The 57,671-nt window shown below is 62.7% G+C and carries 43 protein-coding genes (1 of these 43 running past the window's edge); 11 read left to right on the top strand and 32 right to left on the bottom strand.

Going from position 1 to position 57,671, the window contains the following annotated elements; translation table 11 throughout:
* From FF80_RS03170 to FF80_RS03135, 8 genes are all read right to left on the bottom strand, one after another.
* Positions 1–69: the 5' portion of a TIGR02186 family protein gene (locus FF80_RS03170; protein WP_035097464.1), read on the bottom strand. Its footprint begins 684 nt before the window's first position; the window shows 69 of its 753 coding nt (coding positions 1–69); its start codon is at positions 67–69; the stop codon falls past the left edge of the window.
* The gene (locus tag FF80_RS03165; RefSeq protein WP_035097560.1) at positions 69–998 is read right to left on the bottom strand and encodes a sulfite exporter TauE/SafE family protein; all 930 of its coding nucleotides are present in this window, start codon (positions 996–998) and stop codon (positions 69–71) included. The genes FF80_RS03170 and FF80_RS03165 overlap by 1 nt, the downstream gene beginning before the upstream one ends.
* 55 nt (positions 999–1,053) lie before the next feature.
* Positions 1,054–1,890 (bottom strand): formylglycine-generating enzyme family protein, encoded by an 837-nt coding sequence (locus FF80_RS03160; protein WP_035097559.1) that lies wholly within the window; start codon positions 1,888–1,890, stop codon positions 1,054–1,056.
* A gap of 220 nt (positions 1,891–2,110) precedes the next feature.
* Positions 2,111–3,655 carry a sulfatase gene (locus tag FF80_RS03155; protein ID WP_035097463.1) on the bottom strand — a complete coding sequence of 515 codons (1,545 nt, stop codon included), beginning with the start codon at positions 3,653–3,655 and terminating at the stop codon, positions 2,111–2,113.
* A 22-nt stretch (positions 3,656–3,677) separates the two neighbouring features.
* Complete coding sequence (locus tag FF80_RS03150) at positions 3,678–5,459, bottom strand: sulfatase (protein WP_035097462.1); 1,782 nt, start codon at positions 5,457–5,459, stop codon at positions 3,678–3,680.
* 5 nt (positions 5,460–5,464) lie between these two features.
* Positions 5,465–6,277: an ATP-binding cassette domain-containing protein gene (locus tag FF80_RS03145; RefSeq protein WP_035097461.1), complete on the bottom strand. Its 813-nt coding sequence runs from the start codon at positions 6,275–6,277 to the stop codon at positions 5,465–5,467.
* Complete coding sequence (locus tag FF80_RS03140) at positions 6,274–8,037, bottom strand: dipeptide/oligopeptide/nickel ABC transporter permease/ATP-binding protein (protein ID WP_035097457.1); 1,764 nt, start codon at positions 8,035–8,037, stop codon at positions 6,274–6,276. The genes FF80_RS03145 and FF80_RS03140 overlap by 4 nt, the downstream gene beginning before the upstream one ends.
* On the bottom strand, positions 8,037–8,975 hold the full coding sequence (locus FF80_RS03135) for an ABC transporter permease (RefSeq protein ID WP_035097456.1): 939 nt from the start codon (positions 8,973–8,975) through the stop codon (positions 8,037–8,039). The genes FF80_RS03140 and FF80_RS03135 overlap by 1 nt, the downstream gene beginning before the upstream one ends.
* A gap of 200 nt (positions 8,976–9,175) precedes the next feature.
* On the opposite strand from FF80_RS03135, the gene FF80_RS03130 reads away from it, so the two are divergent.
* Positions 9,176–10,165 (top strand): LysR family transcriptional regulator, encoded by a 990-nt coding sequence (locus FF80_RS03130; protein WP_081917204.1) that lies wholly within the window; start codon positions 9,176–9,178, stop codon positions 10,163–10,165.
* A gap of 34 nt (positions 10,166–10,199) precedes the next feature.
* Here the strand turns inward: FF80_RS03130 and FF80_RS03125 are convergent, their stop codons facing one another.
* Positions 10,200–11,708 (bottom strand): ABC transporter substrate-binding protein, encoded by a 1,509-nt coding sequence (locus tag FF80_RS03125; protein WP_035097455.1) that lies wholly within the window; start codon positions 11,706–11,708, stop codon positions 10,200–10,202.
* A 245-nt stretch (positions 11,709–11,953) separates the two neighbouring features.
* Between FF80_RS03125 and FF80_RS03120 the strand changes: the two genes are divergently transcribed.
* Positions 11,954–13,792: a sulfatase-like hydrolase/transferase gene (locus FF80_RS03120; protein ID WP_052153117.1), complete on the top strand. Its 1,839-nt coding sequence runs from the start codon at positions 11,954–11,956 to the stop codon at positions 13,790–13,792.
* 39 nt (positions 13,793–13,831) lie between these two features.
* Here FF80_RS03120 and FF80_RS03115 read toward each other — a convergent pair whose 3' ends face one another.
* From FF80_RS03115 to FF80_RS03095, 5 genes are all read right to left on the bottom strand, one after another.
* Entirely contained in the window at positions 13,832–14,740 is a 909-nt protein-coding gene (locus FF80_RS03115; protein ID WP_052153116.1) for an alpha/beta hydrolase, read from the bottom strand.
* Between the two features lie 72 nt (positions 14,741–14,812).
* Positions 14,813–16,321: an ABC transporter substrate-binding protein gene (locus FF80_RS03110; RefSeq protein WP_035097454.1), complete on the bottom strand. Its 1,509-nt coding sequence runs from the start codon at positions 16,319–16,321 to the stop codon at positions 14,813–14,815.
* 260 nt (positions 16,322–16,581) lie between these two features.
* Positions 16,582–17,304 carry an SDR family oxidoreductase gene (locus FF80_RS03105; RefSeq protein WP_035097453.1) on the bottom strand — a complete coding sequence of 241 codons (723 nt, stop codon included), beginning with the start codon at positions 17,302–17,304 and terminating at the stop codon, positions 16,582–16,584.
* Positions 17,301–18,656 (bottom strand): class I adenylate-forming enzyme family protein, encoded by a 1,356-nt coding sequence (locus FF80_RS03100; protein WP_052153115.1) that lies wholly within the window; start codon positions 18,654–18,656, stop codon positions 17,301–17,303. Before FF80_RS03100 ends, FF80_RS03105 begins: the two co-directional genes overlap by 4 nt.
* A complete protein-coding gene (locus FF80_RS03095; protein WP_035097452.1) occupies positions 18,637–18,894 on the bottom strand; it encodes a hypothetical protein in 258 nt (85 codons plus the stop codon). Before FF80_RS03095 ends, FF80_RS03100 begins: the two co-directional genes overlap by 20 nt.
* Before the next feature lie 98 nt (positions 18,895–18,992).
* Here FF80_RS03095 and FF80_RS03090 point away from each other — a divergent pair, with 98 nt between their 5' ends.
* From FF80_RS03090 to FF80_RS03075, 4 genes are all read left to right on the top strand, one after another.
* Positions 18,993–19,556: a serine acetyltransferase gene (locus FF80_RS03090; RefSeq protein WP_052153114.1), complete on the top strand. Its 564-nt coding sequence runs from the start codon at positions 18,993–18,995 to the stop codon at positions 19,554–19,556.
* Positions 19,557–19,809: 253 nt separating this feature from the next.
* Positions 19,810–20,259 (top strand): universal stress protein, encoded by a 450-nt coding sequence (locus FF80_RS03085; RefSeq protein WP_035097451.1) that lies wholly within the window; start codon positions 19,810–19,812, stop codon positions 20,257–20,259.
* An 84-nt stretch (positions 20,260–20,343) separates the two neighbouring features.
* Positions 20,344–21,702 carry an FGGY-family carbohydrate kinase gene (locus tag FF80_RS03080; RefSeq protein WP_035097445.1) on the top strand — a complete coding sequence of 453 codons (1,359 nt, stop codon included), beginning with the start codon at positions 20,344–20,346 and terminating at the stop codon, positions 21,700–21,702.
* A gap of 80 nt (positions 21,703–21,782) precedes the next feature.
* Entirely contained in the window at positions 21,783–23,075 is a 1,293-nt protein-coding gene (locus FF80_RS03075; RefSeq protein ID WP_035097444.1) for an NAD(P)/FAD-dependent oxidoreductase, read from the top strand.
* On the opposite strand, the gene FF80_RS03070 is transcribed toward FF80_RS03075, so the two are convergent.
* Together FF80_RS03070 and FF80_RS03065 are read right to left on the bottom strand one after the other, a co-directional pair.
* Positions 23,072–23,989 carry a DMT family transporter gene (locus tag FF80_RS03070; RefSeq protein ID WP_035097443.1) on the bottom strand — a complete coding sequence of 306 codons (918 nt, stop codon included), beginning with the start codon at positions 23,987–23,989 and terminating at the stop codon, positions 23,072–23,074. The two genes, FF80_RS03075 and FF80_RS03070, sit on opposite strands and share 4 nt — an antisense overlap.
* Positions 23,990–24,098: 109 nt before the next feature.
* A complete protein-coding gene (locus tag FF80_RS03065; RefSeq protein ID WP_052153113.1) occupies positions 24,099–26,615 on the bottom strand; it encodes a glycoside hydrolase family 2 protein in 2,517 nt (838 codons plus the stop codon).
* Between the two features lie 217 nt (positions 26,616–26,832).
* Here FF80_RS03065 and FF80_RS03060 point away from each other — a divergent pair, with 217 nt between their 5' ends.
* Positions 26,833–28,803, top strand: coding sequence for an EAL domain-containing protein (locus FF80_RS03060; RefSeq protein ID WP_052153112.1), 1,971 nt, complete (start codon positions 26,833–26,835; stop codon positions 28,801–28,803).
* 34 nt (positions 28,804–28,837) lie between these two features.
* On the opposite strand, the gene FF80_RS03055 is transcribed toward FF80_RS03060, so the two are convergent.
* Positions 28,838–30,688, bottom strand: a complete 1,851-nt coding sequence (locus FF80_RS03055) for an ABC transporter ATP-binding protein (RefSeq protein WP_035097441.1) — start codon at positions 30,686–30,688, stop codon at positions 28,838–28,840.
* A 322-nt stretch (positions 30,689–31,010) separates the two neighbouring features.
* On the opposite strand from FF80_RS03055, the gene pepN reads away from it, so the two are divergent.
* Both pepN and FF80_RS03045 read left to right on the top strand, forming a co-directional pair.
* Complete coding sequence (pepN, locus tag FF80_RS03050; protein WP_035097439.1) at positions 31,011–33,650, top strand: aminopeptidase N; 2,640 nt, start codon at positions 31,011–31,013, stop codon at positions 33,648–33,650.
* Between the two features lie 179 nt (positions 33,651–33,829).
* Entirely contained in the window at positions 33,830–35,494 is a 1,665-nt protein-coding gene (locus FF80_RS03045) for a PAS domain-containing sensor histidine kinase (protein ID WP_035097437.1), read from the top strand.
* Between the two features lie 104 nt (positions 35,495–35,598).
* On the opposite strand, the gene FF80_RS03040 is transcribed toward FF80_RS03045, so the two are convergent.
* The 8 genes from FF80_RS03040 to ccmI all read right to left on the bottom strand — a co-directional run bounded on the left by FF80_RS03040 (position 35,599) and on the right by ccmI (position 46,563).
* Positions 35,599–38,481 carry a bifunctional [glutamine synthetase] adenylyltransferase/[glutamine synthetase]-adenylyl-L-tyrosine phosphorylase gene (locus tag FF80_RS03040; RefSeq protein ID WP_052153111.1) on the bottom strand — a complete coding sequence of 961 codons (2,883 nt, stop codon included), beginning with the start codon at positions 38,479–38,481 and terminating at the stop codon, positions 35,599–35,601.
* Positions 38,482–38,689: 208 nt separating this feature from the next.
* Positions 38,690–40,099 carry a HAMP domain-containing sensor histidine kinase gene (locus FF80_RS03035; RefSeq protein ID WP_035097435.1) on the bottom strand — a complete coding sequence of 470 codons (1,410 nt, stop codon included), beginning with the start codon at positions 40,097–40,099 and terminating at the stop codon, positions 38,690–38,692.
* A 3-nt stretch (positions 40,100–40,102) separates the two neighbouring features.
* Positions 40,103–40,774 (bottom strand): response regulator transcription factor, encoded by a 672-nt coding sequence (locus FF80_RS03030; RefSeq protein ID WP_035097550.1) that lies wholly within the window; start codon positions 40,772–40,774, stop codon positions 40,103–40,105.
* 60 nt (positions 40,775–40,834) lie between these two features.
* Positions 40,835–42,367, bottom strand: coding sequence for a Do family serine endopeptidase (locus FF80_RS03025; protein ID WP_035097433.1), 1,533 nt, complete (start codon positions 42,365–42,367; stop codon positions 40,835–40,837).
* 167 nt (positions 42,368–42,534) lie between these two features.
* Positions 42,535–43,005, bottom strand: coding sequence for a cytochrome c-type biogenesis protein (locus FF80_RS03020; RefSeq protein WP_035097431.1), 471 nt, complete (start codon positions 43,003–43,005; stop codon positions 42,535–42,537).
* Positions 43,002–44,975, bottom strand: a complete 1,974-nt coding sequence (locus FF80_RS03015) for a heme lyase CcmF/NrfE family subunit (RefSeq protein ID WP_035097430.1) — start codon at positions 44,973–44,975, stop codon at positions 43,002–43,004. Before FF80_RS03015 ends, FF80_RS03020 begins: the two co-directional genes overlap by 4 nt.
* Complete coding sequence (ccmE, locus tag FF80_RS03010) at positions 44,975–45,448, bottom strand: cytochrome c maturation protein CcmE (protein ID WP_244445692.1); 474 nt, start codon at positions 45,446–45,448, stop codon at positions 44,975–44,977. The genes FF80_RS03015 and ccmE overlap by 1 nt, the downstream gene beginning before the upstream one ends.
* Positions 45,445–46,563: a c-type cytochrome biogenesis protein CcmI gene (ccmI, locus tag FF80_RS03005; protein WP_035097429.1), complete on the bottom strand. Its 1,119-nt coding sequence runs from the start codon at positions 46,561–46,563 to the stop codon at positions 45,445–45,447. Before ccmI ends, ccmE begins: the two co-directional genes overlap by 4 nt.
* A gap of 93 nt (positions 46,564–46,656) precedes the next feature.
* Here ccmI and FF80_RS03000 point away from each other — a divergent pair, with 93 nt between their 5' ends.
* Together FF80_RS03000 and FF80_RS02995 are read left to right on the top strand one after the other, a co-directional pair.
* Positions 46,657–47,727 carry a hypothetical protein gene (locus FF80_RS03000; RefSeq protein ID WP_035097428.1) on the top strand — a complete coding sequence of 357 codons (1,071 nt, stop codon included), beginning with the start codon at positions 46,657–46,659 and terminating at the stop codon, positions 47,725–47,727.
* The gene (locus FF80_RS02995; protein ID WP_035097427.1) at positions 47,724–49,703 is read left to right on the top strand and encodes an FAD-dependent oxidoreductase; all 1,980 of its coding nucleotides are present in this window, start codon (positions 47,724–47,726) and stop codon (positions 49,701–49,703) included. Before FF80_RS03000 ends, FF80_RS02995 begins: the two co-directional genes overlap by 4 nt.
* A 102-nt stretch (positions 49,704–49,805) precedes the next feature.
* Here FF80_RS02995 and FF80_RS02990 read toward each other — a convergent pair whose 3' ends face one another.
* From FF80_RS02990 to FF80_RS02960, 7 genes are all read right to left on the bottom strand, one after another.
* The gene (locus FF80_RS02990) at positions 49,806–50,984 is read right to left on the bottom strand and encodes a hypothetical protein (protein ID WP_035097426.1); all 1,179 of its coding nucleotides are present in this window, start codon (positions 50,982–50,984) and stop codon (positions 49,806–49,808) included.
* Between the two features lie 83 nt (positions 50,985–51,067).
* Positions 51,068–51,550, bottom strand: coding sequence for a hypothetical protein (locus FF80_RS20805; RefSeq protein WP_052153110.1), 483 nt, complete (start codon positions 51,548–51,550; stop codon positions 51,068–51,070).
* A 57-nt stretch (positions 51,551–51,607) separates the two neighbouring features.
* Entirely contained in the window at positions 51,608–52,984 is a 1,377-nt protein-coding gene (locus FF80_RS02980) for a HAMP domain-containing sensor histidine kinase (protein WP_052153109.1), read from the bottom strand.
* A 62-nt stretch (positions 52,985–53,046) separates the two neighbouring features.
* Positions 53,047–53,706, bottom strand: a complete 660-nt coding sequence (locus FF80_RS02975; protein ID WP_035097425.1) for a response regulator transcription factor — start codon at positions 53,704–53,706, stop codon at positions 53,047–53,049.
* 22 nt (positions 53,707–53,728) lie between these two features.
* Positions 53,729–54,007 carry a hypothetical protein gene (locus FF80_RS02970; protein WP_035097424.1) on the bottom strand — a complete coding sequence of 93 codons (279 nt, stop codon included), beginning with the start codon at positions 54,005–54,007 and terminating at the stop codon, positions 53,729–53,731.
* 82 nt (positions 54,008–54,089) lie between these two features.
* Positions 54,090–54,845 carry a glycosyl hydrolase 108 family protein gene (locus FF80_RS02965; protein WP_081917198.1) on the bottom strand — a complete coding sequence of 252 codons (756 nt, stop codon included), beginning with the start codon at positions 54,843–54,845 and terminating at the stop codon, positions 54,090–54,092.
* A partial coding sequence (locus FF80_RS02960) for a glycoside hydrolase/phage tail family protein (RefSeq protein WP_035097423.1) occupies positions 54,838–57,671 on the bottom strand: 2,834 nt, incomplete at its 5' end. The genes FF80_RS02960 and FF80_RS02965, both read right to left, overlap by 8 nt.

The raw sequence follows: 57,671 nt of genomic DNA, 5'->3' as shown, positions 1-57,671 counted from the left end.
CTCGTCCTGGGCAGCGGCGGGAGCGAAGGAAAGCACGATAATGGCTACAATCGCGAGGAGACGCCGCATCACGATTGCCCAAAGCCGAGCTTGGTGAGCGTGAATGGGTCCTCCGGCCAGATGACGATGCCGAGCGCGAAGCGAATGGCGATGGCAAGGATCAATAGCGCCAGGAGAATGCGCAACCGTTCGCCAGGCAGATGCTGACCGGCGGAAGCGCCAAACTGTGCGCCGGCGACGCTGCCCACCATGAGGCAGAAAGCCAGTATGGTATCGACCGACTGCGTCTGGACCGCGTGCAGAAAGCAGGTCACGGCCATGACCGCGAGCAGATGGAGTAGCGATGTGCCCACCACTACCTTGCCGGGCACGCGGAGAATATAGACCAGCGCCGGCACAAGGACGAAGCCGCCACCAATGCCAAGCAGCGCCCCGACGATGCCGATGACGAAGCCGATCAGCACAACAGGCAAGACAGAAATATAGAGCTGCGACTTGCGAAAGCGGGTGCGAAGCGGCAGGCGCTGCACCCAGGGAATCTGCCCTGGCAGGCGGCGCACCGCAGGCTTTTCCCGGTCGCGCCTGAGCAACGTGCGCAGGGATTCGATGAACATCAGCGTGCCGACAGAACCGAGCAGCAGAAGATAGCCAAGCGACAAGAAGAGATCGAGTTGGCCCATGGCACTGAGCAGGCCAAAGATCCAAACGCCCAGGGCCGAGCCGAAGACGCCGCCGAAAACCAGGAAGACCCCCATCTTTTCATCCATGGCGCCGCGCCGAAAATAGGACAGCGCCCCGGATGTGGACGAGGCAACGACCTGCGCCGTGACTGAGGCTACCGCGACCGGCGCCGGGACGCCGGTGAAAAGCAGCATGGGCGTCAGCAGGAAGCCGCCACCCACGCCGAAAATGCCCGAGATGAAACCGATGGCCGCACCGATCCCGAGGAGGAAGAATACGTCGACGGAGAGTTCGGCTATGGGCAGATAAATGGGCATTTGTGGCGCCGCGAACAGAATGGAGCCCAAGCCGAACGGCTCGACCAGCAGATGTCTAGAGGTCGTAAGCGACCCGGAAACCGGCATTGCTTGCGGCACTGTCTGGCGAAAGGGCCATGCGCGCAGCAATGCGATAGCGATAACAGTAGGAGATGTGGCAGAGGAACGAGCCGCCCTTCAGCACCTTTTCCGAATGGGCCAGTGCCTGGGCATTGCGGAGCCGCGCTTGTCTGGCAAGCGAACGAACGCGGAAGGGGTCGCGCGTCCACTCCCAGACATTGCCGGACATGCTGTAAAAACCGAGGGGATTGGGTTCGAAACTGCGCGCCGGGGCGGTACGTTCAAAGCCGTCACGAGCGGTATTCTGGTCCGGAAAGTGGCCCTGCCAGATATTGGCATAGATCGCGTCGTCCGCCGGCTCGGCTTCGCCCCAGGGGAAGCGACGGCGCACGGCACCGCCTCGAGCTGCATGCTCCCACTCGGCCTCTGTTGGTAGGCGCCCGCCAACCCATGCCGCGAAGGCGTTTGCATCCGTCCAAGAGACCTGTGTCACCGGATGATCAAGCCGATCGTCGATGGAACTACCAGGCCCTTCAGGCTGCCGCCACGTGGCTTCGTTGACGCTGTGCCACCATGGCAGGCCGGATCCGATCGCCCTTGCCTCGGCCAGATGCTTCTCGTCGCCGAAGAACACGGACGACCAGCCAAAGCGCTCGGCCTCGGTGACGTAGCCGGTAGCGGCCACGAAGGCAGCAAAGCGTTCGACCGTCACGGTGCCAGCCTCAAGGCCGAAGTCCGCGAGCACCACCTCTCTTTCCGGCCCTTCGCCATCCTGAGGAATTTCCGGCGTGTTGGTGCCAACAAAACTCTTGCCGCCAACGACACGGATCATCCCCTGGGGCGAGCCGCCCTGCGTTTGCGGCGCAGGTGTGGCGGGTGCAGCCAGGTCGAGCCCAGCCAAGGCTGCCCGCGATGACCCGCAGCAGCTGCTCATGGGCGCGGCTCGACTTCGATGGAGCGCCGCCTTCTGCCCGAGAGCAAGGAAACCCGCTCTTCCGGCCTCGTAATGTCGAGAAGCTCGGCGATGGTCCTGGTCATTTCAGTCATCCCGGTCACGCCGCAAACCTTGCGAGAGTGGTAGCGCTATCGTGTTCGGGCGTGTCGCCAATTGCAGCCATTTTTGCGTCGAGCTTGGCGAGCATATCTCTGAACACCGGGGCATAGGCAGGATCATGTGCCACATTGGTCAGCTCGTGCGGATCCTTGTTACAGTCGAAAAGCTCCCATTCAGGCGGGGCACCATTGGGGCGTGCGCCGCGTTGGCCGAGGTCGTCATTGTACCAATAGATCAGCTTGTAGCGCTCATCGCGGACGCCGTAGTGAGCCCAGGCCTCGTGGATGTCGTCGTTGTGCATCCAGTAGCGGTGATAGGTGAGCTGCTCCCAATCCGCCGGTGTCTGTCCCTCGAGGACGGGACGCATGGAACGGCCCTGCATATAGCTGGGGATCGGCAGGCCGGCATAGTCGAGGAAGGTCGGAGCAAAATCGACATTGCAGGAAATGTCGGCGCTCACAGAACCTGCTTTGATTGCAGCAGGATAGCGCGCGAGGAACGGCATCTGCAGGCTTTCCTCGTACATGAAGCGCTTGTCGAACCAGCCGTGCTCACCAAGGAAAAAGCCCTGGTCCGAGGTGTAGATAACGATCGTGTTGTCCGAAAGCCCCCTGTCGTCGAGATGATCGAGCAGGCGGCCGACGTTTTCGTCGATTGACTGGACGGTGCGCAGGTAGCGCTTCATGTAGCGCTGGTATTTGAACTCGGCGAACTTTTGCGGATCGTCGAAGGTGAAATTTTCGCCAGTTTCAGAACAGATTACGGTGATCGTCCCACCCGGCTGCAGTTCGGGAACCTTGCGCATCCAGGAGATGAAATCGAGCATCAACGGGCCGACCTTGGTGGCCGGACCGGAGGGGGTGACGAGGCCCAGGTCCTCGTAGTTCATATCCGAACGGATACGCATCTTGGCGGCTGCTGCTGCGGCGGCGCGGTTGGAGTAGTCGTCGTCAAAGGTCTCGGGCAGAGGGATGTCTTGGTCTGCCCAGAGGTGGTTATACTTGGGGTGCGGCTCGAAATTGCGGTGCGGAGCCTTGTGATGACACATCAGGAAGAACGGTTGGTCTGCCGATTTGTCAATGAATTCAAGGCTGAGATCGGTGATGATGTCGGTGGCGTAGCCCGGAATGCGGCGGGTGCCATCGGGGAAGATGAATTTCGGGTCCCAGTAATCCCCCTGCCCCGGCACCACAGCCCATTCGTCGAAACCGGTCGGATTGTGTGCGGGGCCTTCGCCCATATGCCACTTACCGAACATGCCGGTGCGATAGCCGCCCTTGCGTAAGTGCTTGGCAACATTGGGCAAACGATTGTCGATCTCGGTATAGAGCGTGGTGACGCAATTGACGTGATTATAGGTGCCGGTGAGGATGGCGGCGCGGCTGGGGGTACAGATGGAATTGGTGACGTAGGTCGCGTCGTGGCGCATGCCTTCGTTGGCGAGACGATCGAGATTGGGCGTCGAATTCAGGCCCGCGCCATAGGCGGAAATCGCCCGGGCTGCGTGATCGTCGCTCATGATGAAAATGATATTCGGGCGCATAGTAAGATCCTGAAATATATCGCTATTCTGCGGGGACGACGGCTTGCAGCGAGGCCTCGATCTGATCGAGCCGGGCCTTGTCGAGATCGGGCAGCATGCCGGCGATTTCGAGCAGCGTCTTGTCGTCGAAGATGGGCGCAACGTGCCCCTTGGCGAAGGCGGGAAGCGCGTTGACGATGATGGCCTTGGTGCTGTCTTCGGCTAGCAGACTGTTAACACTGACCGTCGCAACAACGGCATCTGGTGAAAAGTCGGCGACGGTCGGACCGCGACGCTGGCCGAGCTCAATCTGATCCCACTGTTTTTCGATGAGCAAGTGCGCTTCGTTGACCGGACCAGTCGCCGGCAGGCCGAGCCGTTCATACTGGCTCGGGGGCGCATCGTTCTCGCGGAGGAGCCGCACCAGAAGATCGGCCATGCGCAGTTCGAGCGCCGCGTCACGAAGCGGCGTCGTCTGGCCGGGATCGGTTTCCAGATCAAAGAGCAGCGTGCCGAATTCGGAGGGGCCGCGCATGGTCCAGCCTTGCAGACGCATGACGGGGGCGCCCTTGGTAAAGGAAAAGCCGGGCACAAGCTCGGCGCCGGCAAACTCGGCGGGCTCGAAACGTGACCGCATGTGGGTCGGCATCAGGGTGTGTTCGAGGAGCGGCTGGTTTTTCGCATCGGCGGAGGCGCGCATATAGACGTAGCGGCCGTCGGTGACGCTGACATGGCCGCCGAAAATGCCGAACAGGCCGCCTTCGCGCACTGGCTTGTCGCTGGCCACGGCATCCCCAAGCGGCTGGCCCAGCATGTCCTTGGCCGGCTCGATTCCGAAGAAGTTGAGCAGGGTCGGCGCGATGTCGATGGTCTGCACAAGCGCCTGACGGCGTTCGCCAGCGACGCCGGCGCGCGGATCCCAAACGAAGAACGGCGTATGGATGGTCTCGTCATACCAGGGCATGACCGACTTGCCCCACCAGCCGCGCTCGCCCAGCATATAGCCGTGGTCGGTGCAGACGATGAGCATGGTATCCTGCCACATGTTCTTCTCGTCCATGAGATCGAGAACGCGGCCAAGATTGGCGTCGCACATGGAAAGCAGCGCGAGATAGCGCAGCTTGGCGTTTTCGACCGTGTTTTCCGACTCCGTGACCCGCGCATAAGGCGGCCAATCGAAATCCTCGCCATTGCCCATGAGGCTCTCGGGATAGAGCCTATGGTATTGGTCATAGCTGAAGAAAGGCTCGTGCGGATCGAAGGTTTCGAGCTGCAGCATCCAGTTGTCGGATGCCGCATTGGTCTCGATGAATTCAAGGCCGGCATCGAAGGTCAGGCTTTGCGGATGGTCTTCCTCGTCTTCGAGATAGGTCCTGTTGATCGCATCCTGATTGTGCATGCGATAGAAGATGTCCTTGAGGCGCTTGTTGTCTGTCTTGTCGACCACACCCTTCCAGAGATCGCCCTCCTGGCCACGGAAGAACTCGTAGCTTGAATATCGGTTGTGATAGGTGGCGCCGCCATCTTCCCAATAATGCTGATGGTCGGTGACGAGGTGCGTATAGACGCCGTTGCGACCCAGAATTTCGGGCATGGAATCGTCGAAGGGCTCGATCGGGCCCCAGGAGCGATGCAGGAAATTGTAGCGGCCGGTGTGCATTTCGCGGCGTGCCGGCATGCAGGGCATCGAGCCGGCATAGCAGCGATCAAAGGTGGCCGTGCGGGCCGCCAACCGGGAGAAATTCGGTGCGTGGGCCTGGGTGTAGCCGTAGGGCGGGAGCATGCGCCGGTTGAGGCTGTCGAACATGACGATGATGGCGCGCATGGCAATCAAGCTCCAACGGCAAGGGCGCGGAGGGCGGCGCGGCGGTCGGCCTGCCGGACGGGATCGGCCACCGGAGCGGCCAGCAGCAGGCGCTTGGTGTAGTCGTGCTGCGGATTGGCGGTAACCTGGTCGCATTCGCCGAACTCGACGATCTCGCCACCGCGCATGACCGCGACGCGATGCGAGATATGCCGGACGACCGAAAGATCGTGGCTGACGAACAGATAGGCCACGCCGGTGCGCTCCTGGATCTCGACGAAGAGTTCGAGCACGCGGGCCTGGGTCGATAGGTCGAGCGCGGACACCGGCTCGTCGCAAACGATAAGGTGCGGTGAAAGGGCCAGGGCACGCGCGATCGCGACGCGCTGGCGCTGGCCGCCGGAGAACTCGCGGGGATAGCGGTAAGCGGCATCGCTCGGCAGGGCCACCTGGTCGAGCAGTTTGCGAACCTGTGCCGTGGCATCGACCTTGGAGGCCTGGCCGCGGGCGGCGATTGGCTCGACCAGAATGTCCTCGATGGTCATCGAGGGATTGAGAGAGGTGTATGGATCCTGGAACACGGCCTGAATGGAGGCCGCGTTGCCCTTGCGATCGCGCGGGGCAATGCCAGCAATATCCTGACCCTCAAAGAGAATGCGGCCGGAACTGACCGGACCAATGCCGAGAATGGCGCGGCCCAACGTGGTCTTGCCCGATCCGCTTTCGCCCACGAGGCCGACGGTTTCGCCCGGACGGACGGTAAGATTAATATTCTTGAGGACGTGATGGACACCAAAATGGGTGTTCACGTCGATGCACTCGACAATCACGTCGCTCATGCCGAAACCTCCTTGGCTTGCAGGGGCTTATAGACACGCGGCGTCACATCATCGAGCACGGCAGCCAGCAGCATCTTGGTGTAGTCATGCTGAGGATCGGCGAAGAGGGTCTTCACCGCGCTGGTCTCGACCACGCGACCATCCTTCATCACCGAGACCCGGTGGCAGAGGTCCGCAACGACACCAAAGTTGTGGGTGACAAGCACCACGGACATGTTCATCTCGGCCTGGAGATCGCGCATCAGTTCGAGCACTTCGGCCTGCACGGTGACGTCAAGCGCCGTGGTGGGCTCGTCGGCAATCAGAAGGTCGGGGCTACAGGAAATGGCCCGGGCGATGAGGACGCGCTGCGCCATGCCGCCCGAAACCTGGTGCGGATAGGAATTGAAGGTCCGATTGGGGTCGGGCATGCCGACGCGGGCGAGCAGTTTCAGCGCGCGGGCCTTGGCCTCGGCCCGCGAGATGCCCAGCACGGTGACCATGGGCTCGGTGAGCTGATAGCCGATGCGGAACGCCGGATCGAGATTGCTCATCGGCTCCTGCGGGACATAGGCAATGCGCTTGCCTCGCAGCTTCTGCATTTCGCTTTCGGGCAGATTGGCAATGTCGCGACCATCAAACCAGATGCAGCCCGAGAGGATGCGGCCGCCGGTGGAAAGGAGACCAAGAATGGCAAAAGCCGTCTGGGTCTTGCCCGAGCCACTTTCGCCGACAAGGCCGAGGACTTCGCCGCGGCGGAGCTGCAGGGATACGCCGTTGACGACTTCGGTCCATCCGGACTTGGCCGGATAGCCGACGACGAGGTCCCGGACATCGAGCAGCACGCCGGCATCGGTAGGCGCCGCGCCCACTGACTGAGGAACTGCAGCAGGAAGCGCGGGCGCCGCAGCCACCCGATTGCCCTGTTGCAGGCGATCGCGGATGGCGTTGGCGAGCAGCACGAAGGACGCCACCGTTACCGAGATGGCCAGGCCAGGCCAGAGGATGGCAGTGGGCACGACGAACATGTTCGCGAAAGCATCCTGCAGCATGCCGCCCCAGGTGGGAATGGACGGATCGCCCAGGCCCAGGAATTCGAGACCGGCCTGGATGACGATGGAAATGCCGGCCACGATGGAGGTCTGGATGATGACCGGGGCGCGGATGACCAGCAGAATGTGCCGGGCGATGATGCGCATATCCGACAGGCCCGAGACGCGTGCCGCATCGACATAGAGTTCGTGCTTGACCCCGTTCACGAGATTGCGTGTGAGCCGGTAGAAGCCAGGCGACAGCATGACGCCGAAGATGACCATGGACACGTGAATGGACGAGCCCAGCGACTGGTAGAAGGCCAGCAGCACGATGAGGGCCGGCAGGGCCATGAGGCCATCGGCGATCCAGCTCATCACCACCTCGCGGCGGCCACCGAAATAGCCGGCGAACAGACCTGCCGTGACACCGATGATTGCGGCAACGCTGAGAGCGATCAGGGCCCCGATCAACGTATTCTGGGCGCCATAGACCAGGCGGCTGAAGATATCGCGGCCGGACCCGTCGCCACCAAGCAGGTAACCGTCGCCCGGCGGGGCATTGATCTTGAATATCTGCAGGTCACCGGCGGCAAAGGGGGCAATCAGCGGCGCGAAGACCGTAGCGACGATGACGAGCAGAAGCAGAATGGCGGCGATGAGCCCGAGCGGATTGGTCAGCACCGAGCGAACGATGCTTACGCGGCCTGGGGCGCTGACCGGCGCCGGAGCGGAACTTGCAGGGGACATCAGAGGCGCACCTTCGGGTTGACCCAGGCGTTGGCCAGGTCGATGGCGATATTCACGATGACGACGAGAATAATCATGGTGACCACGACGCCCATGAGCACAGGAATGTCGCCCGAAAGGGCTGCCTGCACGGTGATCGAGCCCAGGCCGGGAATAGCGAAGACGCGTTCGATGATGGCAGCACCGCCCAGCAGGCCGATGAACTGCAGCGACAGCACGGTCAACGCCGCCGGCATGGCATTGCGCAGAGCGTGGCGGAACAAGACCGAAGACGGCTTGATGCCGCCGGCGCGCAGGGTGCGGACATAGTCCTGGCGCAGCGCGTCGATCATGGCGCCGCGCACCTGCTGGGAAGCAGAGGCAATACCGGACAGGACCAGAGCGCCGACCGGCAGGGCGAGCGAGGCAAGCCAGCCGGTTGGCGAGTTGAGGAAGTCCGTGTAGCCGGTGGCGGGAAGCCAGCGCAGATTGAGCGCGAAGACGACCACAAGGATAAGGCCCAGCCAGAAATTGGGGAGCGAGAAGCCCACGACGCTGATGAGTTGGATGACGCGATCGGCCCAGCCGCCACGCACGGCGGCGGCGATGCCCAGAAGGGCCGAGACGATGCCGATGATGCAGATGGCAAGCACGACCATGGACAGGGTTACAGGCAGCCGGCCCGAGAGAATCTTGGAGACGCTCTCGCCCATGGTCCAGGACACGCCCAGATCGCCACGCACGGCCTTGGCAACCCAGGTGCCATATTGCTCGTAGAGCGGGCGGTCGATGCCGAGCCTGGTTTCGAGATCGGCAATCTGCTGATCGGTGGCGTTTTCGCCCAGAATGTTCTGGGCGACATTATCGGCGCCGCCAAAGACCATGGCGAAGGTCAGCGTCGTGACCAGGGCTAGCAAAACCAGGCTCGAAAGCAGTCTCTTGGACACATAGCTAAGCATGGGGAAGGTCCTTCCCCGCACTTTCCGGCGCGAAGGGACGTCCGTCCCCAGCGGCGCCCGGGCCGAAAGTGATCATGATTTTCCTCCACAATACCCCGCCATTTGTGGCTTCGGGCGCTCGTTGATCTTGTGATAGCAGTTGAACCGATGCGCAGATAATGCAAAAAACTCCTTGAGCGATAAATAAGGCTGATACCTCGATGCTGGACCAGATCACGCACCTTTTTCGCCTGCGCACCATTCTCGAAGAGGGCAGCCTGCGCCGCGCCTCGGAGAAGCTGAACGTGACGCAACCAGCATTGTCGCGTTCGCTTGCCCAGCTCGAAAGCTACTTCGGACAGCAACTGGTGGAGCGGCATGCGCGGGGCGTGAAGGCGACGCCGTTTGGAGAAAAGGTGCTGTCGGTTTCCAATCGCATCGAGCGCTATTGGGAGATTGCCGAACACGAACTGCGCGCCGAGGTGACGGACGAAAAAACGATAATGCGGATCGGCGGGGGGCCGGTCTGGCGCTCGGGGATCCTGTCGAGCATCCTGGCCGAGTTGCAGAGTTCTTATCCGCGCATCGTCATCGAATTCACAACGCTGACCTATGGCAAGACGCTGCAGGACCTGCGTGAAGGGCGGCTGGACGTCGCCTTTGGCGGGGTCTTCAACGATGGGGGCAGCAGTCCGCGGTTTGCGCGGGTGAAGCTGACCGAGGTGACCAATTACGTGATGGCGCGGGAAGATCATCCGCTGTTGGCGGGCAAGAACCCCGACGCCATTCCGCCATCGAGCCTGCGGGCCTATCCCTGGATCGTCTATTCCGAGCTGCCGGCCTATCGGGAGATTACCGAACATACCGTGGCCGAATATATCGGTGGCCTGCCTGACGTTCGCTTCATCTGCCAGAACCTGCTCTCGGTGCTGACGATATTGCAGCAAAGCGATTGTCTGTGCGTGCTGCCCTACCTCTCGGTGCAGGCGGTGAATTCGCCCAAGATCGTGCCGATCCCCCTGCCCATGCGCCGAAGCACGGCGGATATCGGCATGATCTTCCGCACCGAGATGCGCGACTGGGCGCCGATGAAGACACTCCTCCGACTTTGCCAAGACAAATTCGGCGTCACCGAGGAACTGGATTTCGACCTTTCGCGGGCCGGCGGTGTGAAGTCACCGACCGGCGAACGAGAGTTCGGGCAGCCCTGAGGCTGCCCGAACCGCGAGGGACCATCTGGGAGGACTAGCCGGCCTTCGCGAAGTCGCGGATATGGGGGACGGCGTTGGTGCCGCGCATTTCCACTTTGGTCTCAGGGGTAGTCAGATAGATCGTGTCGCGCCGGTACCAGGGGGCGAAGAAGGCGTTTTCGACCATGTAGCGGTTGAGATCCTGATAGCCTGCGATCTGCTCGCTGCCAGTGGCATACTGGGTTTTGTCGAGCATTTCGAGGAAAGCGGGATCGGCGACCCTGGCGGTGTTCCAGGGCGAATCGGGATAACCGAACTTGCGGTATTCGGCCCAGGAGCCCTGGTAGCCGAACTGGAAGACATAGGCGGGGAACTTGCCCGAGCGCAGTTCGGGAATGGTGGCGTTGGGGGCGATCTTTTCCCACTCTATGGTGACGCCGATGGCATTGAGCTGCTGTTCGACGATCGGATTGAAATTGGCGAAATTGGCGATGTCCGGCAGCTTCAGGCTGAAGCCCCCGGCAAAGCCGGCTTCGGCGAGGAGCGCCTTGGCGGCAGCGGGGTCATAGGCATAGACCTCGTCGAGTTCGGGCAGATAGGCCTCGCTGACAGTTGGGAAGATCTGGTCACTGAGACGGCCGTGGCCGAGCTCGACGAATTTGAGGATCGAGGCCTTGTCGAAGGCCATGTTGAGGGCCTTGCGGACACGCATGTCGGCGAGGGCCGGGGCAATCTTGCCCTCGCGGTCGGCGATGATGAAGCCGAGCCAGTTGACGTCGCTCTTGTGGACCACGAGGCCATTGGCTTCAGCATCGGCCACGGTGCGGGCTTCGCCGAGACCGGCGTCAACCTGGCCCGATTTCAGTGCGTTCAGACGGGCGACCTGGTCGTTGATCGGGGTGATGGTGATGCGGTCATAGGGATAGGCCTGGGCGTTCCAGTAGCCGGCATTGCGGTTGTAGACATATTGCCGGCCAAGCACGGAATTCTGGGCGTCGAAGACATAGGGGCCCGAGCCGATGGGATTGTTGGCGAAAGCCTCGACGCCCAGGGTCGCCGGAGAGGCCATGGCACCACCGACGACGGTGAGATTGTCAATCAGTGCCGGATCGGGCTCGCTGAGATGCAGTGCCACTTCGGTGGGAGAAAGGACTTCCACCTCGGAGATGAGGGCAGCCATAAAGCTGTTCTGGCCGGCGCCGTTCTTGAGGTATTCGAGATTGGCCTTCACCGCAGCGCCATCGAAGGGGGTGCCATCGGTGAAGGAGATGCCTTCGCGCAGTTTCAGCGTCAGCACGCTGTTGTCAGCGTTGTAAGACCACTCGGTGGCAAGGTTTGGCTCAATCGTGCCATCCGGCCTGGCGACCAGCAGGGTGTCGAGCACCGGCTGCCAGAACTGCATCTGGTTTGCGATCATCAGCTGGGCGCGGTCGAAACTGTTGTTGTCGAGAATGGCGGCGATGGCGAGCGTGTTCTCGTCATTGGCCACTTGCGCCATGGCGGCGGGCATAACGGCAACAGAGCTTAATGCCGCGACAGCTGCCGCGAGCAGAATGGTCTTCATGACTGGGTCCTCCACTACTGCCCCGAAGGGCAGCACTCCTCAGCGGGCCGTTCCGGCTCTTCGCCTACCCCTGCCTAGCATTGGCAGCGATTACCGAGAAATGCAAAGACCTGCGAAGGCGATAAGCGCGGCTGATCGCCGGCGCGGCCGGTGACCGATGCAGACAGCTTATCGCTGTGGCGACTTTAAGCAGTCCTCGCCTTCGCAGCCCAATGGTACCGCTTGGAAAACCGTGGAGACGCGAGATGACCAAACGGCCCAACATATTGTGCATCGTCAGCGAGGACTGCCCACCCAAGATTGGTGCCTATGGTGATCCCGTGGCGCGGACGCCGCATCTCGATCGCCTTGCCTCGGAGGGCATGCTTTATGAAACAGCCAATTGTACCTCGCCGGTCTGCGCGCCATCGCGCTTCGCCATTCTGACCGGGCGGCATGCTGAAAGTTGTCCGCGCGCCCAGCATATGCAGGCGCTGGCGCATCTGCCCGAAGGCTTTCTCACCTATCCCGCCGAGATGCGGAAGGCCGGATATTACTGCACCAACAATGCCAAGACGCACTACAATTGCGATGTCGACCCCGACGAGATCTGGGATGAATCGAGCCGCACGGCGCACTGGCGCAACCGGGCCGACGGCCAGCCTTTCCTTGCCGTCTTCAACTGCATGACGACGCATGAATCCTGCACTTTCAAGGAACAGGAAGGCTCGGTGCGGCCCGAAGATGTCACCCTGCCCTCCTACCTGCCAGATACGCCGGGGATGCGGCAGAGCATGGCGCGGCACTACAATGCCATGGCGAAGATGGATGCGGAGCTGGGTGGGCATCTGGCAGATCTTGAGGCCGACGGTCTCGCCGAGGATACGGTAGTCTTCTACTTTTCCGATCACGGTTCGGCCCTGCCCCGCTCCAAGCGCTATCTCTATGACGAAGGGCTCAGGGTACCGCTGGTGATCCGCGTACCGCCGAAGTGGTGGCATCTCACCCAGCATGGGCCCGGTGCTCGGGTGGAGGCGCCGGCATCGCTGGTCGACCTCTTTCCGACCTTCCTCACCATTGCCGGGGTCGAGGTGCCGCGGCAGTTGCATGGAAATACCCTGCTGGGCCTCGCGGTTGACCCGCGCCAATATGTATTCGGCGGGCGCGATCGCATGGGCGAGCGCTATGATCTCAGCCGTACGGTGCGCTCGGCGCGCTATCGCTATATCCGCAACTACACCCCCTATCGTCCGCTCGGCCAATATGTCGCCTTCGAATGGCTTGGTGCGCATTATCAGGATTATGAGACGGAGCGCCTCTCCGGGACGCTTGACGACAAGCAGGAACAATTCTGGCGGCAGAAGCCGGCGGAGGAGTTTTATGACCTCGATGCCGATCCCGACGCCACCGTCAACCTGATCGGCTCGCGCTCGCACCTTGTGCTGGCCGATGAACACCGCGCGGCACTCGACCAGCATATGCTCGCTATTGGCGATACCGGCTTCATTCCGGAACATAGCGCTGCAGAAACCTGGACCGCGAGCCAGGACGAGGCCATCTACCCGCTCGGCAGGATCATGGAGATTGCCGCACGAGGGGCCGAGCGTGATCCCGCAAATGGGTCGGGATTTGTCGCCGACCTGACGCATGGCTCGGCGGTCGCAAGGCACTGGGCGGCGCGTGGACTGTTGGGACTGGCCGCGGCCGGCCTGCCCCTACCCGACGGTGTGGCCGAGGCCTATGCGGCTGAGAGCGATCCACAGGTGCGCATTCCACTGGCGGAGGCGCTGGGGCGCGTGGGGGACGACCGCCATTGGGCAAGCGAGGTGACGAAAATTCTCGCCGACAGTGACGATCCGCGCGTCAAGCTGCAGGCCCTGGATGCACTGACCTGGCTACCGCTCCATGCCGATATTTCTCTCGCCGCAGTGCAGGCGTTGCATGATGATGACGACACCTATTTACGCCAATCGTCGGACTATCTGGCGCAACGGCTGGACGGGACCTATCGACCAACCAATGTCATTTTCGACTTGAGCCGGCTCGATGGCGAGGGTCAGATGGGCAAGCAGAAGGCCAGCACAAGCAAGCCCGTGCCCGCGTGAAGGGCGCTATCGTAGTTGCACGCGTCACATACGGCGACTTCAGACCTTCAAGTATCGTCCGAGAAAGCCGGTCACTGCCGGCATGATCGGGGCGGTGTCGCCATCGATGAAGCAATGGTCGGCGCCCTCAACCGGGTGCCATTCGGCTGACACGCCAACACTCCGCAGCGCTTCATAGAGGCTTTCGCCCTGGCGGGGCGGGACGATTGAATCCGAGGTGCCGTGCTGGATGAGCATGGGAGCAGACCTCGGGGTTACCCAGGTGATGGGCGAGGCGCGGCGAGCGGCTTCCGGATTATCGGAAGGGCGGCCGCCGATAAGCCGGCCGGAGGCGGATTCTGGCGCGTCGTGCTTGAAGCGGGCGGTCGGCAGCGAATGCGCGTCCAGATTGAGCATGTCGGTAACGCCATACCAGTTGATGACGGCCTGTACCTTGCCGCTCTCCTCGACAAATCCCTCATCGCCTTCGCAGTCGGGCGGCGTCTCGAGGCCAAGCAGGACCGCCAGGTGACCGCCGGCACTCTCGCCGAGCGCAGCAATGCGGTCGGGCGCGATATTGAACAGCGCCCCATGGTGGCGGAGGTAGCGGAGCGCCGTCTTGAGGTCCTGCAACTGGGTCGGAAACTTGCCTTCGCCCGAGAGGCGGTAGGATGGCCGGGCAACGGCATAGCCAGCGGCCAGCAGGGTTTCGACGATGTGCATGGCCGCCAGATTGGGGTGCATGGCATGGGGATGGCCCAGCATCCAGCCGCCGCCATGGATATAGACCACAAGCGGATGCGGCCCCTGCCCCGGCGGCACGGCAAGCGACATGGTCAGCGCGCGAAAACCGAAGGGCTGGCTATAGAGCAGTTCGGGCCAGACGCGGGCGCCATCGGCACGGCTTTCGAAGCGATCGAGACAGACGTCGAGTTCTTTGCGCTGGGCGGCGCGGGCATCATCAGACATAGGCGCTCCATAAAACGAAGAAAAAAGGCGGCCGGTGCTGGCCGCCTTTCTGCTCGAACAGACTTGGGAGGACTATTCGGCTTTGGAGTAATTGCGGATGGGCGAGACCACATTTGTCGTCTGCAGATCCACAACGGTTTGCTTGTTGGTCAGATAGATGATGTCGCGACGATACATCGGCGCGTAATAGGCATTCTCGACGAAGTAGCGGCCAACATCCTTGTAGAGCGCGTTCTGCTCGTCGCCCGAGGCATACTGAACCTTGTCGATCAGTTCGAGGAGAGCCGGGTCGGCGACCTTGGAGGTGTTCCAGGGGCTGTCGGGGAAGCCGAACTTGCGGATTTCCGACCACTCGCCCTGATAGCCGAACTGGAAGACGTAGGCCGGAAACTTTCCGGAGCGCAGCTCAGAAATGACCGCGTTGGGCGCAATCTTTTCCCACTTAACGGTGATGCCGATATCCTTGAGGAATTTCTCCACAATGGGATTGAAGGCGGCGTAGTTGGTCGTTTCCGGAAGAAGAAGTTCAAATCCATCCGGATACCCGGCCTCGGCGAGCAGCGCCTTGGCGGCAGCCGGGTCGAAGGGATAGGCCTCGTCGAGTTCGGGAACATAGGCCTGGCTGGTGGATGGAAAGATCTGATCGGACAAGCGGCCATAACCCAGGTCGACAAACTTCAAGATGGACGCACCATCAAAGGCCATGTTGAGCGCCTTGCGAACGCGCAAATCGGCCAGAGCCGGCGCAATCTTGCCTTCGCGGTCAGCGATGATCAGGCCGAACCAGTCGACATCGACGCGATTGAGTACCAGGCCATTGGCCTCGGCATCGGCCACGGCGCGGGCTTCGCTGATACCGGCATCGATCTGGCCGGACTTCAGCGCGTTGAGTCGAGCCACATTGTCGTTGATCGGCGTGATGGTGACCCGTTCGAACGGGAAATCGGCGGCGTTCCAATAGTCGGGATTGCGGTTGTAGACATACTGGCGGCCGGCGACGGAGGCGGTCGCGTCATAAGTATAGGGGCCGGAGCCGATGGGGTTATTGGCCGAACCTTCGACACCCAGGCTAGCAGGCGAGGCCATCGCGCCGCCGACGACGGCAAGGTTTTGCAGCAAGCCGGGATCGGGCTCGGCGAGGCGCAGCTTGACCTCGTTGGGCGAGACGATCTCGATCTCGGAAATCGAGGCGGCCATGAAACTGTTCTGGCCCGCGCCATTCTTGAGGTATTCCAGGTTTGCCTTCACCGCCTCGCCATCGAAGGGCGTGCCATCCGTGAAGGTGATGCCTTCGCGCAGCTTCAGCGTCAGCTCGCTGTTATCGCCGTTATAGCTGTATTCGGCCGCCATGTTCGGGCCGATATCGCCGTTGGGCTCGCGCACCAGCAGCGTATCGAAAACTGGCGACCAGTACTGGAGTTGATGGCCGATCATCAGCTGGGCGCGGTCGAAGCTCACATTGTCGATCGTCGCGCCGAGCGCCAGCGTATCGGCGTCGTTCGCCACTTGCGCCAAGGCCGAGGGCGCCACGCCCAACATGAGAGCGCCGGCCAGAACGGCAGTTAGAAGCCGCTTGTTCATGCTGTATCCTCCGGAGCCGCCCGTGTTATCCGGGTTCGGCCTCCCTTCGACCTAGCAGCCGGGGCGATAAACGAGAAATGCAATTACCTGCAGGAGCGATAACTGCATTTGATGGATAGATCCGACGCCCACCCGACCGACTGGGACCCGATCACCGGCCTTTAAATTTCGGCGGGGCCAGCCCACTGGGCTAGGGGCGCAGTTCAGTAAGCTCGACTTGTGCCCTCAAAACCGGCAGCAGTTCATTGCCGCAAGCAGCATCACGCAGTGCTACCGGCGTCTACTGTCAACACCGTGCCTGTTACTGCCGCCCCGTCAGGGCCAAGGAAATATGCCACGGCTCCAGCCGCGTCGGCCGTAGTAGCGAGGCGTTGAAGCGGACTTCGGCGCAAGATCGATCCAAGTTTATCGCCCACGAGCGAGCCTGTCATATCGGTTTGCATGAAGCCTGGAGCCAGCGCATTGACGGTGATGTTGAGCCGGCCCAGTTCTCGCGCGAGAGAGCGTGTAAATCCCTCCAGAGAAGCCTTGGATGCAGCATATACGGCAAGGCCCGAAAAGCCCGTGGAAGCGATGATGGAGGATACGTTCACGATCCGCCCCTCCCCCGCGAGCATCATTGAACGCGAAAGGTATTTGGTGAGGATCATGGGAGCGATTGAATTCACCGTCATCACGCGCTGAATGTCGGAATTATGCATAGTTCCCAAGATGCCGTCAGTGCCAATTCCGGCATTGTTCACCAACCCATAGATTGGTCCATGCTGTCGAACCAAACCCTTCACCAGATCGGCAATCAGGTCCGTCTGCGCCAGATCGAAAGCCTCAAACGCCAGGGCCTCGCCATATGCTTCGCGCATACGGACGACGTCTTCAGTTTCCCGCCGACCGGTCGCTATGACCTTGTAGCCCTCTGCCAGAAGACGATTTGCGATCGCCGCACCGAGTCCTCGGGTGGCTCCGGTAACAAGAGCTGTCTTCATTGTGGGCTTCTCTTTACCTTGCCGGCGGCATTGACTTCCAAGTCGTCAACAACGCGAATGATCGCGGGCATTTTCCAAGGCTCAAGCCTGTCCGTGCAATACCGATGCAAGATTTTGTGTAATTCTTCTATCGCGTAATCTTGGGAAGCAGGAACAATTTCGGCAGAGACGAGCTGGCCGGTGATTGGACTTTTTATCCCCCAAACCCTGGCTTGCTTCACAGCAGGATGGGCCAGCAGAACCTGCTCTACCTCCTCTGGAAAGAGCTTGTTGCCACCAACATTGATGACTCCGCTTGCGCGTCCAAGGAAGTAACAACGCTCTCCTATGACGGCAACAGCATCTCCCGTATCGATAAATGAAGCGTCGCTGCTCGCGGAGTCCAACTCGGCAATTGTCCTGGCCGCAGGGTTACGTATGAACAAATGTCCATCGACAATCTTGAGCTGCACCCCGCCGGGAGCGTCAGCGAGGTATTCAACAGGGAAGCCCTCGCGTCCATCTTTCACCGAAAACCCCACCCCGGCTTCAGTGGAAGCATAGATGTGAACAATACGAGAAGCTGGAAAACGAGCGGCCAAGGCGCCAAGTATGGCATCATCAACGATTTCGCCCCCTAACGTGATCTGCATCGGTGCCAGGGACGCACTGGCGGGGGTCATCAAAATCTTGCGCCAAAGCGTCGGGGTGGCTGACAGTGCTGTACATTCGTGGTCGGCAAGATAACTCAATCGCCTGGGCAATGGCCATTCTGTTCCAGGCAATACAAGGCTGCCCCCCAGTAAAGCCTGGAGGAATACCTGCAAGCCTGCGAACCGCTCCATGCTGTAAAGTTGCCCCCAACGGTATTTCGCCGTTGCTGCCCCCTTGGTTGTTCGAGAAAGGGACGCAAGCGTGTGCGTTACGAGCTTTGGTACACCTGTCGTGCCTGAGGTCGTGAGCGTCCACTCTGTTGCCGTTTTGGGCGAAGGGCTTTGATCAGGACCGGCACTAGTCGGCCCTGTCCATACCAGGCGATTGGGAACCGCCGGGGTCAAGCCACCGTCAAGGTCCGTGAGGATGGCGTCCGCTCCGAACTGCGCACTCAGGCTGGCAGCCAGGTCGTCAGCCAAATCGGCAGACAAAAGCAACAGCCGCTCGACAAATCCATCCAACGCCAGGAGGGCGAGCGCAAGTTTGGCTGGATCAGTCAGGCGCAAAGCAACGGACCGGTAGTCCCTGGCCCTGATAAGCACATCGGCATTCACGAGAACCCGGAGGTCCGTCAGGCCCCAATATCCGTGTTCGCTTATGATCACCGCCTGCTCGATCCTGCGATCGAGCACAGCCTGTTCAAGGTTGGTTATCGGCATAAAACGCTACAAATTGCCCGAACGTCTCGGGATAAAAGGGCGTGTCAGAGATCGAGAAAGGGTCCCAACCAAGGTCCTCCTCAAGCCGAGCGACCAGAATTGCAAACCCAAGTGAATCGAGGGCTGTTTCGAGTAAAACTGTCTCGTCAGTTAGCGCATCTTCAATTTTCGTGCCATTGTCATCAATTGTCTTTGCGAATGCCGACCTTATCCTGCTCTCAACCTCTTCCTTGTTCATAAAAATTCCCACTTTCTATTCCGGATTCCCTAATATCTAACTAGCTTAGCCAAAACTTCAGCGCGCAAGCAATGAATATTATTCTCCGGGAATCTGCCATGCAAAAAATCGAAAATGAACTGATGCGAACTGTTGGGCTGAAGCAACTTGTTCGAGAAGATCTTGAGGTTAATCAGCGTGACTGGGGGCGGCCCGGTACCCGAGCTGCGGTCGTATATCGCTTTGGCGTCTGGGCGCGCAGCCGAGAGCATGGCTTGACCAGGTTCATTTTCTCGGCGCTTCACTCTTTAGTTAACCGCTACATCAGGAACGTCTATGGCATTGAGATTTCGCCCACCGCCAAAATCGGGCGACGCCTGCACATTGGACACCAGGGGGGCATCGTGATCCATCGTCATGCGACGATTGGCGATGATCTCCTGATCCGCCAAGGGGTGACCTTGGGAATTGGTGGCATTGACCGGCGTGAATTCGGACCCGAGTTTGCACCGGTTCTGGGTGACAGAGTGGATCTTGGGGTTGGCGCTGTGGTCATGGGCAAAGTTCGGATTGGAAACGACGTGAAGATCGGGCCCAATGCCGTAGTTGTTACCGATGTTCCGGACAGCACGACGGTCATGGCGCCACCGTCTCGGTTCATGTCGAGGCCCAAAGCGGACTAGCATCCAAAGTCACGCTTGCCCGCAGTGAACCCGCGCGAGAAGAATTGCGCCAAGGGCACGCTGGCGCGCCCGAAGGCTCATGACGAGGGGAAGCACCGCGCGCATCCCGCCGAGCTGGAGGAGGAGGCCTGCGCAGTTCCAGGAGGCGGCTGCCCGCCGGTCGGCAGGGCAATATTCGGGCCGGTTTGCGCTGGATCAAGCTGGGCCGATAGGCGTTATGCTCATAGCTCGCAAAGCACCAGGAGAACATGAGATGTATCAGCGGATTGTCGTCGCCATCGATGGGTCGGAGCTGTCCGACAAGGCCTTTCGTCACGCGCTGGGACTGGCGGGCCAACTCAAGGCCAAGCTGATCGCGGTGACTGTCACCGACCCATCGCTGATCGTCACGTCGGGCGCGGAGATGATGCAGGTCAACACCACGACCGTGATCAACGAGTTGAATCGCGCCAAGGAAGAAAGTGCCGCCCGAATTCTAGGTGCGGCAAAAGAGGCAGCCGCTGCTGCGGGGCAGCGGATCGAGGTATTACATGTGCCCGATAGCCAGACGGCGGATGGCATATTGGAGACGGCCACTAGCCAGGGTGCAGACCTGATCGTGATGGGCTCGCACGGCAGGCGTGGGCTGGGGCGGCTATTGCTTGGCAGCCAGGCGGCGGAAGTTCTGGCGCATGCGAGCATTCCGGTTCTGGTCGTCAAATAGCTGATATCAAAACTAACATGTTAGCGCTGGCGCAAGGGGCGGAATTGCAGTATTGCCCCTGCAAATTCAAGCGAGCGCCAGAGCATGACCACGCCCCGTTTCATCGCCGTCATCGATATCGGCAAGACCAATGCCAAGGTGGTGTTGATCGACCGCGACGACGCAAGCCAGGTCGGGGGGCGCAGCACGCCCAACACGGTCAAGCGCGACGGGCTTTACCCGCATGCCGATGTGGAGCGGCTTTGGGCATTCATTCTGCAAAGCCTGGGCGAACTGCATGCCGAGCAGAGTATAGACGGCATTTCGATCACCACACATGGGGCGACCGCTGCGCTGATCGGAGCCAATGGGCTGGCCTTGCCAGTGCTCGATTATGAACATGGCGCGCCGGGCGATGTGGCTCTTTATGCCGAGGCGCGACCGGATTTCAGCGAGACCTTGTCGCCGCGTCTGCCGAATGGGCTCAATCTTGGCGCGCAGATTTTCTGGCAGAGCCGCGCTTTTCCCGAGCAGTTTGCACAGGTCAGCCAGATACTGACCTATCCGCAATATTATGCCTGGCGGCTGACCGGGGTGGCGGCGAGCGAGGTGACGTCGCTGGGGTGCCACACTGATTTGTGGGCTCCAGACAAGGCAGATTTTTCTTCGCTCGTGCGCGATGAGGGCTGGCGTGGGCTGTTTCCGGCGGTGAAGCCGGCCGCGTCGATATTGGGGACACTGCTGCCAGAATTGGCGGCGGCAACGGGATTGCCGGTGACGACGCCGGTGACCTGCGGCATTCACGATTCCAATGCCTCGCTGGTGCCACATCTGGAAACGCGGCAAGCGCCTTTCACCATTTTGTCTACGGGGACCTGGGCCATTGCCATGACGGTGGGCGGGGATACGGGGCGGCTGGATTCCGAGCGCGACAGCCTGGCCAATGTGGACGCCTTTGGCCGGCCGGTGCCGACGGCGCGTTTCATGGGCGGGCGGGAATTTGATATGTTGGTGCCGGGCGCGATCGAGCCGTCGGAGGCCGATATCGCCAACGTCATCACGGCGGAGATTCAGGCGCTGCCGAGCTTTACGCCCGGCGTGGGGCCCTACCCGCATCATAAGGGGCGCTGGACACATGATCCGGCAGCTTTGAGCATTGGCGAGCGCAGTGCGGTGGTGGCGCTGTATCTGGCGCTGGTGACACGGCAATGCCTCGACTTGAGCGGGCTGGGTCGCGAGATCGTCATTGAGGGACCGCTGGCGCGCAACAAGCTGTTCGGGCAGGCGCTGTCGACGCTGGCAGGTGTGCCGGTGACGGCATCGGGTGACGCGACGGGCACAAGCCTTGGCGCGGCTATGTTATTTGGCGAGCAGGACGGAGCCGCAAAGCCGGGAGTGTTGCTGGAACCACTCGCTGTAGATGGTTTTGATGCCTATGCCGGGAGTTGGCTCGCCAAACTCTAAGCACACGAGCCTTGCAGCAGGCGCTGTTGTGAAGCGGACCTTGTGTGCTTAGCTCAGAAGCAGCACACAAGGAGAGCGATATGAGCGCCGCCAAGCATAGAATTGTCATCGTGGGCGGCGGTTTTGGCGGCTTGTCGGCAGCGCAAGCGCTGGCGGGTGCCGATGCGGACGTGACGCTGATCGACCGGCGCAATCATCATCTGTTTCAACCCCTGCTCTATCAGGTGGCTACCGCCTCGCTCAGCACCTCTGAAATTGCCTGGCCGATCCGCGGTATTCTACGCAAACGCGGCGATGTGCGCACGCTGCTGGCGACGGTCATCGGTGTCGATACTGCGGCCAAGATCGTGCAGATCGAGGACGGAGAGCCTGTTTCCTATGACAGCCTGATCATCGCGACCGGCGCGCGACATGCCTATTTCGGCCATGACGATTGGGAGCAGTTCGCACCAGGCCTGAAGACGCTGGAAGACGCAACGACCATCCGGCGCAAGTTGTTGCTGGCGTTCGAGGCCGCAGAGCGGGAGAGTGATCCGGCCAAGCGACAGGCCTTGATGACCTTTGTTATCATCGGGGCTGGGCCGACCGGCGTGGAGCTGGCGGGCGCCATTATCGAATTGGCCAAGATCAGCCTCAGGGACAATTTCCGTGTGATTGAGCCCGAGCAGGCTCGCGTGGTGCTGATCGAGGGCGGTCAAAAGGTATTGGCCAATTTCAAGCCGGAGCTATCGGAATACACCCTGGGCGCGCTGCAGCGGCTGGGTGTTGAGGTGGAGCTGGGCGCGGCGGTGACCAATGTCGATGCCAAGGGCGTGGTCTATGGCGACAGACGGATCGAGGCCAATACCATTATCTGGGCCGCGGGCGTGCAGGCGTCGCCGGCCGCCAAGTGGCTGGGTGTCGAGCCTGATCGGGCCGGACGTGTGCGAGTCGAACCGGATATGAGCGTACCGGGCCTGCCGGATGTATTCGTGGTGGGCGACACGGCGAGCATCACCATGCCGGACGGCAAGCCGGTGCCCGGCGTGGGCGATGCGGCCAAGCAGAGCGGACGGCATGCGGCCAATGTCATCAAGGCGCGGCTGGCCGGTGACACCAGCGCCAAGCCGTTCCGCTACAAGCATGCCGGGGACATCGCCACCATCGGCAAGCGGGCGGCCGTCATCGATTTTGGCTGGATTCGCCTCAAGGGCTGGATCGCCTGGTGGGCATGGGGGCTGGCCCATATCTATTTCCTGATCGACACCAAGAACCGGCTCTTTGTGGCAATGAGCTGGCTGTGGATTTACCTCAGCGGGCAGCGCAGCGCCCGGCTGATCACTCAGGGCGATGCGACCAAAAAGGCACCGATCGAGGAAATTGCCAAGGGCTAGTCGACGATGGTTTCCACCGAGATTGCGCGCTTTTGCAACGAGCGTTCGCGGAGCCAGATATATAGGCCGCTGGCAATGATGAAGCCGGCACCAAGATAGAACCAGTGGTCGGGCGGCTGGTTGAAGATCAGCCAGCTGACGATGGCCAGGTAGAGCAGCGTCAGATAATTGAACGGCGCCAGGGTGGATGGCGGCGCGTAGCGATGGGCAACCGAAATCAGGATATGACCGATCATGCCCACCGTCCCTGCCGCGAAAAAGGCGAGCCAGGTGATGCCATTGGATGGCCAGACCCAACTTGTGAACGCAACGGGCGTGACGAGGAGCAGCGCCACTGCGCCGGCGTAGAACTGCTGCGTCATGGCGCTGTCGACGCCGGCCAGCTTGCGGGTGATGATCGAGAAGAGCGCCAGGAACAAGGCTGCCCCAAGCCCCAGCAGTGAGGCCGGCTGAAAGGCCTCGGTGCCGGGCCGCACGATGATCAGGATGCCGACGAAACCGGCGAGAATGGCAAGCCAGCGCCGCCAGCCGACGGTTTCGCCCAGTAGTGGACCGGACAGGGCGCAGATCATCAGCGGGCTGGTGAAGATCAACGCTCCGGTGACCGTCAGCGGCAGGTAGCGCATGGCCAGGAAATTGCCGGCTGTGGTCAGCAGCAGGCAGATGCCGCGCAGGACTTCGAGTTTCCAATTGCGCGTGCGGAATAGATCGCGGCCACGCAGGGGCCAGATGAAGACCAGGATGAGCGCGACGTGGACGGCATAGCGCATGAACACGATCTCGCCGGTGGGAATGCCCTGGGCGGACATCCACTTGGCTGAGGTATCAAGGACCAGCAAGATCAGCTGCGACAGTAGCAGAATGCCTATACCGGTATTGTGGCGCTCCTCAACGGGCGCAATCTGAGCGGACATGGCTGGTTCCGAACCGGCGCAAGGAATAGCGCGCGACAGACGTAGCGATGGAAGATGCGGCCGCCCATGTCAACGACATGGGCAGCAATAATCGCTCTCCTGGAGTAGTTTAGAACGTCTCGCTCAGGTTGCGGACCTTGAGCGATTTGACCAGTTCAGCCGCGGACGGTGCAGCGCCGTGGCGTGGGGTGAAAGTGAGCTCGGCCCTGCGGCCGGGCAGCAGGGTCAGGGCGTTATCGGAGAAATAGCCCGGCAGATCGACGGTCGCGGTGACGAATAGCGCCGGCTTATCGGTCTCAAGCGTCAGCAGCGGAGCGCCATTGCGCTCCGACCATTGGGCGGTGACAGTGGGCGTAACCAATTCGTAGGCCTTGTAAGGCTTGGGGAAGTAGTCGTTTTCGCCGAGCAGGTTGCCCGAGGCGTCCTTCCAGGAGAAGAACAGGAATTCATCCTCAGCCAGATCGGCAAAGTCCACGCTGGCGAGAGCGAGCGCGGCGTCGGGGCCGATGGCGGCATTGGTGGAGGAGACCACACGATCACCGCCGCTGATTTTGACGGCCCGGATTTCGAGAGAAATGCTGACCGGGCGAGCTGTGTCGTTGATACCCTTGAAGACGATGCGGTCGGGTGGCGCGCCTTCGACGGGGGTGCCGCGCGAATTCTTGAGAACTGCGTCATGCTCGGGAACGGCAACGACATTGACAGGCAGGAAGAAGCGCTTGGCCATGTATTGCAGCAGTTTCCACTGTCCGCCGTAATCGAGGCTCGACCAGGACGCGACCGGCCAGATATCGTTGATCTGCCAATAGAGCGTGCCCATGCAGCGCGGCTTGGTGGAGCGCCAATATTCAATGGCGGTCTTGATGGCGAGGCCCTGCTGGATCTGGGACAGGAACACCATCTGGTCGAAATCGCGCGGGAAGCGGAAATAGCGCGTCATGGTTTCGAGAATGCGCGCATTGCCGCCGGCATTGCGCTGGTGATTTTCCATCACCGGGGAGGATGGATTGCGATCCTTGGGCTCGGTGAAGGTCTCGATGACATTCATCGAGGTGAAGGACTGGAAGCCGAATTCGGAGGCAAAGCGCGGATTGACGCTGCGATAGGCTTCGAAGCTCTTGGCCGAATGCCAGACGTCCCAATAATGGGTGTCGCCACGGGTATCGGCATGCCAGCCATCGGAAAAGTCGAGATAGCCCATGGACGGCGAGGACGGCCAGAAGCGGCGGATAGGGTCCTCGTCCTCGACGATATTGCCGAGCATGGAATTGAGGCGGTCGTAATTGGCGACGTAGCGCTCGGGCGCAGCCTTGGTTTCCTCGTACCAGCCGAGCGAGCCGATCACTTCATTGTCGCCGCACCACAGGGCGATCGAGGCATGGTGGGAGAGGCGGCGGATTTGCTGGGTGATCTCGGTGCGGACATTGTCAAGGAATGGCCGGTCTGACGGATAGCTCATGCAGGCGAACATGAAATCGTGCCAGAGCAGGATGCCCAACTCGTCGCAGAGATCGTAGAAATAGTCGGGCTCATACTGCCCGCCGCCCCAGATGCGGAGCATGTTCATATTGGCGGCCTTGGCGCTGTCGAGCAGGTCGCGAATGACGGCGGGGGTGATGCGGGATGGGATGGCGTCTGCCGGAATCCAGTTGGCGCCCATCATGGTGATGTCGCGGCCATTGATGCGGCATTTGAAGGTGTGGTCGATCTCGTCCTTTTCGATGACCCATTCGAGCTTGCGCAGGCCAATCTTGCGACTGGTTTTTTCGCCTTCGAGATTGGTCACGAGCTCATAGAGCGGTTGGGCGCCCTGCCCGGCTGGCCACCACAGCTTGGGATTGTGGATGGTCAGGTTGTGGGTGACGACGTTGTCGCCCTTGTTGACCACGATTTTGTCGGTGATGGTCTGGCCATCGATGGTGTGCTCGATCTCGACCTCGCCATGGGCGAAGGCGAAGATGTGGGTTTTGACGGCGAGTTCGACGCTATTTTTGCCGTGGGCCTGATCGACCTGCACGCTATCCTGGCGGGCGAGGCGCGATTTGCGCAGGCTCATCGTGCCATAGACGCCGATGGGCATGAGGCAGATGCCCCAATCCCAACCCGCATGGCACGCGGCCTTGCGGACGAAATTCATGTGGATGCCCTTCAGGCCGTTGGTCTGGTAATTCTTGGTGAAGGGGATCGGGAATGGGTGCGCGTCGGCGCGGGCCTTGGCGACATCGGGGGTGATGTCGAATTCGATGCGCAATGTATTCTCGCCAGCGCGGACCTTGCCGGTGACGTCGATATCGTTGCGGACGAAAGAATTCTGGGTTTTGGCGATCACCTCGCCATTGAGCAGGATGGTGGCGATGCAATCGACCTCAGCCAGGGTCAGCGTCAGGTAGCCCTCGATATCAGTGGCCGTTGCGGTAAAGTCGCGTTCGACAGTCCAGGCCGTTTCGCCGACCCACATGACGGTTTTTTCGTTTTCGCCGTAATAGGGATCGGGCAGGCGATCGGCTGCCAGCAGTGCCGAATGCACATCGCCGGGCAGCGTGATCGGCACGGCGATATCGCTGGTCGGAGAGGACAGGTTGAAGACGCCGCCCAGATCGAGGGCGGAATAGGCCGGTGCTGACATTGAGATCTCCTCCAAGACGCCGCGAGCGGGCGTCTGTCCTTGCGAAGTGCTTATGCAATCGATTTCGGAAACGGTTTTTAGCCTGTTCAGGCCGAATCGCCAATGGGCGAAAGCAGATTTTTGCAACGTTGCGGAAGCTGGCAACTAGGTCAGCACGAGTTACCGATGTATTAGGGGTTGATTGCGTAATATGCCCCGACGAGGGGGCTCGTAGACCATGTCGCTATTTGACAGATTGGCCGGGCGCTATGCCTCGCGGCCGAAAGACCAGGAGCTTGCGCTGGCCCAGGCGCGCTCCTTCATCCGCCAGGCTCCCGTGCTTTACGCCATCCTCGTGGCCAACAGCATTTTGCTGGCCCTAACTCAAAGCGCGGCGCCGGCCCCGTTGCGCTATGGCGTGCCCTGCCTGCTCATACTGGTGTGCCTCGCGCGGCTGGGCATGTGGTGGAGCAAGCGGCATCGCGAGCTCACGGGCGAGCAAGCCGCTACCTTGCTCACCAGCACCAGCTATGTCGCCATTTCACTGTCGGTGGCGTTCTCGGCCTGGTCGCTGGCGCTGTTTCCGCATGGCGATGCCTTCCAGCAGGCGCATGTGGTGTTCTACATGGCCATTACCAGCATTTGCTGCCTGTTCTGCCTCAGCTATCTGCGGGTCGCGGCGGCATTGTCGGCAATGGGCGTACTGGTACCGTTCTTTGGATTTTTTGCCTTTAGCGGCAATCCTGTGCTGGTTGTGCTGGCCATCAATCTGGTGCTGATCACCCTGGCCCTGCTGGTGGTGGTGGCAGGCAATTCGCGCGATTTCGCGGCCCTTGTCGCTTCCCGCTCGCAGACGGCCCGCCAGCAGGACGAAGCGCAAAGCCTTTATGCGGAAAACGAGCGGCTGGCGCATCTCGACAGCCTGACCGGGCTGCCCAACAGGCATACCTTCCACCGTGAATTGCAGGCGCGACTGGATGTGGCCGCCGCCGCGGGCAAGCGGCTGAGCGTGGCCCGGCTTGATCTCGACAAGTTCAAATCGGTCAATGAAATTTTTGGCCACGCCGCGGGCGATCGTGTGCTGCAGGAAGTCGCCAACCGCACCCGCGCGCTGGGCGCTTATGTGGCGCGGCTCGATAATGCCCAGTTCGGGCTGATCTGCGATGAGCCGCGCACCGAGACGCAGGTGGCCGCGTGGGGCGAGACGCTGTGCGCAGTGGTGCGGCGCCCTTTCGTCTTTGCCGAGGCGAGCCTGCACGTCACGGCCTCGGCCGGGGTGGCGCTGTCCCAGCCCGGGGACGGAGCCGAAATTCTGTTCGACCGGGCCGACTACGTGACGTCGGTCGCCAAGCGGGAGGCGCGGGGCGGCGCCGTGGTATTTTCCGCCCGCCACGAGGAGGAAATCAGCCGGGTTCGCGCGATGGAACACGCCCTGCACACGGCCGACCTTGATGAAGAAATCTATGTGCTGTTCCAGCCGCAATTCGATATCTCGCTCGACCGCGTCACCGGCTACGAAGTGCTGGCGCGCTGGCGCAGCCCCGTGCTGGGCGAAGTATCGCCGGCCGATTTCATTCCGATGGCCGAGCATTCCGGCATCGTGCCCAAGATCACGCAGGCGGTGGTGCGCAAGGCCCTGGCGGTGATCGACCAATTGCCGCCGCCGATGCGGCTGTCGGTCAACCTCTCGGCGCATGACGTCAGTTCGATGACCGCCATCGAGGGCATTGTGTCGCTGATCGGGAAGGCGGGAACGCCCTGCCGGATCGATTTTGAAATCACCGAAACAGCGGTGATGGGCGATATGCAACAGGCCAATGCGGCGCTGCTGGCGCTGTTGGCGCTGGGTTCGCGAATTGCGCTGGATGATTTCGGCACCGGCCATTCGAGCCTGACGCATGTGCAGAAGCTGCCGCTGGATCGGATCAAAATCGATCGCAGCTTCGTGGCCGTGGTCAACAGCGACGCGACCAGCCGCGCCATCATCAAGACCACGATCGATCTGTGCCGGAACCTGGGTGTGTCCTGCGTGTTCGAGGGCATCGAGACCGAGGAACAGCTCGAGGCCCTGCTGGGCCTGGGCGGCTCGGTGATGCAAGGCTATCTGTTTGGCCGGCCGATGACCCAGCAGATGATGCTGGAAAAGCTATCAAGCCCGCAGCCGGGCTGGCAGGCCAGCCGCAACCGCCTGTTTGGCGCCGGAAAGTAGCCGGGCCCCGCCGCAATGGCAGGGCCCGTTTCGATTATTGCGCCGCTTCTTCAGGCTGGTCGGCGTCGATGAAGCCGCCGGACTGGCGGTGCCAAAGGCTGGCGTAGATACCGCCGGTTTCAAGCAGTTGGGCATGGGTGCCCTGCTCGACCACGACGCCCTTATCGAGCACGACCAGCCGGTCCATCATGGCGATGGTGGAGAGGCGGTGGGCGATGGCGATCACCGTCTTGCCCTTCATCAGCAATTGCAGTTGCCCCTGGATGGCCGCCTCGACCTCGCTGTCAAGGGCGGACGTGGCCTCGTCGAGCACCAGGATCGGCGCATTCTTGAGCAGGACGCGGGCAATGGCGATACGCTGCCGCTGTCCGCCCGAGAGCTTGACACCCCGCTCGCCGACATGGGCATCGAAGCCCTTGCGGCCCTGCAGATCGCTCAGCCCCTCGATGAAGCCGGTCGCCTCGGCAAGATCGGCCGCCTCGCGCATCATCTGCTCGGTCGCGTCGGGGCGGCCATAGACGATGTTGTCGCGCACCGAGCGATGCAGCAGGGACGTGTCCTGCGTCACCACGCCGATATTGGCGCGCAGGCTATCCTGCGTGACCTTGGCGATGTCCTGCCCATCCACGAAGATATGGCCATCGGCGCGATCGTAGAAGCGGAGCAGCAGGTTGACGATGGTCGACTTGCCGGCGCCGGAGCGGCCGACCAGGCCGATCTTTTCGCCCGGGCGGATATGCAGGTTGAGATGGTCGATCACGCCGGTTTTCTTGCCGTAGTGGAACGAGACATTCTCGAACTTGATATCGCCCTTGACGGTGCCGATGGCCTGGGCACCCGAGGCATCAGAGACCACACGAGGAAGCGAGAAGGACGCAATGCCGTCCTTGACCGTGCCGATATTCTCGAACAGGGACGACATTTCCCACATCACCCACTGGCTCATGCCCTGGAATCGCATGACCAGGCCCAGCGACACAGCCAGGGCACCCGGACTCATCAGCCCCTGCATCCACAGCCAGATGCCGGTTGCCCCCACCGCAAAGAGCAGCAGGGCATTGGACCACAGCACCAGCATATTGAGCACGGTAAAGAGCCGCATCTGCCGGTAGACGGTGTCGAGGAACTCGTCCATCGCCTCCTTGGCGTAGCTCTCCTCGCGGTTGGAGTGGCTGAAGAGCTTGACCGTGGCGATATTGGTGTAGCTGTCGACGATACGGCCAGTCATCATCGAGCGCGCATCAGCCTGCGCCTGGGAAATCTTGCCCATGCGCGGGATGAAATAGAACATCATCGAGACATAGGCGGCGAGCCAGACCAGGAACGGAATGGCCAGCCGCCAATCGGCCGAAGCCGCCAGGATCACCGCGCCGGTGAAATACACGACGACATAGACCAGCATATCGAGCAGCTTCATGACCACTTCGCGCACCGCGAGCGAGGTCTGCATCAGCTTGGCGCCGATGCGGCCGGCAAACTCATCCTGGAAATAGCTCATCGACTGGCGGATGAGGTAACGATGGCTCATCCAGCGGATACGTTGCGGGAAATTGCCCAGCAGGGTCTGGTGCATGGTCAGCGTCGACACCAGCGCGAATGCGGGCAGGACAAAGATGACCATCGCGCCCATAAGGGCGAGTTTCCAGCCATCGGTTTGCAGGAAGGTGTCGGGATTTGCCCCGGCCAGCCAATTCACCACATCGCCGATAAAGCCGAAGATGATGATTTCGCCGATGGCCACGGCCGCGGCGGCAAATGCCATCAGCGCCAGCCACTTCTTGGCGCCCTGGCTGTAATAAAGGCAGAACGCCAGCAAGCCCTTGGGCGGCTCGGTCGGTTCCGTCGAGGGGTAGGCTTCCAGGCGCCGTTCAAACCAACGCAACATTGTCATTCACCATAGTTTCTGGCCCGCGGGCCCAGCGTTCATGGCCAGAGCCTCTAGGACCTCAAGCATGGTTGAGGTCAAGGCAGAACTGACCGATGGCGCGTAAAGCCGGACGGGAAATTTGGATACCGCGCTCGATACGCCCGCAATTGGCCAGAGGAGCAGCGTGTCGCGGCTTGTGGTGCCTTCTTCCCCATGCCGTCCACTTGGCGAGAAGAAAGAACCGATGCAGTCGCGAGCCCGTTAAGATACACAAAGAGCCGAGTCTGCTGTAGCCCGGCAGACACAATTATTTTCTGACTGTCAGTGACTGGATGTAGCCATGCGCACGGAAACCGAGCACACGATCTATCTCAGGGATTATGCCCCCAGCCCCTACAAAATCACCGCGGTGGATCTCGATTTCCGCATTCTGGCCGACACGACGCGGGTGCGCGCGCTGCTGACCATAGAACCGCAAGCCGAGACAGCGCCGGGTACGCCGCTGGTGCTGGACGGGGATGGGCTCAAGCTCGGCTCAGTGGCTATCGATGGCGCGCCATTGGCGCTTGTCGCCTATGCGGCCGATGACAATGGCCTGACTATTATCGAGCCGCCGCTGCGCCGCTTCGTGCTGGAAACCGAAGTCATGCTCAAGCCCGAGGGCAATCTCAAGCTGATGGGCCTATACCGCTCGAGCGGTACCTGGTGCACGCAATGCGAGCCCGAGGGGTTCCGGCGCATCACCTATTATCTCGACCGGCCGGATAATCTGGCGACCTTCAAGGTGACCATGACAGCGCCGCGCGATCTGGCGCCGGTGTTGCTGGCCAATGGCAATCTGGTGGGCCGGGGCGATGCGGGCGACGGCATGCATTTTGCGGTGTGGGAAGATCCGTTCCCCAAGCCGGCCTATCTCTTTGCGCTGGTAGCAGGCGACCTGGGCTCGATCACCGACAGCTTCACCACCGCCTCGGGCCGCAAGGTGGACCTGGCGATCTATTGCGAGCATGGCAAGGAAGATCAGTGCCATTGGGCGATGGACAGCCTCAAGCGCTCGATGGCCTGGGACGAAAGGCGCTTCGGGCGCGAATATGATCTCGACATCTTCAACATCGTCGCCGTCTCCGATTTCAATTTCGGCGCGATGGAAAACAAGGGCCTCAATATCTTCAACGACAAGCTGGTCTTCGCCCAGTCGGCAACGGCGACCGATGCCGATTATGAGAATATCGAGCGCGTCATAGCGCATGAATATTTCCACAATTGGACAGGCAACAGAATCACTTGCCGGGACTGGTTCCAGCTCTGCCTCAAGGAGGGGCTGACGGTTTATCGCGACCAGGAATTCACCAGCGACGAGCGCAGCCGTGCGGTCAAACGGATTTCGGATGTGGTGACTTTGCGCTCGGCGCAATTCCCCGAGGATGGCGGCCCGCTGGCCCACCCGGCCCGGCCGGACCAGTATCGCGAGATCAACAATTTCTATACGCCCACCGTCTACGAAAAGGGCGCCGAGATCGTCCGCATGCTGGCGACGCTGCTGGGCGAGGCCGGTTTCCGCAAGGGGATGGACCTCTATTTCGAGCGCCATGATGGGGAAGCGACCACGATCGAGGCCTTCCTTGCCGTATTCGCCGAAGCCAATGACGTGGACCTCGAGCAGTTCAAGACCTGGTATCTGCAGGCCGGCACGCCGCGCCTGACCATGAGCGACAGCTATGATGCAGCCAGCCAGACCTATACGCTCACGCTAAGCCAGGAGACGCTACCGACGCCGGGCCAGCCGACCAAGCAGGCGCTGGTATTGCCCATCAAGTTCGGCCTGATCGGCCCCAATGGCAGCCCGATGGGCTGGAGCGCAGTGAGCGGCGGCGAGGTGCGGGACGACATGATCGTGCTGCGCGAGGCGAGCGCCGAGATCACCTTCAAGGGCATTGCCAACAAGCCGGTGCCATCGCTGCTGCGCGAGTTCTCGGCGCCGGTCAATCTCGACACCAATCTGACGCAGGACGATCGCCTGTTCCTGGCCCAGCACGACAGCGACCCCTATGGCCGTTGGCAGGCTTTGCAGGATGTGGCAACTGCGTTGGCTGTGGGCGCGGCGACGGGTAAGCCCTGGTCGGATGCCTCTGTGAATGGTTTGAGCCGGGCCATGGCCGATACGCTGGCCAACAAGGACCTTGACGACGCGTTCAAAGCGCTGGCCTTGAGCCTGCCGGGCGAGGCGCTGATCGGGCGGACCATCGGCAAGGATATCGACCCGGCCCGCATTCACGAGGTGCGCAACGCACTGACCAAAGCAGTGTTTAGCCCGCTGGGCCGCGACTTGCTGATTGCCTATACCAACCTGTCGAGCACCCTGCCCTATCAGCCCGATGCCGCGAGCACGGGCCGTCGCGCGTTACGCAATCGGGTTCTGGCGCTGCTGGTCGGTAGCGAGGCGGCGGGTGCATCGGCTTTGGCGGCAACGCAATATAGCGAAGCAACCAACATGACCGATCGCTATGCGGCGCTGACCATTTTGGGCAGCGCCTGGACGGCGGAAGCGCCGACCGTGCTGGCCGATTTCCGTACCCGCTTCACCGCCAATCCGCTGGTGTTCGACAAATGGCTGATGGTGTCGTCGCTGGCGCAGGATGAGGGTGTGCTGGAGCGCATCAAAGCGATCCTGGCGGCGCCCGACTTCCCCAAGTCCAATCCCAATCGGTTGCGCTCGCTGCTCGGCTCGTTTGTGATGAGCAATCCGGCGCAATTCACCCGCCCGGATGGCGCGGCATTCCGCTTCGTTACCGACGTCGTGGCCGATATCGATACGCGCAATCCGCAAGTGGCGGCACGGGTGCTGACGGGCTTCCGTATCTGGCAAATGCTGGAACCGCAGCGTCGCGAAGCTGCCCGTTCCGCGCTCACCGCGCTGCAGGATGGCGGCAAGCTCAGCCGCAATACGGCCGATATCCTGGCGCGCATGCTGGCGGAGTGAGGCAACCGGAAAATAGAAGAATTTTTCTTCTGCCTCTAAGTGATTCAAACGACTCTCGAATTTGCCTAACGGCGTCCAAGCCCCCATTGAGGGGTCTGGACAAGGCACCCCGGCTTGATTCATGGTTTGTTAAGGGCAAATCGGGTTAGGGCAAACCCATTCATTTACGGGAGAATTCCATGCGGTCGGCGGAGCAATCCGGCGCCGGCGCCGAAGGATTCGGCGCGGGCCAAATACAGTCCGAATTTGACCGCCCCAAGGGCCGCGTGGCCGCTCCGTCTTCTCTGGCCGCTCGTTTCCGGCTCTCCCCGATCACTGCTGCGGTGGCGCTGACCTCACTGCTCGCCGCGACCCTGTTTCTTATCTATGACAGCGCCCGGACCCTGGATGACGTGCAGCGCGAGCTGGCCATGATCGGCACAGCCATCGCCGCCGATATTGCCGACGTTTCCCCGGAATCCGCGGAAATGGCTCTCGTGAACTCCGCCAGCCGCTATGCCAGTGTCATCACGGCCAGCCTGACCGGCGCTGATGCCGGCTCTGCCACGCCGACCCTATTCGGCCAGGCAGTGCCCCTGGGTTCGCATGGCACGCTGGCCCTAGAAGCGGCGCAAATGCCGGCCCTGGCCGGCATGGCTACCCGCAGCGGCATTGCATTCGGGCTCGCTGTGCTCATCACCCTGCTGGTTGCATTCAGGCGCCGCCGCGCCGGCATGCCCGACCTGTTGCAGCGCCAGAATTACCAGACGCTGGCCGCGGCTATCCCTATGGGTGTTGCCTGCTGGACTAGGATGGGCGAGTTGATCGTCTGCAATGACCGCTATCGCGACCGGCTGAACCTGACCGGCGTCAAGGTCAGCTATCATGATGCGGTCAAACGCCTGATCGCCCGGGGCTATATGAAACCGATCAGCGAGGACGAGCATAGCCGCCTGCTCGAGCTGCATGGCGAGGACGGCTCGTGCCTGCTGATCGACGAGCGGCCGCTGGATGACGGCGCCTTCATGACGCTGGTCAGCGACATTACCGAGCGCAAACGCACCGATGCCCTGCTCGCAGCGATCCGCGAAGAGCAACGCCATCTGGCGCGGCGCTATCACGAGGAAAAGCTGCGGGCCGAAGCCGCCAGCCACGCCAAGACCAATTTCCTTGCCCATCTCAGCCACGATATCCGCACTCCGCTCAACCACATTATCGGCTTTGCCGAGCTGATGCGGCACCAGACCTATGGGCCGCTGGGCGATGCGCGCTATGCCGATTATGTCAATTCCATCAAAAGCTCGGGCGAGCATCTGCTGGCTTCGTTCGCCACCATTCTCGACCTGGCCGAACTCGAAGGCGGCCGCAAGGAATTGCGCAGCGAGCCAGTTTCCGTCGATGCCCTGCTCGATAGCGTGGTGCAGCGCTTCCGCGGCCAGGCGCAGCGCGCCGGGCTGACCTTTGCCCTCCGCCAGGGCTGTGGCGCCATCGTCAATGGCGACCGGCTCGGGCTGCAACGCATGGTCGGCAATATCGTTGAAAACGCCATCCGCTTCACCCCGGCCCGCGGGCGGATCACGCTGGCGGCGTTTGCCGCGACCGATGGGGTGGTGATCGAGGTCACCGATACCGGCATCGGCATGGACGAGGAACGGCTGGCTTCGCTCTCGCAGCCTTTTGCGCTGGGCGACGCGACTTTTACCCGGGATGGAGTCGGCCCCGGCCTCGGCATTTCGATTTCCCGCGCAATTGCGGAGCTGAGCGGAGGACGGCTGGCGATCGATTCCAGCCCGTCGCTGGGCACCACTGTGGCGATATCGCTGCCAATCCAGGTGGCGGGGCATGCGCTGGAAGCAGCGGCGTAGGTACTCACGCCATCAGACAGTAGACCTCATCCTGAGCCTGTCGACGGACGAGGTCGTGGCAGGGTGCCCGCATCGGGGGCTCACCGTGAGGTCTATTCGGAGTTCTACAGCCCCTTGGCCTTTTCGTACCAGGCGCCGGCCGCTTCCTGCACCTCGGCTCGCATGGTTGCCAGATCCAGTTCCAGCCGCCCGAAATCGGGATAATGCGTCAGCCCGGCCAGCAATTCCTTGAAGGCCTTCGTCCACGCTTCTTCCTTGAACGGGCTGACCAACGCCGAACTCATCACCTGCAATACAGTGGAATAGACCTCGTGGATTTCGGCCAGGCGCATGCCCTGGGGCACAAGGCCGGTTTGGCCCAGCCGGGCGAGGACTTGCACTGTCAGGGCCTGAGGCAGGCCCACCGTTGCGCCGGCAACGAGTTGGGCGGATTGGGCAATGAATTCGAGATCGACCAGCCCGCCCTTGGCGAGCTTGAGATCGAAGGGATGGCGAGCGGGACGCTCCTTGGCCATCAGCGCGCGCATGGCGACGACATCGGCAATCGTAGTGGCAGCGTCGCGCGGCTGGGCCATGACCTGCCCGACGGCAGCATCGACCTGGAAGCCGAAATCGCCATCGGCGGCGATTACACGGGCGCGGCTGAGGGCCAGATGTTCCCAGGTCCAGGCATTGTCGCGGTGATAGGCACGGAAGCCGGCCAGTGCGGTGGCGAGCGGGCCGGCATTGCCGGACGGCCGCAGCCGCATATCGGCCTCATAGAGTACGCCCTCGGCGGTCGGCGCGGTGATGGCCGTGACGAGGCGCTGGGTGAGGCGGGTGTAGTAATGATTGGTACTCAGCGGCTTGTCGCCGATGGATTCCCCGTCGGGCGCGTCATAGAGCAGGATGAAATCGAGATCGGAGGTCACCGTCATTTCACGGCTGGCCATCTTGCCGAAGGCAAGCAGCGCGACGCGCCCGCCGGGCATGGCGCCGTGGCGGCGCTCGAACTCGGTGCGGACACTGCCGAACAGGCGGTTGAGCAGGGTTTCGGCCAGGGCCGTGAACTGCTCCCCTGCCCCGCTGGCGCTGACCGTGCCAGAGAGCAGGCCGGCCGCGATGAGGAATTTCTGCTCCTGCCCGATAATGCGGGCGCGGTCGATGATTTCCTCATAGGAGCGCGCTTCGGCGAGGAATGCATCGACCTTGGCGACCAGCACGTCGCGATGGGTCACGTCATTGGCGAAAGCGGGGTCGATCAACCCGTCCATGACATGGGCGCGGTGGATCACCGCTTCGGCCATGCGTGGCGCCGAGGCCAGCAATTGCACCAGCAAGGTGCGCAGATGCGGATGGCTGCGCAGCAGCGCGAAGAGCTGTACGCCGGTCGGCAGGCGCGAGAGGAAATTGTCGAAGCGGGCCAAAGCCTCGTCCGCGTTACCGGCGTTGCCGAGCGTCACCAAGAGGGCCGGCAGTAATTCGGTGAGGTGGGCGCGGGCGGCAGAGGCGCGGGTAGCCGGATAGCTGCCATAGTGCCATTTGCGCACGGTCTCGATGGCCTTGTGCGGATCGGCAAAGCCCATGGCGGTGAGGGTTTCGAGCGTGCCGGGGTCGTCATCGCTGCCGGTAAAGACCAGATTGCCTTCACCACTGCCCAAGGTTTCGCCCTCGGTGAAGAGCTCGGAATAATAGCCGACCACCCGCTCCAGCGCGGCCCGATAGGTGTTTTCGAAAGCAATCAGGTCCGGCTCGCCCATCAGGCGGCCGATGACCGCCACCTCATCGGCGGTGGCGGGCATGACATGGGTCTGCTCGTCGCGCAGCATTTGCAGGCGGTTTTCCACGGCGCGCAGATACCAATAGGTCTGCGTCAGTTCGGTGGAGGCCTTGGGCGTGATCCAGTTGGCGTCAGCCAGCGCCGCCAAAGCGTGCGCGGTCGGCTTGACGCGCAAGGCCTTGTCGCGACCACCGGCGATCAATTGCTGGGTCTGGGTGAAGAATTCGATCTCGCGAATGCCGCCGCGCCCGAGCTTGACATTGTGCCCCTCGACCCGGATATCGCCGACATTCTTGGCGATATTGATCTGGCGCTTCATGGCCTGGATATCGGCAATGGTCGCAAAATCCAGATGCTTGCGCCAGACATAGGGGGCAAGCTCCTTGAGGAAGGCTTCGCCCACTTGCTTGTCACCGGCGCAGGCGCGGGCCTTGATCCAGGCGGCGCGTTCCCAATTCTGGCCGCGACTTTCATAATAGGCCATCGCCGCGTCGAACGAGATGGCGACAGGCGTCGAGCCCGGATCGGGGCGCAGGCGCAGATCGGTGCGAAACACGTAGCCATGCCCGCGCCGCTCCTCCATCAGCCCGACCAGCTTCTGGATCATGCGCGAATAGACCTTGGTCGCCTCCGCCGGATTGGCAAGCACGCCCTTTTCGGGATCGTAGAAGGCGACGATGTCGATGTCGGAGGAATAGTTCAGCTCCTGCCCGCCATGCTTGCCCAGCGCGAAAATGGCGAGACCCGATTGAGCGGCAGTGGCCTGCTCAGGCTGGATCGCGAGCAGGCCCTTGGCGCTGGCCTGGCGCATTAGGAAATCGAGGGCTGCATCGAGGGCGGCGTCGGCAAGATCGGACAGCGCGGCGGTGGCCTGTGCGGTGGTCCACACACCGCCGGTTTCAGCCGCTGCCGCCAGCAGCGCCGTGCGGCCCTTGGCGATGCGCAGGACGGGCGAGAGGGCGTTTTCGTCAGCCGCCTCGCGGCCTGTCGTTTCGACTGCGGCGATGATATCGGCAAAGGCGCCATCGGCCGTGTCGGCGAAGGCTTCAGCCAGCCATCCGGCATTGGTTTGGGCCAGTTCGAACAGATAGGGCGCTGATTCAAGTAACGGCCCCAGCGCATTGGCAGCATTGCTGATTATGCCGCGTTGATCAGCCGGAAGCTCAGCGAGCCAGGCGTCAAAACGAGGATGCGCGATCGGCGGCAGGGAGCGGAGCGAAATGACCATGAAAAAGGGATAGCTTGGCGGGTGGGGCAGAGCAAGCCGTGGGCGCTTCTTCCTTCTCCCCTTGAGGGAGAAGGTGCCCGAAGGGCGGATGAGGGGTTGGTCCCGCAGGCAGTGAAGCATGGAGGGCGCAGAACCCCCTCACCCCGACCGTCCGCTGAACGCGTCAGGTCTGTCCCTCTCCCTCAAGGGGCGAGGGGAAGAAAGGGTCCTAGGCCCCCGGCAGATCGATCACCGCTCGCACACCCGGGGCATTATCCTCGATCCGGAACGTCCCCCCGTGTAGCCGCGTCACCGCGTCGACCAGCGACAGCCCCAAGCCAGACCCCGTTTCGGACCGGCTTTTTTCCAGCCGGACGAAGCGTTCCAGCACCCGTTTGCGGTCTTCCTCGGGAATGCCCGGGCCATTATCGGCCACTTCGATCAGCACGCGTCCGCTATCGGTGCGCAGGCCCACATTGATGCGGCCAGTGCCTTCGCCTTCGGGCTTGGCGTATTTGACCGCATTCTCCAGCAGGTTGACCATGGCCTGGCCGATCAGTTCGCGATTGGCACGCAGGTGGACGCCTTCGGCAATGGCGGTTTCAACGACTATGCCCTCGTCCTCAGCCACGGGGCCGTAAAGCTCGGCCACATCGGCCACCACGGCGCTGATATCAACATCGCTGAAGGCGCCGGAGGGCGCGCCGGCTTCGGCGCGGGCGATCATCAGCAGGGCATTGAAGGTCTGGATCAGGCGGTCGCTCTCGGCGATGGTGGTTTCGAGCGCCGCCTGCCGGGTCTCGTCGCTGGCGCCATCTCGCAGTGCCGACTCGGCCTGGTTGCGCAAACGTGTCAGGGGCGTCTTGAGGTCGTGGGCGACATTGTCGGTCACTTCCTTGAGGCCCTGCAATAGCGCCTCGATGCGGTCCAGCATGGCGTTGAGATTGGTGGCAAGGCCATCGAACTCATCCTGCCGCTTGGTGATCGGGATGCGCTCGGAGAGATTGCCCGACATGATCTTGGTGGAGGTGTCGCGGATCGTGTCGATGCGCCGCAGCACGCGGCGCGCGGTGACCCCACCGGCGACCAGCGAAAAGAGAATGATGCCCAGCACCCCGACCAGAAAGCTCTGGACGATGATGGCCGAATAGCCGCGCCGCTCGACAACGTCGCGCCCGACAACAAGGCGCAGGCCATTGCTCAGTTCCACCGAGCGGACCAAGGCATAGCCCGAGCGCGGCGGACGAATATCGGGCAGGCCGGACCCGGCCAGCGGATTGGACCGTTCATAGGCAAAACTATATACGCCCGGGGTGATCAGCACTTCGGGCGGCACGTCGGTCATATTGCCGAGCAGATATTGCCCCGTTGCGTCGCCCAGATAGTAGACGCCGGGACCGGGCTGGCGGGAAATCCGCTCGACGGCAAAGGCGAGCGAACGGATGCTCTGGTTAGCATCCATGCGCTGGAACAGCCGCACTTCGCGGTCGATGTCATCGCTCTGCTGGCGCTGGATCTGGATGCTCGATTGCCAGCCGGTAAAGGCCAGCAGCAGGATAGCAAAGATAACGAAGATCAGGATGAACGTCGCCGTCAGCCGGACCGTCGATGTGCGCCAGAGTTGGACGAAGCGGTTCAATGTCTACTCGCGGATCATGTAGCCGGCGCCGCGCACCGTATGCAGCAGCGGGGAGGCATGCCCCTTGTCGATCTTGGAGCGCAGGCGGGACATGTGTACATCGATGACATTGGTCTGGGGGTCGAAGTGATAGTCCCAGACGTTCTCGAGCAGCATGGTGCGGGTCACCACCTTGCCGGCGTTCTTCATCAGATATTCAAGCAAGCGGAATTCGCGCGGCTGCAGCAGGATGGTTTCGCCATCGCGCTCGACCTTGCGGGAGAGCCGGTCCAGGTGCAGGCCTGCAACCTCATAGCTGGTGGCAGCTTCCGCGGGGCTGGAGCGGCGCGCCAGCACCTCGATACGGGCCAGCAATTCGGTAAAGGCATAGGGCTTGGTGAGATAGTCGTCGCCGCCGGCGCGCAGGCCGGTCACGCGGTCATCGACTTCACCAAGGGCTGAGAGAATGAGAACGGGGGTCTTGTCGTCTTCGGCGCGCAAGCTTTCGACGATGGACAGGCCATCGCGGCGCGGCAGCATCCGATCGACGATCAGCACGTCATAGTCCATGCCCGAAGCCATGGCATAACCGGTTTCGCCATCGGCAGCGTGGTGGGTGATGTGTCCGGCTTCATCGAGCGCCTGGATGAGATAACTCGCGGCCTCGCGATCATCTTCGATGAGCAAAATTTTCACCGCAGGCTCCATCCAGGTTGAGAAGATGGCCCCGGAGTGATCTCCGGGGCCGGGTTTGGCTTAGTTGCCGAGCGGCAGGCCGATGAAGCGCGCCTCGCCATCGCGGCTGGCCTTGACCAGGGCGGTGTTGAGCCCACGCGCCTTGACCGCATCGAGGGCCGATTCAAATTCCTGCACCGAGGATACCGGCTTGTTGTCGACTTCAAGGATCGAGTCGCCAACGGCGAGGCCCTTGGAGGCAGCCTGGCTATCGGCATCGACGTCCTGGATCAGCAGACCGCCCGAGCCGTCAGAGTTCGGCACCAAGGTAATGCCGACGCTGGAGGGCGAGGGAGCCACCGGCGCCGGAGGCGTCGGGGTGTTCTGCTCGTTCTGGGCCACTTCTTCATTCAGCTTGCCCAGCTTGACCGATAGCTTGGTCTCCTTGCCGTCGCGCCAGATGGTCAGCTCGACAGTGGAGTCCGGCGCCTTGTTGGCAATGGTGCGGCTGAGGCCGAGCGCATCGTCAATCGGGGTGCCGTCAACGGCGGTGATGATGTCACCGGACTTGACGCCAGCGGGACCGGCAGGACCATCGGGAGCCGCATCGCGGACAATGGCACCCTTGGCATCGGCCAGGCCCACGCCATCGGCGATGTCACGGGTCACGTCCTGAATGGACACGCCGAGATAGCCGCGGGTCACCGAACCGCTCTCGATCAACTGGCCCGCAATGGCCTTGACCGTGGCAGCGGGGATGGCGAAGGCGATACCGACATTGCCGCCATTTGGCGAATAGATAGCGGTATTGACGCCCACCACTTCGCCATTGCTGTTAAAGGCCGGGCCGCCCGAATTGCCCGTATTGACGGCAGCGTCGATCTGCAGGAAATCGCCATAGTTCGAGCCGCCGATATTGCGGCCCGATGCGGAGATGACGCCGGCCGTCACCGTGCCACCAAGGCCGAACGGGTTGCCGATGGCCACCACCCAATCGCCGACGCGTGGCGGGGCTTCATCGAATTTGACGAAGGGCAGATCGGTGCCTTCGATCTTGACCACGGCCAGGTCGGTGCGCTCGTCGGTGCCGACGATCGTGGCTTCCTTTTCGGTGCCGTCATCGAACACCACGGTCACCTTGGTCGCGTCAGCGACGACGTGATTATTGGTGACGATATAGCCGTCGCCGGAAATCACGAAGCCCGAGCCGGCGGCCATGTAGCGGCGCGGCTCCTGGTCGGGGGCACCCTGCGGGCCACCGCGTGGCCCGTTACCGAACTGGTTGAAAAAGTCATGGAACGGGTGATCGGGCGGCAGGTCCGGGAACTGGAATTGGAACTGGCCACCACCGCGCTGCACATTGCGGGCCGACGAATCTTCCGCCTCGACCAGAATGGAGACCACGGCGGGCTTCACCGCCTCGACCAGATCGGCAAAACCGGCCTGGGGCACGGCGGTCGGGGGCACGACGATCTGCGCCGCCGGCTGAACCTGAGCGTTGGCCACCTGGCCCGTCAGGACATAGGCGGTGCTGACGCCACCAATGCCTACCATGAGAGCCAGGACCGAAGCTCCGAGCCAGCGGCGGGTACGCGAAAGAATAGTCGGGCGCATGGATTCAATCTCCTTGGACAAGCCTCAACAGCTTATGGCGACAGGTTATGAACCCCGCGATCTTTCTAAGATGTTGCGCCAACATTAAGGTTTCGCAATGTTGCTGGCGGGAATGCGGCAGCCTTTCATCACGGTTCCGCCACACTCCGCGGGGTCCGGCAAAACGCTCAATCGGCGCGGCCGTTCCCGTCCTGCAATTCGGCCAGGACGGCGGCTTCGTCATCATCCAGATCGGCGCCATCGGCAGAGTTGCGCCGCCGGGCGGCGATCACCACCGCGCCCAGGCCCACCAGCAACAGCAGCGGCGCTGCTACCCAGAGCAGGATGGTATGCGCGTTGAGGCGCGGATTGAGCAGCACATATTCCCCGTAGCGGTCGACCAAATATTGCCGCACCTGTTCGTCGGTGTCGCCGGCCACCAGCCGCTCGCGTACCAGCACACGCAGGTCGCGCGCGAGATCGGCATCGCTGTCATCGATGGATTGATTCTGGCAGACGAGGCACCGCAGGCCTGCCGAAATATCCCGCGCCCGCTGCTCCAGCACCGGATCAGGCAGAATTTCCCCCGGTCCCACCGCCAACCCGGGTAGAGCCACGCTCATCGCCAGAGCGATCAAAAGCACACGAAGCCGGATCATTCGGCTGGCTCCGCTGCTGCATGGGCAACCCGCTTGGGCACGCCGATCCGCATCCGCCGGTCGGTCAGCGACAGGAAGCCGGCCCCGGCCATCAGCAGCGCGCCGAGCCAGATCAGGGTGATATAGGGCTTGAACCAGACGCGCAGCACATGGGTGTCGTCGAGCGGCTCGCCCAATTGCAGATAGAGCTGGGAGAAGCCGTAAGTCTCGATGGCGGCTTCCGTAGTCGGGGTGCCGGTGGCGACATAGGTGCGGCGTTCCGCAATCATGGGGCGGGTTTTGCCATCTGGTCCCGTGATGGTGAAATGCCCCTCATCGGCGACATAGTTTTGCGCGGCGGTCTGGCTGAAACTGTCAAAGGCGATGGAATAGCCCGACAATTCTGCCGTCTCGCCCGGATTGAGCGTGGTGACCAATTCGGTTTCCCAGGCGCTGGTGGCGACGATACCGAGCACGGTGACACCCATGCCGAAATGGGCGATGGCGGTGGAAAAGGCCGAGCGCGGCAGGCCCGCAAGCCGGCGCCAGCTTTCGCCCAGGGGAACGCGGCCCAGCTTGCTGCGGTCCACCAATTCGGCAATGGCGCCGAAAGCTACCCAGAAGCCGAGCAAGAGGCCCAGCGGCGCCAGCGAAATAGAAACGCCGCCCAAAGCCGAAATCAGGATGGTGAGGAAAACAGCCAAAGCTGCCGCGCCCATCAGGCGTTGCGCCGCCGCCATCACATCCGCTCGCTTCCAAGCGAGGAACGGACCAAACGGCAGCACGACCAGCAGCGGCGCCATCAGCGCACCAAAGGTGAGATTGAAAAAGGGTGCGCCAACCGAAATCGTCGTGCCCACCAGTGCGTCGAGCAGTAGCGGATAGAGCGTCCCCACCAGCACCGCGCCGACTGCCGTGGCGAGAAACAGATTGTTGACGATCAGCGCCCCTTCGCGGCTGACCGGCGCAAACAGCCCGCCCTGACGCAGCGAGGAAGCCCGCAGCGCAAACAGGAAAAACGCGCCGCCAATGACCAGCGCCAGCAGGGCCAGGATCACCAGGCCCCGCGTTGGATCGCTGGCAAAGGTGTGCACCGAGGTCAGGATACCCGAGCGCACGAGGAAGGTGCCCAGCAGGGACAGCGAGAAGGTGATGATGGACAAAAAGATTGTCCAGATCTTGAGCGCATTGCGCTTTTCCATCACCAGCGCCGAATGCAGCAGCGCGGTGCCCGCCAGCCACGGCATGAAGCTGGCATTTTCCACCGGGTCCCAGAACCACCAGCCGCCCCAGCCCAGCTCGTAATAGGCCCAGTAGGATCCCATGGCGATGCCCAGCGTCAGAAAGGTCCAGCTCAGCATGGTCCAGGGGCGTACCCAACGCGCCCAGGCCTGATCAATGCGGCCCGAAATCAGCGCGGCGATGGCGAAGGAAAAGCAGATCGAGAAGCCGACATAGCCCGCGTAAAGCAGCGGCGGATGGATGGCGAGGCCAACGTCCTGCAGCACCGGGTTGAGGTCATTGCCCTCAAGCGGGGGCGGCACCATGCGGGCAAAGGGATTGGAGGTGAATAGCGTAAACCCGCCAAAGGCCGCCACCAGCAGGCTTTGCGTCGCCAGCACCAGCGTCATGAGATCAGATGGCAGGCGCCGGCCAAAGGTCGCCACCATGGCCCCGAACGCCACCAGGATCAGGATCCACAGCACCATGGAGCCTTCGTGATTGCCCCAGACGCCGGAGATTTTGTAGATCAGCGGCTTGAGCGAATGCGAATTGTTGACCGCGAGAGCCAGGCTAAAATCGGAGGCGATGAATGCCTGGATCAGCGCTGCGAACGCCGCCGCCACCAGCACGAATTGCAGCACCGCGCCCTGGCTCAGCACCAGCGCAACCCGCTGCCCCCGCCGCCAGAACATATAGCCGCCAATGGTTGAGACCGTGGCGACTGCAAAGGCGAGGATGAGGGCGAAATGGCCGAGTTCGATGCTCATCACTGCCCTCCCTCCGGCCGCCATTCGCCCTGCGCCTTCAGCGCCTCGACGACTTCCTTGGGAATGTAATTCTCATCATGCTTGGCCAGCACATTGGTAGCGATAAAGCCACCCTCAGGCGTCATGCTGCCTTCAGCCACCACGCCCTGCCCCTCACGGAACAGGTCCGGCAGGATGCCGGTATAGTGCGCGACAATGTCGTGCCCACCATCGGTCACAGTGAAGGTATTGTCCTGCCCGTTGCGGGTCCAGGTGCCGTCCTTGACCATGCCGCCCAGGCGAATGGGATGGCCCGGCGCAACGTCACGCGCAATCACATCGGAGGGGGAATAGAAAAACACGATCTGGTCCCGCAGCGCCACCAGCACCAGCGTGGCCGCCAGCGCCACGACCATAGCGAGCCCAGCGATAACAGCGAGCCGCTTCTGCTTGCGCGACCAGCCCTTTTTGCGGATGGCGGCAGGCATGCTCATGGGGTCGCTCCGTTCAGTGTTAGTCCGGCATTGAGCGCGATGGAATCGAGTTCACCACGATCGAATGCCTTTGGATAGGCCGCGACGGCATCGTCATAGGCCATCTGGGCCTGCGCCTTGTCGCCAAGCACGAGATAGGCGCGCACCAATTGCATCCACTCCTCAACCGAGCCGCCTTGCGAGGCAAGCCGGTCGGCCAGTCCGCCCACCATCTGGGCGATCATCTGGGATTCGCCGGGGCTGGGGCCCGCGGGTGCACCATCATTCTGGGCAACGGCCAATCCCTGCTGCGCCGCGGCCAGCCAGGGTTCGGTGCCCTGGGACAGCGCCAATGCGCCCTGCCAGGCCGTGGCCGCCTCGTCATATTGCCCAGTGCGGGTCAGTTCGGCCGCCAGGTAAAGCCGCGGCAGCGGATCGGCCGGATCGCTGACCGAGGCGGCGCGCAGCAAGGTCATGGCTTCGTCTGAACCGGCGCCATTGGACTCGAGCAACAGCGCTTCGGCCAGGCTGGTCTGCAATTTCGGCGTGGGTCCGCTCAATTCGATCACCCGCCGATAGGCCTTTGCCGCGTCGGCAAAGCGGCCCATTTCGGTATAGGCGGGGGCGATCACGGCCCAGCCGCGTACGTCATCGGGCTTGGCGGCCAATTGCTGCTCGATGCGAGCCACCGCCGTGCCGAGGTCAAGCGATTGGGTGGCAATCTCGGTGCGGTCTGCCAAGGGCTGGCCGGGCAAGTTCGGATTGCCCAAAGCGGCATAGATGGCAAAGGCCAGAATGGCGATGCCAGCCAGACCCACCAAGAGCGGTGTGCGCCCCAGGTCACCAGCGGCAACAGTCTTGCCGGTTTCGGCCTTGAGCCGGATGATTTCGCGCGCCAGTTCGCTTCTGGCGGCATTGGCTTCGGCCTCGCCCAGCTTGCCCGCGGCCAGATCCGCGTCGATTCCGGCGAGCACCAGGCGAAAATGGCTGTTGCTATCCCCGGTTTCCGCCGCGCTCACGTTGACCGTGCGCCCACCCGCCGCGTAAAAAAGTGCGGCGCAGGCTATGGCGGTAATGGCAATGGCGATGAACCAGAACAGCATGGATCCCAAATGCTTGACGCCGCCCAGCGGCAAGAACGCGCCATCTATAGGCCGAATGACACGAAAAGCTACCCTCACACACATCATTGAGCCGGACCCATTGCCACAGGCCTGGCGTCTGCCGGCATGAGCCAGGCCCAAGCCGATTTCGCCATTCTGGGCACGACCCCGCAAGCGCGGCTGCTCGCCGGACTGCTGGCCGGAACACATGGCAAATCAGTGGTTTTTGTCGGCGAAAGCCGATCAGGTTTCCGTCTGCCGCGCGATCTCGATCTATCGATCGCGCCGCTCACCCGGCCCGACAGCTGGGCCCTGCTGCGGGCGGCCCAACCCGTGGTGCAAAAGCTGATCACCCGAATCGGCGGGCGTACCAGCTGGGGGCGTCTTGATCCGGTGCTGTTCGCCGATAGCGCCGAAGGGCAACAGGCGCTCGCCCATATCCGGCAGATTGCCCAGGGCTTTGGCCTCGCCGTCGAAAAGCTGCGGCCCAATGCCCTGTCCAACGGGCGCGAAGGCGTGGTGTTTCGCGATGTCACCATGATCCACCGCGTCGTGGCCGAACCGGCGCTCGACCGCTGGATGGTGCAGCAAGGCGCGAGCGTGCTCGATCCGCGCAGCGACATCGTCGTCCACACCGATGGCAGCGGGGAAATCCGCTTCGGTGAAGCAGCCATATCTGCTACCCAATGCGTGCTGGCTGATGACGCCGCAATCCTGCGCCACCTGCCTGCCGAAAACTGGCCCACCCTGCTGCTGCGTCGACCCGCCACGACCATCCTCACCGAGCCGACCGGGCGGATCGCCGCGCCCGTCATGCTCGAAATCGATAGCGGCCTCACTCTCTGGCAGCGCCCCGAAGGCGGTGTCGCGGCCTTTGCCCCAGGGCCGATGGATAATGTACTTGGCAAGATCAGCGCCCTGCTCGGCGGCACGGTGCATCGCGCCGGCCAATCGCAATATGAGAGCCTCATCACACGCGACGGCGCCCCCGCCGCCGGCCGCATCGATGGCAGCGGCCCCGATGTGCTGGCAGGGTTCGGGCCAAGCGGCATGTTCTTTGCGCCCGCCCTCGCTCGATGGCTGGCAGGCGTTGCGACGGAAGATGAGAACCGCTGGCTGGCGGCGCGGCTGGTGACCCGCTCGGCCCACACCTCGCCAGTCGCGGAATATGCCGCGCCGCTGGAGGCAATGTCATGACCGGCCAGCCCAATCGCCTGGCAGCCACCACGCCCCACCAATTCTCCGGCAGCCTGATCGATCGCAGCAAGCCGCTCAAATTCCGGCTCGACGGCAGGATTATCGAGGCTTTCGTGGGCGACAGCGTGCTCAGCGCCGCCTTGGCCGCCGGCATCGACACGGCCGGTCAGCGCGGCGGCCGGCCCCTGGCGCTCAGTGCCCGCTTTGCCCCGTCCATCATTCCTGTGCGACACCCGGGCGACACGCTACGCGCCCTGCCCATGGCGCGGGTGTCGGTCACCGAAGGCGCGGACTATCTCACCGTCGCCGGTCCAGCCCAGCGGCACGGCCTGCTCGGCCGCATCCTCCGCCCCGCCCGTTCGCTCGGCCTCAAGCTCGATGGCGGGCAAAGCCTCGTCCAACCATGGCTCGATAGCCCCATCGAAGCAGAACTGGAATACGACCTCGTCGTGGTCGGCGGCGGCGTTACGGGCATGGCTGCGGCACTGGCGGGCAACAAGGCCGGTCTGTCGGTCATGCTGCTCGAAGCCACATCGCTGTTAGGTGGCCATTCGCGCCTGTTCGGCACCCAGGATGGCGAGGAAACGCCTGACCAGAGCATTGAGCGCCTGTCCTCCGCCGTCACCAAGGCAGGCATCGCCGTCCAGCTCTGCGCCGAAGTCACCGCGCAGCGGCCAGGCCTGTTGCGCGTCCATATTGTCGATGCCGCCCAAGGTCGAGCCGTCCTGATCCACGCGCCCCGCATTATCCTGGCGACCGGCGCCGTCGAACGCCTCCCGATCTTCCCCGGCAATCGCCTGCCCGGTGTCATGGGCGCACTCGAAGCCTTCGAACTGGCGAGCCGCTATGGCGTGTGGCCGGGCCAGACTGCGCTGATCGCCACCGCCAGCAATCCCGCCTATCGCCTCGCCATGCTGGCCAGCGATGCAGGCGTATCGGTCACCCGCATTCTCGACACCAGACCGCAGCCGCAATCGCGCTTCATCGAATTCGCCAAAGCCTATGGCATCACCATGGCGCCGGGTCTGGTTCCCGCCTCGGCCCAGCCCGCCAAAGGCCGGGGCATCACCCTGGCGTCGCATCTATCCGCCGGGCGGCAGACCAGACCAGATGCCCAGGTCACTGGCGATCGCCTGATCGTCTGCGGTGGCTGGCAGCCTGATCTGACGCTCTGGCATATGGCCGGCGGCCACAGCCGCTGGAACGCCCAAACCCACCGGCTGGAACCGCTGGATGGTCCCACCGGCGTCGCCCTTGCCGGTTCAGCGGCCGGCTATTTCAGCCGCCACGCTGCCGTCGATAGCGGCGCGGACGCGGTAAACATGCTGCTGGGCCGCGACCGCAAGCCGGTCCATGACGTCGTCATCGACCCGATCCACGAAACGCCGGATGCACCTTGCCCGATCAGCCCGCTCATGCCCGAAGCCGGCCCGCCCGCCATGCTCGACAGCGGATTGCGTTTGCTCGAACGCCCGCACGCGCCCAGCAAAGGCCGCCTATCATGGCGCAAAAAGCCCCGCCTTTGGTCGCTCGCCGACACACCGCAATCACTCGACATCGCAGCCATCGCTGCTGGTGTGCAACTGGACGTCATCCCGGCCGATCGCGCTGGCATCGTCGCCCAGGAGCGCGTCGGCATGGTGGTCATCGGCACCAACTCAACTCCGCCGCCCCAGCCAGTCACGCCGCCGCTCGTCCCAGCCTTTCTCGCCGCTCGTTTTGGTAGTGATGCCGAACTCTGGCTGGTTGCGCCCGTCGAACCCCGCATGCTCGACCCCGGCAGCCTCATCCACCGCTCGTCCAGCGATCACGATCCGCGGCATGCCGTGGGCGTCATCCTGCGCACCAGTGACAAAGGCGCCATCGCACTCATGGCCAGGCAAGCGCCGCAAACACTCTCGCTGCGCGACCACGGAAGGGCCATCCCGATCCGGTTGGTGGCGCCCTATATGGAAGACGTCCGGCTGCCCCAGTAGACCTCATCCTGAGCTTGTCGAAGGACGAGGTCGATACGCAAGCCTCCACTCTCCCGACCTCGTGGTTCGACAGGCTCACCATGAGGTCTAGCAGAAGGAAACCTAGCCCCGGCGTTCAGCTGCAGCGCGGGCGCGGCGGAGCGTTTCGGCATATTCGGGATTGAACCGGATCTCGGCCATCTTGATGCCCGCTTCCATCCGCGTGCCGATAATGGCATCGGCCGGGTTCTGCCGCAGCAGTTCCAGATTACGCTGCAGGTGCATTTCCAGCGCCTGCCCCGATTGGCTCCAGGCCTGGTCGAACAGCGCATTGAGCGCCAGGCTGTCGCGACAATCGCGGATCGCCGAGAGCAGATAAATCCCGTTCAGCGCCGCCAGCAGCCGGTCATTATCCAATCGGTCGGCACCCTCGCGCGGCTTGCGCAGCGCCTGGTTGATATCGGGTACCACGTCCTTGAGGCGCGGCTCGACGCGATCGGAAATCTGCTTGGTCAGGCTCGACAGCACCATGGACCAGCGGCTGCCGCGCGCGAATTCGATATTGCCGGTCAGCGCCCGGACCAGCCGGTGAAACCGATCCAGCGCCCGGCACATCAGGTCGATATCGGAGAACGGTCCCGCGGGTTGCAGCAGATAGAGCTGGTTCTGCGCATGCGCCAGAATGGCGTCGATCACCGGTCCGAAACCGGCCCGCGCCACTGTCCCCTCGTTGGAATTGCCAGACAGGCGGATGATCGCGCCAACAACCCTGGTCGGATTGATGATTTGCCCCATGGCTGCATGAAACAGCAGCGCCGCCAGCGGCGGGTCCTGCAGGGGCATGGAATGAATGGCCGTGCTCAACGCCGTCTCGTCGGCAATGGTATTGACCGCCCGGCCAAAGGCCTGCGCCTTGTCGAGCACGGCGCGGTTGCGCAGCGCCCCCATGATCACCGGCAGGGCGGCACGCGCCTCGTCATTGCCCAGCGCGGCGCGCAGCCGTCGGCCCGCGTCGAAATCGGCATCAGCGCCCGCCACGGCATCCCGCATCCGCGCCAGCACTTGGGGCATGGCGGCGTCGAGATCGCTGAGATCGATATCCCCGCAGAGATCGCGATTGATCCAGGTCCACACCGCCATAGCCTGGCTGCGCGCCACCGAGCCGGGAAACGGAAAGGCCACCGGGTCTTCCACGATCACCGCATCGATCAGCCCGGCAAAAAGCTGGGACGACGAAGCATCGCCGCGCACAGATCGGCGCGGCTGGGCGGCGTCGGCGGAGTGGTTGCTGGCTTGGGACATCACGCAGTCGGTTTGGGAAGCAAATCTCCCCAAACCCTACCGCGGCTTGGTAAACAATCCTTACCAGCCGATCAGCGGATCAATCAGGCGGCGCCGGAGCCCGGCACCACGGCCCAATTGCCGTTCTGCTCGCGGCAGGCCGTGCCCTTCTTGGTGAAGTCCTGGCCGTTGATCTTCACCGAGTGGGTGAAGTCGCGGCAATCAAGATTGTTCACGCGGACATAGGGACCCACCGAGACCGAGCCGGTCGTGCCCTTGTCGCCAGCCCATTGGCGCGGTGCGCCGGGGCGGCCGAACTGCAGCGCATAGAATTGTGCGCTATTGGCTTCTGCGGAGTCCTTTGCCGTCATCGAGGCCAGGGCGGCCGAGTCGACAAAGCCATTGGCAACGCTGGTGGTCGCCAGGGCCTGCTGGGTGGTCTGGGCCGGGGTGGGCACATTCGGCATCACGATCGCCGGGGCTGCCACGATCGGGGCCTGCTGGATCGGCGCAGACGGCGCCGTGCTGGCGCAGGCGGCCAAGGTCAAGGCAAACAGCGGCGTGGCGAGAAGGGCGATACGGTTCATGTCTGGGTTCTCGTTATCGGTGAGTGGCTCTTGTTGGTGTATTGCGGCGAAAATGCGTCAACTTGCAACCGGCTTGGCCATCGAGCCCAATCGGGCCGTCGGCAAGCGCAATTCTACCAGAAGACCGCCCAAAGCCGAGCGTTTCAGTTCCAGGCTGCCGCCATAGACATCGACCAATTCCTTGACGATATCGAGTCCCAGCCCGCTGCCGGGCGTTTTCTCGTCCAGCCTGACACCGCGACGCAACACTTTCTGGGCGTCTTCCTCGGTCAAGCCGGGGCCATTGTCGTCAATGCGGATCAGCAGGATGGTGCCCGTGTCGCCCCGCTCGGCGTCGAGCCGCACCCCCACCTGCCCTTTGGACCATTTGCAGGCATTGTCGAGCAGATTGCCCGCCATTTCCTCGAGGTCTGCCTCGTCGCCACGGAACCAGGGCAGCGAGGCATCGGGCCGCTGGAAGGCCACCGTGACGTCGGGATGGATCTTGCTCATCACCCTTGTCAGCCGCAGCATGACCATGGTGGCGTCGGCCCGCTTGCCGACCACGGAAGTGCGTGCCGCCAGTCGTGCCCGCTCCAGATAGGTCGCGACCATGGTGCTCATCTTGTCGCTTTCAGCCAGCACCACATCGGCCAGCGCGCCTTTTCTGGCGCCTGCCTCATTGCGCAGCACGGCAATCGGCGTTTTCAGTCCATGGGCCAGATTGCCCACCTGGTTTCGCGCCCGCTCGATGATCTGCGCATTGGAGCGCAGCAATTCGTTGACCTCCTCGGCCAGCGGCGCAATTTCGCGCGGATAGGTGCCCGCCACCACGCCCGTGTCGCCGGAGCGAACATTTTCGATAGCCTTGCTGAGCCGGGAGATTGGCCGCAAGGCGAAGCGGGCGACGATGAAGCTCATCACCGCCAGCATCACGCAGACCGCACCGAGCACGATAAAGGCCTGGCCGCGGAAATCGTCCACCAGTTCAAGGATTTCACTGAGATTGCCCGTAACCACGATATGATAGGTCGTGGGCGCCACGGTCACCGCGCGCTCCACCACACGCATGCGGGTACCGAATACGTCGTCCATCACGGCCGTGCGGCGGCCCAGCACATCGGGGGGACCGGTCACCACCGGCAGGTCGATCCCCACCACTGAGGTCGACAGATTATAAAGCGTGCCATTGGCGTCGCGGATGGCCCAATACCAGCCCGAACGCGGCCGGTCGAACCGCGGATCGGTCAGTGCGATATCCGGGCTTACCGGATCGCCTGCCTCAAGCAGAGCCCCCGTCAGGCTTTCGACATGAAATTCCAGCGTCTGGGACAGCGAGGTGTCCAGCGCTCGCGAGTACAGATCGGTCAGCAGGAAGCCGGTAGCGACCAGCGCCAGGACCAGCCAGCCCGCCGATAGCCAGAACAGGGATGCGGCGATAGAGCCCTTACGCATAGCGATCCAGGCAAAATGACAAAGCCGGAAGAGACCTGGGCAATTGCTCCAAGCCGGATCCCCTAGTCTTCAGCGATCTGATAGCCGAGACCCCGCACCGTTTGAATGCAATCCTCCGGCAGCTTCTTGCGCAGCCGGCCGACAAACACTTCGATCGTATTGCTGTCGCGGTCGAAATCCTGGTCGTAGAGATGCTCGGTCAGCTCGGTTCGCGAGATCACCTTGCCCTTGTGGTGCATGAGATAGCTCAACAGGCGCAATTCATGGCTGGTGAGTTTGACCGATTGGCCACCCACCGTCACCTTGCCTGAGCGGGAATCCAGCCGCACCGATCCGGCGACGATTTCGTTGGAGGCCAGCCCTGCCGCGCGGCGCACCAGCGCACGGATGCGCGCCAGCACTTCTTCCATGTGGAACGGCTTGGCGACATAATCATCGGCGCCGGCGTCGATCCCCTGCACCTTGTCGCTCCAGCGATCGCGCGCTGTCAGCAACAGCACCGGGGTGGTCTTGCCAGCCCGGCGCCATTCTTCGAGCACGCTCAGCCCATCCATGCGCGGCAGACCGATATCGAGCACGATGGCGTCATAGGGTTCGGTGTCACCAAGGAAATGGCCTTCCTCGCCGTCAAAGGCCACATCGACCGCATAACCGGATTCGGTCAGCGCTTCCTTGATCTGCCGATTGAGATTGGTATCGTCTTCGACAACCAGAATTCGCATCGATGGCCCCCCAGATGCCGTGTTATTGCGCGCTCAGAACCAGATTCTGGGCCTGACCGTCGCGGCTCAGCACGCCGATAATATAGACTAGCCGGCCGCCCTGGTCACATACCTGCACATTGAGGACCTCGACGCTGCTGTCGACGCCCGCCGATGCGAGGACCGCATCGAGCGATACGATCTGCCCGGACGATACCGCTTCCTGGATCTGCCGCTTGTCGAGGCATGCCTGGGCGCTCGCCGTGCCGGTAGCGGCAAAGCCGATGGCCAGGGCAAGGACGGTTGCGGACAGCAATTTCATGATCGAGGTTTTCATGAGGGCAATCTATGGCGGCGTTGCTGAATGGGACATGAATATGGCGGTCATGTCCAGTTGGTGTGGGTCACGCCTTGCCGATATCCCCTTTAAGTCCTTTGCGCAGGAAAATTATGGCAAGCGCTTCCATGATCATCTGCCCCGACGAAGCCCCGTCCAATGCCGGCAACTCGACCCCCAGCAATTGCGCACCGGCTGCCAACAGCATGATGACGGCGACGACGTAAGTTTTGTATCCGTTGAGGAAATCCATTGCGATGCTCCAGTTTGAAGAGGGTGAAATCGGGGCAATCGGCGTGCCCGCGGCCGCCAGTGCCGCCTTGCGGATGGCCGCAACACGGCTGGTCCAACCCTTGCCGAAAGTGGGGAAGCTCGAGAGCCGATTGAGAAAGCCCAGCCGCCGGTCGCACAGCGCAGCGATTAGCCCGGCTGCGTCCCGCGCTTGCACAGCAGCCAGCGTCAGCGGCCCGGCCTGACCATCCGCCAGCACGCCCAGCTCGGCCTGCAGCGTGCGGATTGCCCGATCCGGCCCCGAATTGACGGCAAAGTCGAACAGCGCCAGATCGAGCCCCGCCGGCAGATTGCCCGCCTTGCTGCGATCCCAATAGCTCGCCCGATAGATGCGCGCCGCTTCGGCCCGCCCCAGCGCCTTGACCTCCGCCTTGGGCAGCTTCCACCACGGCGATACATTGCGCCATCGCGCCAGCGTCTTGTGCGTGATCCCCAGATTGGTCGCCCCGCCGGGATCGCTGGGGTGGTCCGCATAACCACCCTCATGCCGCAACACCTCGTCGAGGCAGATATCAAAGCGCGTCCTAGCCATGAAATTCTCCTGTCGCGGCGTGTCCCACGCCCAGCACCGGGCTGATCTGCGCCACGCTGAAACCAAAATCAGCCGGCAGGGCCCCAAAATCAGCCATCTGCTCCGCCGGTCCATAGCTCACCGCCGGGGTGGCGCTCGAAAGCGTCCGCACCAGCGTCGACCCATTCAGGATGTCGATGCGATAGCTCTCCGGCTGGTACTCAAGCGGGGATTCCACCGCGCCCCAGCCATCCCCATCGGCCCGGCTGCGCCGCACCCACGACAGGGCTATGCCGCCATCCGCCTCCCGCCGCGCTCGCAATTGCGCCGGCGGCAATGGCAGCGCCGGCGCCACCCCAGTGGCAACCGGCCAAACCGTTCCTGTCACGTCGCTGCTGCCCGCATAAACGCGAAACGCCCGCTCTTCGCCCAGCAATTGCGTCTCGACCGGCAGCGTCACCGCCCGCCCATCCAGTACAATCACCCGGCATCCAGGCGCGGTTGCCACCGGCACGGTCCCCTCCAGCCCCCGCAACAGCCGGCTCAGCCGGAAATGCCCGGGCGCCAGCAATTCCGCCGCCCCAAAGCCGATGACCTCCCAATTACCCCCGCTCTCGACAGCAATCCGATTGGAGCCCGCCAGCACCGCCAGTTCGTCCGCCGAAGCCAAATGCCCCGACAACAGGCTCACCTCGATCACATTGCCCAGCTCCCAGACGCCAAGCGGCCCAGCGCCGAACGCGGTCACGGTCTCGCCCATCCCCGCCCGGCGGGTCAGCTCCACCACGGCCGCGCCCGTCGTCTCGTCGGTCACCAGCAAATGCCCCGGCCATGGCTGCGCATAGCCCGCAACCACCAGCCGCGACCGCCCCGGATCGTCCGGCAGCGCCGGCAGATGCGCCACAGCCACCAGTGGCAGTACTTCGGCAAATTCGCCGCCGCCCGGTGCCAGCGGCCGGTCCACGGCCGTTGCCACCGCAGTATTGTTCGGCAAAGTCCGTGCCTTGATCTGCCGGCTCAGCCCGTCCCGAATTTCAGCGATTTCAAACGGCCCCTCGGCCAGTCCCGCAATGTTCACGAGATCGCCCGGCTCCAGCGCCAACAGCGATGGCGGCAGGACAAAATCCAGCGTCTCCCGCGCCGCTGCCCGGCTATCGAGTACCCGTTCGGCCGCCAGCCGCGCCGCCGCACTATCCAGCACGAGCGCCAAGGCTTCGCCTACCAGCGGGCCATCGGCCCTGGCTATAGCCGTCACGGTGCCGGTCAGGTAATCGCGCTCCCGATCCACATAGCACAGCGCCAACCGCCCCGGCGCCTCCATCGCATCGCCACGCCGCCGCGACAACGTCGGCCCTTCCCCGGCCGCCAGCTGCAATGGATCAAGCGTCAGCGTATGCACAAGCCGCGGCACCCCAGCATGCAGCCCATCCAAGGTGCCGCGCAGGCTCAGCCCCGCCACCTCCAGCAACGGCTTCAGCGCCTCCCGCCCCGTCGTGGCCGTGCCCAGCACATATCCCGACACAAATGGCGCCGCCGGTTCCGCCGTCAGTGCCACGCCATGCTCAGCCGCAATCGCACTGGCCAATTCATCGCTGGCCAACCCGCCCAGCCGCCCGGTCAACCAATGCCCGGTGCGATGATTGGGACCATCGGCCCACACATCCACCTGTGCCGGAAACGCCGGATAGGGTCGCGCATCCCAGGTCCACAGATAGACCCGCGACACATCAATCATCCCCGCCGGATTATTCGCCGGATCGCGCCAATAGGCCTGATGCGCCCGCAAGAACTGCCGCTGCATCAGCGGGTCCGGCAGCCCACTCGAAAAATAGGGCCGCCCGCTTTCCGCGCTCTTGTCGTCGCCAAAAATATTGGGCTGATTGGCCGCCTTGTCGACCGCGCCACAGCCCAGTTCCGTCATCCAAATTGGCTTGCTGCCCGGCACCCAGCCCGTCGGCATTGCGTTGCGCACGCCCCCCGGCCGGTCATGATGCCACTGGCTCCACCAGCTGCGGATATCCTTGTAGCGCCACACCCAGGGCTCGCCGTAAGTGCCGTCGCCAATCGGCGACCGCGTCCCCGCCGCCCGGTCGGCATCGCTGGCATAATACCAGTCAAACCCCTCGCCACCGGCGATATTGCCCATGAGATAGTCGAGGTCATAGCCATTGGCCGAGAGCGCCGCATCGGCATGCCCCGCGCCATCGCGCCAGTCGGCCAGCGGCATATAATTGTCGATCCCCACCGCATCGATATGCGGGCTCGCCCAGAGCGGATCGAGATGAAAGAACTTCTCCCCGTCCGGCTGATAGCCCGAATATTCGCTCCAGTCGCCCGCATAGCTCAGCTTGGTCGCCGGCCCCACAATGGCCCGCGCCTCCGCCGCCAGCCCCACCAGCGCCTCGACGAACGGAAAGCTATTCCCCGCCCCGCGCACCGTCGTCAGCCCACGCATTTCCGAGCCGATCAGCAGCGCATCCGCCCCGCTCGCTTCAGCGATCCCCGCATAATGCAGCACCATGCTGCGATAGCCATTGGCCACGAACGCCGATATCTGCGCCGCCGCCACGCCTGTCTGGTCGGGCGACCCTGCCCGCCCCGGTGCCGGGTGGCAGGTGATCCGCCCCCGCCAGGGATAAGCGCCCTGCCCCGCCGTCCCCGAATAAGGATCGGGCAGGCTATTGCCCGAAGGCACATCCATCATGATGATCGGATAGAGCGTCACCTTGAGCCCGCGCGCCCGCAGGTCGGCAACCGCCGCCAGCACCGAGCCATCCGAAGGTGTGCCGCCATAGGCCGGCCCCTCGCCGTGGTGCGATACCAAAGGCACCTGGCCCCGTCCCAGCC

The sequence above is a fragment of the Devosia sp. LC5 genome (genome assembly GCF_000735585.1).
Taxonomy (GTDB): domain Bacteria; phylum Pseudomonadota; class Alphaproteobacteria; order Rhizobiales; family Devosiaceae; genus Devosia.
The sequence above is the reverse complement of the archived record's forward strand: the minus strand, read 5'-3'. Positions and strand labels throughout refer to the sequence as shown.

Coding starts and splice junctions, on each gene's coding strand:
- ccmE (WP_244445692.1), bottom strand. CDS start 45,448: ATGAGCATGCCTGCCGCCATCCGCAAAAAGGGCTGGTCGCGCAAGCAG.
- FF80_RS03115 (WP_052153116.1), bottom strand. CDS start 14,740: ATGTCTGATGATGCCCGCGCCGCCCAGCGCAAAGAACTCGACGTCTGT.
- FF80_RS03020 (WP_035097431.1), bottom strand. CDS start 43,005: ATGATCCGGCTTCGTGTGCTTTTGATCGCTCTGGCGATGAGCGTGGCT.
- FF80_RS03090 (WP_052153114.1), top strand. CDS start 18,993: ATGCAAAAAATCGAAAATGAACTGATGCGAACTGTTGGGCTGAAGCAA.
- FF80_RS02995 (WP_035097427.1), top strand. CDS start 47,724: ATGACCGGCCAGCCCAATCGCCTGGCAGCCACCACGCCCCACCAATTC.
- FF80_RS03015 (WP_035097430.1), bottom strand. CDS start 44,975: ATGAGCATCGAACTCGGCCATTTCGCCCTCATCCTCGCCTTTGCAGTC.
- FF80_RS03000 (WP_035097428.1), top strand. CDS start 46,657: ATGAGCCAGGCCCAAGCCGATTTCGCCATTCTGGGCACGACCCCGCAA.
- FF80_RS03140 (WP_035097457.1), bottom strand. CDS start 8,037: ATGTCCCCTGCAAGTTCCGCTCCGGCGCCGGTCAGCGCCCCAGGCCGC.
- FF80_RS03080 (WP_035097445.1), top strand. CDS start 20,344: ATGACCACGCCCCGTTTCATCGCCGTCATCGATATCGGCAAGACCAAT.
- FF80_RS03160 (WP_035097559.1), bottom strand. CDS start 1,890: ATGATCCGTGTCGTTGGCGGCAAGAGTTTTGTTGGCACCAACACGCCG.
- FF80_RS03040 (WP_052153111.1), bottom strand. CDS start 38,481: ATGGTCATTTCGCTCCGCTCCCTGCCGCCGATCGCGCATCCTCGTTTT.
- FF80_RS03145 (WP_035097461.1), bottom strand. CDS start 6,277: ATGAGCGACGTGATTGTCGAGTGCATCGACGTGAACACCCATTTTGGT.
- FF80_RS02975 (WP_035097425.1), bottom strand. CDS start 53,706: ATGCGAATTCTGGTTGTCGAAGACGATACCAATCTCAATCGGCAGATC.
- FF80_RS03165 (WP_035097560.1), bottom strand. CDS start 998: ATGCCCATTTATCTGCCCATAGCCGAACTCTCCGTCGACGTATTCTTC.
- FF80_RS02990 (WP_035097426.1), bottom strand. CDS start 50,984: ATGTCCCAAGCCAGCAACCACTCCGCCGACGCCGCCCAGCCGCGCCGA.
- FF80_RS03110 (WP_035097454.1), bottom strand. CDS start 16,321: ATGAACAAGCGGCTTCTAACTGCCGTTCTGGCCGGCGCTCTCATGTTG.
- FF80_RS03150 (WP_035097462.1), bottom strand. CDS start 5,459: ATGCGCGCCATCATCGTCATGTTCGACAGCCTCAACCGGCGCATGCTC.
- FF80_RS02970 (WP_035097424.1), bottom strand. CDS start 54,007: ATGAAATTGCTGTCCGCAACCGTCCTTGCCCTGGCCATCGGCTTTGCC.
- FF80_RS03155 (WP_035097463.1), bottom strand. CDS start 3,655: ATGCGCCCGAATATCATTTTCATCATGAGCGACGATCACGCAGCCCGG.
- FF80_RS03060 (WP_052153112.1), top strand. CDS start 26,833: ATGTCGCTATTTGACAGATTGGCCGGGCGCTATGCCTCGCGGCCGAAA.
- FF80_RS03095 (WP_035097452.1), bottom strand. CDS start 18,894: ATGAACAAGGAAGAGGTTGAGAGCAGGATAAGGTCGGCATTCGCAAAG.
- FF80_RS03065 (WP_052153113.1), bottom strand. CDS start 26,615: ATGTCAGCACCGGCCTATTCCGCCCTCGATCTGGGCGGCGTCTTCAAC.
- FF80_RS02980 (WP_052153109.1), bottom strand. CDS start 52,984: ATGCGTAAGGGCTCTATCGCCGCATCCCTGTTCTGGCTATCGGCGGGC.
- FF80_RS03125 (WP_035097455.1), bottom strand. CDS start 11,708: ATGAAGACCATTCTGCTCGCGGCAGCTGTCGCGGCATTAAGCTCTGTT.
- FF80_RS03085 (WP_035097451.1), top strand. CDS start 19,810: ATGTATCAGCGGATTGTCGTCGCCATCGATGGGTCGGAGCTGTCCGAC.
- FF80_RS03100 (WP_052153115.1), bottom strand. CDS start 18,656: ATGCCGATAACCAACCTTGAACAGGCTGTGCTCGATCGCAGGATCGAG.
- pepN (WP_035097439.1), top strand. CDS start 31,011: ATGCGCACGGAAACCGAGCACACGATCTATCTCAGGGATTATGCCCCC.
- FF80_RS03045 (WP_035097437.1), top strand. CDS start 33,830: ATGCGGTCGGCGGAGCAATCCGGCGCCGGCGCCGAAGGATTCGGCGCG.
- FF80_RS20805 (WP_052153110.1), bottom strand. CDS start 51,550: ATGAACCGTATCGCCCTTCTCGCCACGCCGCTGTTTGCCTTGACCTTG.
- FF80_RS03135 (WP_035097456.1), bottom strand. CDS start 8,975: ATGCTTAGCTATGTGTCCAAGAGACTGCTTTCGAGCCTGGTTTTGCTA.
- FF80_RS03120 (WP_052153117.1), top strand. CDS start 11,954: ATGACCAAACGGCCCAACATATTGTGCATCGTCAGCGAGGACTGCCCA.
- FF80_RS03105 (WP_035097453.1), bottom strand. CDS start 17,304: ATGAAGACAGCTCTTGTTACCGGAGCCACCCGAGGACTCGGTGCGGCG.
- FF80_RS03055 (WP_035097441.1), bottom strand. CDS start 30,688: ATGTTGCGTTGGTTTGAACGGCGCCTGGAAGCCTACCCCTCGACGGAA.
- FF80_RS03075 (WP_035097444.1), top strand. CDS start 21,783: ATGAGCGCCGCCAAGCATAGAATTGTCATCGTGGGCGGCGGTTTTGGC.
- FF80_RS03130 (WP_081917204.1), top strand. CDS start 9,176: ATGCTGGACCAGATCACGCACCTTTTTCGCCTGCGCACCATTCTCGAA.
- FF80_RS03070 (WP_035097443.1), bottom strand. CDS start 23,989: ATGTCCGCTCAGATTGCGCCCGTTGAGGAGCGCCACAATACCGGTATA.
- FF80_RS03025 (WP_035097433.1), bottom strand. CDS start 42,367: ATGCGCCCGACTATTCTTTCGCGTACCCGCCGCTGGCTCGGAGCTTCG.
- FF80_RS02965 (WP_081917198.1), bottom strand. CDS start 54,845: ATGGCTAGGACGCGCTTTGATATCTGCCTCGACGAGGTGTTGCGGCAT.